Annotated in this window: 55 protein-coding genes and 3 pseudogenes (2 of these 58 only partly in view); 27 read left to right on the forward strand and 31 right to left on the reverse strand. The window is 71.6% G+C overall.

All coding sequences use genetic code 11. The features are described from left to right. The 6 genes from OHA72_RS18350 to OHA72_RS18375 all read left to right on the forward strand — a co-directional run. Positions 1-297 carry the final stretch of a hypothetical protein gene (locus OHA72_RS18350; protein WP_327009033.1) on the forward strand. The gene continues 447 nt to the left of window position 1, outside the view, so only the last 297 of its 744 coding nucleotides appear in the window; its start codon lies beyond the left edge, outside the window; the stop codon is at positions 295-297. 83 nt (positions 298-380) lie between these two features. After that, complete coding sequence (locus OHA72_RS18355) at positions 381-749, forward strand: hypothetical protein (protein WP_327009034.1); 369 nt, start codon at positions 381-383, stop codon at positions 747-749. Further along, the gene (locus OHA72_RS18360) at positions 746-1,153 is read left to right on the forward strand and encodes a hypothetical protein (RefSeq protein WP_327009035.1); all 408 of its coding nucleotides are present in this window, start codon (positions 746-748) and stop codon (positions 1,151-1,153) included. Before OHA72_RS18355 ends, OHA72_RS18360 begins: the two co-directional genes overlap by 4 nt. Beyond that, positions 1,150-2,937, forward strand: a complete 1,788-nt coding sequence (locus tag OHA72_RS18365) for a replication initiator (RefSeq protein WP_327009036.1) — start codon at positions 1,150-1,152, stop codon at positions 2,935-2,937. The genes OHA72_RS18360 and OHA72_RS18365 overlap by 4 nt, the downstream gene beginning before the upstream one ends. A 31-nt stretch (positions 2,938-2,968) precedes the next feature. Continuing rightward, the gene (locus OHA72_RS18370; RefSeq protein WP_327009037.1) at positions 2,969-3,181 is read left to right on the forward strand and encodes a helix-turn-helix transcriptional regulator; all 213 of its coding nucleotides are present in this window, start codon (positions 2,969-2,971) and stop codon (positions 3,179-3,181) included. Positions 3,182-3,183: 2 nt separating this feature from the next. Then, positions 3,184-4,386 (forward strand): tyrosine-type recombinase/integrase, encoded by a 1,203-nt coding sequence (locus tag OHA72_RS18375; protein ID WP_327009038.1) that lies wholly within the window; start codon positions 3,184-3,186, stop codon positions 4,384-4,386. 81 nt (positions 4,387-4,467) lie between these two features. Here the strand turns inward: OHA72_RS18375 and glnA are convergent, their stop codons facing one another. Then, complete coding sequence (gene glnA / locus OHA72_RS18380) at positions 4,468-5,892, reverse strand: type I glutamate--ammonia ligase (RefSeq protein WP_327009039.1); 1,425 nt, start codon at positions 5,890-5,892, stop codon at positions 4,468-4,470. 181 nt (positions 5,893-6,073) lie between these two features. Between glnA and OHA72_RS18385 the strand changes: the two genes are divergently transcribed. Then, a complete protein-coding gene (locus tag OHA72_RS18385; RefSeq protein WP_327009040.1) occupies positions 6,074-6,439 on the forward strand; it encodes an RDD family protein in 366 nt (121 codons plus the stop codon). Positions 6,440-6,446: 7 nt separating this feature from the next. Here OHA72_RS18385 and OHA72_RS18390 read toward each other — a convergent pair whose 3' ends face one another. After that, on the reverse strand, positions 6,447-7,145 hold the full coding sequence (locus tag OHA72_RS18390; RefSeq protein WP_327009041.1) for a DUF4191 domain-containing protein: 699 nt from the start codon (positions 7,143-7,145) through the stop codon (positions 6,447-6,449). 24 nt (positions 7,146-7,169) lie between these two features. Beyond that, positions 7,170-8,105, reverse strand: a complete 936-nt coding sequence (gene lipA / locus OHA72_RS18395) for a lipoyl synthase (RefSeq protein WP_327009042.1) — start codon at positions 8,103-8,105, stop codon at positions 7,170-7,172. 100 nt (positions 8,106-8,205) lie between these two features. On the opposite strand from lipA, the gene OHA72_RS18400 reads away from it, so the two are divergent. After that, entirely contained in the window at positions 8,206-8,799 is a 594-nt protein-coding gene (locus OHA72_RS18400) for a DUF6928 family protein (RefSeq protein WP_327009043.1), read from the forward strand. Here OHA72_RS18400 and lipB read toward each other — a convergent pair. Then, positions 8,765-9,415 (reverse strand): lipoyl(octanoyl) transferase LipB, encoded by a 651-nt coding sequence (gene lipB, locus OHA72_RS18405; protein ID WP_327009044.1) that lies wholly within the window; start codon positions 9,413-9,415, stop codon positions 8,765-8,767. The genes OHA72_RS18400 and lipB overlap by 35 nt on opposite strands. Before the next feature lie 111 nt (positions 9,416-9,526). On the opposite strand from lipB, the gene OHA72_RS18410 reads away from it, so the two are divergent. Beyond that, complete coding sequence (locus OHA72_RS18410) at positions 9,527-10,744, forward strand: extracellular catalytic domain type 1 short-chain-length polyhydroxyalkanoate depolymerase (RefSeq protein WP_327009045.1); 1,218 nt, start codon at positions 9,527-9,529, stop codon at positions 10,742-10,744. On the opposite strand, the gene OHA72_RS18415 is transcribed toward OHA72_RS18410, so the two are convergent. From OHA72_RS18415 to lpdA, 3 genes are all read right to left on the reverse strand, one after another. After that, entirely contained in the window at positions 10,717-11,613 is an 897-nt protein-coding gene (locus OHA72_RS18415; RefSeq protein ID WP_327009046.1) for a TIGR01777 family oxidoreductase, read from the reverse strand. The genes OHA72_RS18410 and OHA72_RS18415 overlap by 28 nt on opposite strands. A gap of 91 nt (positions 11,614-11,704) precedes the next feature. Then, positions 11,705-13,516, reverse strand: coding sequence for a 2-oxoglutarate dehydrogenase, E2 component, dihydrolipoamide succinyltransferase (sucB, locus tag OHA72_RS18420; RefSeq protein WP_327009047.1), 1,812 nt, complete (start codon positions 13,514-13,516; stop codon positions 11,705-11,707). 48 nt (positions 13,517-13,564) lie between these two features. Continuing rightward, complete coding sequence (lpdA, locus tag OHA72_RS18425) at positions 13,565-14,947, reverse strand: dihydrolipoyl dehydrogenase (protein WP_327009048.1); 1,383 nt, start codon at positions 14,945-14,947, stop codon at positions 13,565-13,567. Between the two features lie 159 nt (positions 14,948-15,106). Here lpdA and OHA72_RS18430 point away from each other — a divergent pair, with 159 nt between their 5' ends. Further along, complete coding sequence (locus OHA72_RS18430; protein ID WP_327009049.1) at positions 15,107-15,415, forward strand: hypothetical protein; 309 nt, start codon at positions 15,107-15,109, stop codon at positions 15,413-15,415. 105 nt (positions 15,416-15,520) lie between these two features. Here OHA72_RS18430 and OHA72_RS18435 read toward each other — a convergent pair whose 3' ends face one another. Then, positions 15,521-17,080, reverse strand: coding sequence for a leucyl aminopeptidase (locus OHA72_RS18435; RefSeq protein ID WP_327009050.1), 1,560 nt, complete (start codon positions 17,078-17,080; stop codon positions 15,521-15,523). 117 nt (positions 17,081-17,197) lie between these two features. Here OHA72_RS18435 and gcvT point away from each other — a divergent pair, with 117 nt between their 5' ends. Further along, complete coding sequence (gene gcvT, locus OHA72_RS18440; protein ID WP_327009051.1) at positions 17,198-18,295, forward strand: glycine cleavage system aminomethyltransferase GcvT; 1,098 nt, start codon at positions 17,198-17,200, stop codon at positions 18,293-18,295. 559 nt (positions 18,296-18,854) lie between these two features. Here gcvT and OHA72_RS18445 read toward each other — a convergent pair. From OHA72_RS18445 to OHA72_RS64690, 3 genes and pseudogenes are all read right to left on the reverse strand, one after another. Then, the gene (locus tag OHA72_RS18445) at positions 18,855-19,031 is read right to left on the reverse strand and encodes a hypothetical protein (RefSeq protein WP_327009052.1); all 177 of its coding nucleotides are present in this window, start codon (positions 19,029-19,031) and stop codon (positions 18,855-18,857) included. 187 nt (positions 19,032-19,218) lie between these two features. Continuing rightward, positions 19,219-19,963: pseudogene (locus tag OHA72_RS18450) on the reverse strand (adenosylcobinamide-GDP ribazoletransferase). Then, positions 19,951-21,731: pseudogene (locus OHA72_RS64690) on the reverse strand (bifunctional adenosylcobinamide kinase/adenosylcobinamide-phosphate guanylyltransferase). Before OHA72_RS64690 ends, OHA72_RS18450 begins: the two co-directional pseudogenes overlap by 13 nt. A gap of 106 nt (positions 21,732-21,837) precedes the next feature. Between OHA72_RS64690 and OHA72_RS18465 the strand changes: the two are divergent. After that, entirely contained in the window at positions 21,838-22,038 is a 201-nt protein-coding gene (locus OHA72_RS18465) for a hypothetical protein (RefSeq protein WP_203852623.1), read from the forward strand. 5 nt (positions 22,039-22,043) lie between these two features. Next, on the forward strand, positions 22,044-22,832 hold the full coding sequence (locus OHA72_RS18470) for a site-2 protease family protein (RefSeq protein WP_327009054.1): 789 nt from the start codon (positions 22,044-22,046) through the stop codon (positions 22,830-22,832). 48 nt (positions 22,833-22,880) lie between these two features. On the opposite strand, the gene OHA72_RS18475 is transcribed toward OHA72_RS18470, so the two are convergent. Next, the gene (locus tag OHA72_RS18475) at positions 22,881-23,879 is read right to left on the reverse strand and encodes an aldo/keto reductase family protein (protein ID WP_327009055.1); all 999 of its coding nucleotides are present in this window, start codon (positions 23,877-23,879) and stop codon (positions 22,881-22,883) included. 38 nt (positions 23,880-23,917) lie between these two features. Then, positions 23,918-25,600 carry a WG repeat-containing protein gene (locus OHA72_RS18480; RefSeq protein WP_327009056.1) on the reverse strand — a complete coding sequence of 561 codons (1,683 nt, stop codon included), beginning with the start codon at positions 25,598-25,600 and terminating at the stop codon, positions 23,918-23,920. A gap of 660 nt (positions 25,601-26,260) precedes the next feature. Here OHA72_RS18480 and OHA72_RS18485 point away from each other — a divergent pair. Then, a complete protein-coding gene (locus OHA72_RS18485) occupies positions 26,261-26,599 on the forward strand; it encodes a hypothetical protein (RefSeq protein WP_327009057.1) in 339 nt (112 codons plus the stop codon). An 88-nt stretch (positions 26,600-26,687) separates the two neighbouring features. Here OHA72_RS18485 and OHA72_RS18490 read toward each other — a convergent pair whose 3' ends face one another. The 4 genes from OHA72_RS18490 to nadA all read right to left on the reverse strand — a co-directional run bounded on the left by OHA72_RS18490 (position 26,688) and on the right by nadA (position 30,700). Further along, positions 26,688-27,116, reverse strand: coding sequence for a hypothetical protein (locus OHA72_RS18490; RefSeq protein ID WP_327009058.1), 429 nt, complete (start codon positions 27,114-27,116; stop codon positions 26,688-26,690). A 201-nt stretch (positions 27,117-27,317) separates the two neighbouring features. Further along, entirely contained in the window at positions 27,318-27,941 is a 624-nt protein-coding gene (locus tag OHA72_RS18495; RefSeq protein ID WP_327009059.1) for a DUF3043 domain-containing protein, read from the reverse strand. 69 nt (positions 27,942-28,010) lie between these two features. Beyond that, positions 28,011-29,354 carry a UDP-N-acetylglucosamine 1-carboxyvinyltransferase gene (gene murA / locus OHA72_RS18500; protein ID WP_327009060.1) on the reverse strand — a complete coding sequence of 448 codons (1,344 nt, stop codon included), beginning with the start codon at positions 29,352-29,354 and terminating at the stop codon, positions 28,011-28,013. 182 nt (positions 29,355-29,536) lie between these two features. After that, positions 29,537-30,700: a quinolinate synthase NadA gene (nadA, locus tag OHA72_RS18505; protein ID WP_327009061.1), complete on the reverse strand. Its 1,164-nt coding sequence runs from the start codon at positions 30,698-30,700 to the stop codon at positions 29,537-29,539. Positions 30,701-30,765: 65 nt separating this feature from the next. Between nadA and OHA72_RS18510 the strand changes: the two are divergent. From OHA72_RS18510 to OHA72_RS18530, 5 genes and pseudogenes are all read left to right on the forward strand, one after another. Then, positions 30,766-31,880 (forward strand): annotated as a pseudogene (locus OHA72_RS18510) (glycerate kinase family protein). A 94-nt stretch (positions 31,881-31,974) separates the two neighbouring features. After that, the gene (locus OHA72_RS18515; RefSeq protein WP_442788603.1) at positions 31,975-32,343 is read left to right on the forward strand and encodes a HesB/IscA family protein; all 369 of its coding nucleotides are present in this window, start codon (positions 31,975-31,977) and stop codon (positions 32,341-32,343) included. A 121-nt stretch (positions 32,344-32,464) separates the two neighbouring features. Beyond that, positions 32,465-33,445, forward strand: coding sequence for a carbohydrate kinase family protein (locus OHA72_RS18520; protein ID WP_327009062.1), 981 nt, complete (start codon positions 32,465-32,467; stop codon positions 33,443-33,445). 47 nt (positions 33,446-33,492) lie between these two features. Next, positions 33,493-33,900 (forward strand): thioredoxin family protein, encoded by a 408-nt coding sequence (locus OHA72_RS18525; protein WP_327011596.1) that lies wholly within the window; start codon positions 33,493-33,495, stop codon positions 33,898-33,900. Between the two features lie 85 nt (positions 33,901-33,985). Next, positions 33,986-34,393 (forward strand): DUF4395 domain-containing protein, encoded by a 408-nt coding sequence (locus tag OHA72_RS18530; RefSeq protein WP_327009063.1) that lies wholly within the window; start codon positions 33,986-33,988, stop codon positions 34,391-34,393. A gap of 3 nt (positions 34,394-34,396) precedes the next feature. Here the strand turns inward: OHA72_RS18530 and OHA72_RS18535 are convergent, their stop codons facing one another. Together OHA72_RS18535 and OHA72_RS18540 are read right to left on the reverse strand one after the other, a co-directional pair. Beyond that, complete coding sequence (locus OHA72_RS18535) at positions 34,397-34,612, reverse strand: sulfurtransferase TusA family protein (protein ID WP_327009064.1); 216 nt, start codon at positions 34,610-34,612, stop codon at positions 34,397-34,399. 14 nt (positions 34,613-34,626) lie between these two features. After that, the gene (locus OHA72_RS18540; protein ID WP_327011597.1) at positions 34,627-35,676 is read right to left on the reverse strand and encodes a cysteine desulfurase family protein; all 1,050 of its coding nucleotides are present in this window, start codon (positions 35,674-35,676) and stop codon (positions 34,627-34,629) included. 175 nt (positions 35,677-35,851) lie between these two features. Here OHA72_RS18540 and ctaC point away from each other — a divergent pair, with 175 nt between their 5' ends. Both ctaC and OHA72_RS18550 read left to right on the forward strand, forming a co-directional pair. Then, entirely contained in the window at positions 35,852-36,730 is an 879-nt protein-coding gene (gene ctaC, locus OHA72_RS18545; protein ID WP_442788604.1) for an aa3-type cytochrome oxidase subunit II, read from the forward strand. 16 nt (positions 36,731-36,746) lie between these two features. Further along, complete coding sequence (locus OHA72_RS18550; RefSeq protein ID WP_327009066.1) at positions 36,747-37,190, forward strand: cytochrome c oxidase subunit 4; 444 nt, start codon at positions 36,747-36,749, stop codon at positions 37,188-37,190. A 44-nt stretch (positions 37,191-37,234) separates the two neighbouring features. On the opposite strand, the gene OHA72_RS18555 is transcribed toward OHA72_RS18550, so the two are convergent. The 6 genes from OHA72_RS18555 to OHA72_RS18580 form a co-directional block, all read right to left on the reverse strand. Further along, positions 37,235-37,771: a phospholipase gene (locus OHA72_RS18555; protein ID WP_327009067.1), complete on the reverse strand. Its 537-nt coding sequence runs from the start codon at positions 37,769-37,771 to the stop codon at positions 37,235-37,237. Between the two features lie 80 nt (positions 37,772-37,851). Continuing rightward, positions 37,852-38,091, reverse strand: coding sequence for a hypothetical protein (locus OHA72_RS18560; RefSeq protein WP_327009068.1), 240 nt, complete (start codon positions 38,089-38,091; stop codon positions 37,852-37,854). A gap of 49 nt (positions 38,092-38,140) precedes the next feature. Next, positions 38,141-38,941, reverse strand: coding sequence for a hypothetical protein (locus tag OHA72_RS18565; protein WP_327009069.1), 801 nt, complete (start codon positions 38,939-38,941; stop codon positions 38,141-38,143). A 1,879-nt stretch (positions 38,942-40,820) separates the two neighbouring features. Then, entirely contained in the window at positions 40,821-41,864 is a 1,044-nt protein-coding gene (trpD, locus tag OHA72_RS18570; RefSeq protein WP_327009070.1) for an anthranilate phosphoribosyltransferase, read from the reverse strand. A 2-nt stretch (positions 41,865-41,866) separates the two neighbouring features. Continuing rightward, positions 41,867-42,259 carry a helix-turn-helix domain-containing protein gene (locus tag OHA72_RS18575; RefSeq protein WP_327009071.1) on the reverse strand — a complete coding sequence of 131 codons (393 nt, stop codon included), beginning with the start codon at positions 42,257-42,259 and terminating at the stop codon, positions 41,867-41,869. After that, positions 42,256-43,191, reverse strand: coding sequence for a cytochrome c oxidase assembly protein (locus OHA72_RS18580; RefSeq protein ID WP_327009072.1), 936 nt, complete (start codon positions 43,189-43,191; stop codon positions 42,256-42,258). Before OHA72_RS18580 ends, OHA72_RS18575 begins: the two co-directional genes overlap by 4 nt. Before the next feature lie 120 nt (positions 43,192-43,311). Between OHA72_RS18580 and ctaE the strand changes: the two genes are divergently transcribed. The 5 genes from ctaE to OHA72_RS18605 all read left to right on the forward strand — a co-directional run bounded on the left by ctaE (position 43,312) and on the right by OHA72_RS18605 (position 48,549). Then, positions 43,312-43,911, forward strand: a complete 600-nt coding sequence (gene ctaE / locus OHA72_RS18585) for an aa3-type cytochrome oxidase subunit III (RefSeq protein ID WP_327009073.1) — start codon at positions 43,312-43,314, stop codon at positions 43,909-43,911. Positions 43,912-43,990: 79 nt separating this feature from the next. Next, a complete protein-coding gene (gene qcrC, locus OHA72_RS18590; protein WP_327009074.1) occupies positions 43,991-44,857 on the forward strand; it encodes a cytochrome bc1 complex diheme cytochrome c subunit in 867 nt (288 codons plus the stop codon). Then, positions 44,854-45,948, forward strand: coding sequence for a cytochrome bc1 complex Rieske iron-sulfur subunit (gene qcrA / locus OHA72_RS18595; protein ID WP_327009075.1), 1,095 nt, complete (start codon positions 44,854-44,856; stop codon positions 45,946-45,948). The genes qcrC and qcrA overlap by 4 nt, the downstream gene beginning before the upstream one ends. Beyond that, the gene (gene qcrB, locus OHA72_RS18600) at positions 45,945-47,564 is read left to right on the forward strand and encodes a cytochrome bc1 complex cytochrome b subunit (RefSeq protein ID WP_327009076.1); all 1,620 of its coding nucleotides are present in this window, start codon (positions 45,945-45,947) and stop codon (positions 47,562-47,564) included. Before qcrA ends, qcrB begins: the two co-directional genes overlap by 4 nt. Before the next feature lie 274 nt (positions 47,565-47,838). Beyond that, complete coding sequence (locus tag OHA72_RS18605; RefSeq protein WP_327009077.1) at positions 47,839-48,549, forward strand: MBL fold metallo-hydrolase; 711 nt, start codon at positions 47,839-47,841, stop codon at positions 48,547-48,549. Positions 48,550-49,182: 633 nt separating this feature from the next. Here OHA72_RS18605 and OHA72_RS18610 read toward each other — a convergent pair. Then, entirely contained in the window at positions 49,183-50,016 is an 834-nt protein-coding gene (locus OHA72_RS18610; protein WP_327009078.1) for an alpha/beta hydrolase family protein, read from the reverse strand. 68 nt (positions 50,017-50,084) lie between these two features. Between OHA72_RS18610 and OHA72_RS18615 the strand changes: the two genes are divergently transcribed. Then, on the forward strand, positions 50,085-52,022 hold the full coding sequence (locus OHA72_RS18615; protein WP_327009079.1) for a S9 family peptidase: 1,938 nt from the start codon (positions 50,085-50,087) through the stop codon (positions 52,020-52,022). A 40-nt stretch (positions 52,023-52,062) separates the two neighbouring features. On the opposite strand, the gene OHA72_RS18620 is transcribed toward OHA72_RS18615, so the two are convergent. The 5 genes from OHA72_RS18620 to OHA72_RS18640 all read right to left on the reverse strand — a co-directional run. Further along, on the reverse strand, positions 52,063-53,079 hold the full coding sequence (locus OHA72_RS18620) for an aspartate-semialdehyde dehydrogenase (RefSeq protein WP_327009080.1): 1,017 nt from the start codon (positions 53,077-53,079) through the stop codon (positions 52,063-52,065). A gap of 162 nt (positions 53,080-53,241) precedes the next feature. After that, entirely contained in the window at positions 53,242-53,529 is a 288-nt protein-coding gene (locus tag OHA72_RS18625; RefSeq protein WP_327011598.1) for an Lrp/AsnC family transcriptional regulator, read from the reverse strand. Between the two features lie 48 nt (positions 53,530-53,577). Further along, on the reverse strand, positions 53,578-54,414 hold the full coding sequence (locus tag OHA72_RS18630) for a nucleotidyltransferase family protein (RefSeq protein ID WP_327009081.1): 837 nt from the start codon (positions 54,412-54,414) through the stop codon (positions 53,578-53,580). Then, positions 54,411-54,926, reverse strand: coding sequence for an NUDIX hydrolase (locus OHA72_RS18635; protein WP_327009082.1), 516 nt, complete (start codon positions 54,924-54,926; stop codon positions 54,411-54,413). Before OHA72_RS18635 ends, OHA72_RS18630 begins: the two co-directional genes overlap by 4 nt. Before the next feature lie 18 nt (positions 54,927-54,944). Continuing rightward, on the reverse strand, positions 54,945-56,084 hold the 3' portion of the coding sequence (locus OHA72_RS18640) for a RelA/SpoT family protein (protein ID WP_442788726.1). Its footprint extends 750 nt past the window's final position; the window shows 1,140 of its 1,890 coding nt (coding positions 751-1,890); its start codon lies off the right edge, out of view; its stop codon occupies positions 54,945-54,947.

Consider the following 56,084-nt stretch of genomic DNA (forward strand, 5'->3'; position numbering starts at 1 on the left):
CCGGTCTACGACGTGCCGGCAGTCCTGACACCTGCCGTCGACACCTGGCAACCGACCTCCGCCGCCGTCGAACCGGCGCACCTGGAGACAGCCGCTGTCCCGGCGCATCTGCTGCCGGCCACGCGGTTCGTGGCGGTTAACCACCAGCAGACCACCGGGCAACACATCACCGCCGACGAGCTCGCGACCCGCATGAATGTCGCACCCGACCTCGCCCGGCAACTCCTGAACGCCATCGACGAGCCGACCCCGGCCCGCCACAACGGCGCCACCGTCACCACCACAGCGACCCGGTGACCTGACCGACCGCGCGGGAGCCCACCACAACCGGCGGGCTCCCAACCGGCCAACCCCGTTCACACACGCGAGATGGAGCCACCATGCCCAACACCACCGTGGCGGTACCGGTCCAGTTCCGCGACATCGACGGCGACCGCGTCATCACCACCACCGGCCGACTCGTCCACCCCGGCCTCGCCATCACCGTCCTACCCGACGAGCACGGCCGGATGACCGACCTCTACACCCTTACCCACGTCAGTAGCGGCCTCGCTCTGACCGCTCACGGCCTGTGCGACTACTGCGTCCACCACATCGCCACCCAACCGCAGATCACGGCCATCGACTGGACCCGCAACGCGACCACCCTCCGAGCCGACATCGACGTCTACACCGCCTGCCAGGACATGCGCAACGCCGCAGACATCTGCGGCCAACCATGCACCCTCGCCATCGGGCTGCCCCGATGAGCATCTACCGCGTCGACGAACACCACCGCACCCATACTTGCCCGGCCGACCCCGACCCGCACCCGATCGACATCGCCCGGACCGTCGTCCACATCACCGAAGGCCGCCCCTGCCTCGCCCCCGTCACCATCCGCTGCGGCAACCGCACCGTATCGATCGCCTGCAGCCGACAACAGCCAGCGCACCGGCAGTGCAGCGCCTGCCGCACCGTCATCACCGTCGGCACCATCACCGTCGAACACCTCGGTGCCGCAGAGCCGTGCCCACGCGCCACCATCCACACCGCACCGACGACCTGCTCGGTCTGCGGCGAACCGCTCAACGCGGTCCTCGCCGACTGGGGCACCCACCTGCTCTGCCACCCACGCACCGCCCACGCCCCGACCCGCGAGGCCGCCGCGTGACCGGATCGACGCTGGACACCACACCCCGGGCCAACACCGTCCGGGGTGCGGTGTCGAACGCCGAACCCGTCCTCGACTACATCACCCATGGCCAAGCCCTCACCCGCGCCGCCCAATCCGACTACTTCACCTGGCTCGACCACGTCCAAGCCGCCGCCGGCTGCACCCGCCCGATCCGCCTGACCGGCGACGTCTACACCGTGCGGCGTGCCAGCCCGGACAGCGCCGAAATCATCGGCCACCGCTCCACCGACACGATGCCCGACACCGCCATCTATAAGGCCTGCGGCAACCGACGCCACGCCCTCTGCCCCTCCTGCGCCCGCACCTACCAGGCCGACGCCTACCAGCTGCTCCGCGCCGGACTCGTCGGCGGCAAAGGCGTCCCCGCCACCGTCGCCCAGCACCCCGCCGTCTTCGCGACCCTCACCGCACCGTCGTTCGGTCCCGTTCACACGCGGTGTGTCAAGGTCCACACCTGCACCCGGAAGGACCGCTGCACCTGTCGACCGGAGCCGTGTCACGCCCGCCGCGCCGTCGGTGTGTGCGAACACGACCGGCCCGCCGTCTGCTGGCGCCGCCACACCGCCGACGACCCCCAACTCGGCCAGCCACTGTGCCTGGACTGCTACGACTACACCGGGCACGCCGTCTTCAATGCCTTCGCCGGGAAGCTCTGGCACCGCACCAAACAGGCCATCGAACGCCACCTCGAACACCTCTGCCGCCAGCGCCGCATCCCCTTCACCACGGTCGTCACCGCCACCGGCCGCACCCGCATCGCGCCCCCGGTCCGGGTCTCACACGGCAAGGTCGCCGAGATGCAACGCCGCGCCGCGGTGCACTTCCACGCCTTGCTCCGCCTCGACGGCGTCGACACCTTCGACCCGGCTGCCGTCGTACCACCCCCGCCCGGGATCACCGTCGACGACCTTGAGGCCGCCGTCCGCGCAGCCGTCGCCCACGCCGCCTACACCACCCCCGCCCACGCGGACCGCCCGGACGGCTGGTCCGTCACCTGGGGCGAACAGGTCGACGTCGAGCAGCTCGCCCTACGCGGAGACGCCTCCGTCACCGACACCAAGACCGCCGGCTACCTCGCCAAGTACGCCACCAAGGCCACCGAAGCCGCTGGCCACAACTCCACCCGCATCACCAGCGACACCATCGACCGCTACGCCGACCCCGAAGGCGACCACATCGCCCGGCTCGTCCACGCCTGCTGGACCCTCGGCCGACCCACGGGACCCCGCCAGCCCCTGCGGGAACGCCCGTCGAAAGACCGCCCCGCGAACCGGCTCCGCTCGCCGTGGACCTGCCGCACCTGCGGCACCCGGACCCGACTGGCCGTCTGCCGGACATGCGAGCCGACCTGTCAACCCCGCCTTGACGCCAAAACCGCTGGCCAAGACACGTCGACGAGCAGCGACAACCCGTACTTGCGGCTGCGCAGATGGGCGCACATGCTCGGCTACGGCGGTCACTTCCTGACCAAGGCCCGCCGCTATTCCGTCACCTTCGCGCACCTGCGCGCCACCCGGATCACGTTCCGCCGCACCCAACCAGGCGGCCAGCCCGAACCGATCCGCATCGCCGACGAGCACGACGACGACACCGTCGTCATTATCGGCACGCTCACCTTCGCCGGCGCCGGATGGCGCAGCTTCGGCGATGCCCTCCTCGCCAACACCAGCGCCGCCCTCGCCCGCGCTCGACGCGACATCGGCAGACAGGAGCTCGCACATGAACTCGGCGCCACCCCGGCCGTCCCGGCCGCCGCCTGACCCCTCGTGACCGAAAGTGAGACCACCCACCATGAGCACGACCCGTCCCCGCCAACCGGCCGCCGACCAGGGCAGAGGTCACCTCCTCACCGTCGACGAGGTCGCCGCGTACCTGCGTATTCCGCAGGCCACCCTCTACCAGTGGCGCTATCACCGCACCGGCCCCCGCGCCATCAAGGTCGGCCGCCACCTGCGGTATCGCGCCGTCGACGTCGAAACCTGGCTCGACAGCCAGGCGGCGTAGCCATGGCCGTCGACGATCTCTGGTACCTGGCCAAGCGCGCCGCTGACGGCCAGCGCATCCCGTCCAAACGGCACGGTCGGGGCAAGCGATGGCGGGTCCGCTGGGTCGATGACCGTGGCGCCGAGCGCGCGCAGCTCTTCGAACGCAAGAGCGACGCCGAACGGCATGACGCCAACGTCCATGCGGACCTCAGCCGAGGCCAGTACATCGACGACCGCGCCGGCCGGATCACGCTGGCCGAATGGGCGGGGGAGTGGCGCTCCTCGCAGCTGCACAACGACAGCACCACAATCCGGGTGGAGCATGCCGTACGGCTGCACATCGTCCCCCAGCTCGGCGGGCAGCAAATCGGCCGGATCCGACACAGCCACATCCAGGGATGGGTGAAGGACCGCGCCGGGGAACTCGCCCCGTCGACGATCAGAGTCGTGTTCGGCTACCTCAACGCCATGATGAGCGCCGCCGTGCGGGACCGGCGCATCGCGGCAAACCCGTGTGTGGACGTCCGCCTGCCCGATCTCGACGGCTCACCCCGGTTCATCCCGTCCCCGGCGCAGATCCATCGGATCGCCGATCTGCTGCCCGTCAGACTCGCTCCGATGGTCTACATCGCCGCCGGCTGCGGTCTGCGTCTCGGCGAGGTCCTCGGCCTGGAGGCGGGCGACGTCGACTTCGGCGCGCAGGAGCTGCACGTCCGGCGGCAACTGAAGGTGTTAAAGGGGCGCACCCCGTTCCTGGGACCGGTGAAGACCAAGACAAGCGTGCGAACGGTCGAGCTGCCCAAACTGGTGTGGAACGCACTCGATGCCCACCTGCAAGACGGCGTCGATCCGGTCGACATTGACGACGACACCGACCCCCGCCGCCCCACTCGGCGACCGGCGCACCTGCTGTTCCGTGGTGCCAGCGGCGACCCGATCAACGCGGCCACCTTCTCCCGCACCTGGGCAACCGCCCGGATCCCGGTGGGCCTGCCGGACCGGTGGGGCTTCCATGGACTGCGGCACTACTTCGCGACCCTGCTCATCCATGCCGGCGCCAGCGTCAAGACGGTCCAGTTGGCACTCGGCCACTCCACGCCGACCGTCACCCTCAACACGTACGCGCACGAATGGCCCGACGTGCTCGACCGGACCCGTTCGCTCGTTGACGAGGCGCTCGGTACACGCGAAACGGCGGCCATACCGGCTGAGCGCCGGACATGACCGCCGTCCCGTGCGTTGTACCGGATCTGTTCCCGCGATCTTGTCAGCGGGTCGAGGCCCAGGTCAGAGCGCTAACACTGCTTACACGTCGTAGTACATCGCGAACTCGTGCGGGGTCGGGCGCAGGCGCACCGGGTCGACCTCGTTGGCGCGCTTGTAGGAGATCCAGGTGTCGATCAGGTCCTGGGTGAAGACGCCACCCTCGAGGAGGAAGCCGTGGTCGGCCTCCAGGGAGCTGAGGACCTGGTCGAGCGAGCCGGGGACCTGCTTGACGTTGGCGACCTCCTCCGGCGGAAGGTCGTAGAGGTCCTTGTCGATCGGCGCCGGCGGCTCGATCTTGTTCTTGATGCCGTCGAGGCCGGCCATCATCATCGAGGAGAAGGCCAGGTAGACGTTGGCCGAGGGGTCCGGCACGCGGAACTCGACGCGCTTGGCCTTGGCGTTCGTGCCCGTGACCGGGATACGGGTGCAGGCGGAGCGGTTGCGCTGCGAGTAGACCAGGTTGACCGGGGCCTCGTAGCCGGGGACCAGGCGGCGGTAGGAGTTGACCGTCGGGTTGGTGAACGCGAGCAGCGACGGCGCGTGGTGCAGCAGGCCACCGATGTACCAGCGGGCGATGTCCGACAGGCCGCCGTAGCCGGCCTCGTCGTAGAACAGCGGCTCGCCGCCCAGCCAGAGGGACTGGTGGGTGTGCATGCCGGAGCCGTTGTCGCCGAAGAGCGGCTTGGGCATGAACGTCGCGCTCTTGCCGGCGGCCCACGCGGTGTTCTTGATCAGGTACTTGAACAGCTGCATCTGGTCGCCGGCCTGCAGCAGCGTGCCGAAGCGGTAGTTGATCTCGGCCTGGCCGGCGGTGCCGACCTCGTGGTGCGAGCGCTCCACGACGAAGCCGGCGCCGATGAGGCGCTGGACCATCTGGTCACGCAGGTCCGAGTAGTGGTCCAGCGGCGGGACCGGGAAGTAGCCACCCTTGTAGGCGGTCTTGTAGCCGCGGTTGCCACCCGGCTCGTCCTTGCCGGAGTTCCACCAGCCCTCGACCGAATCGATGTAGTAGAACGACTGGTTGGCCGAGGTCTCGTGCCGGATCGAGTCGAAGATGTAGAACTCGGCCTCGGCGCCGAAGTAGGCGGTGTCCGCGACGCCGCTCGACTTCAGGTACGCCTCGGCCTTCTTCGCCACGTTGCGCGGGTCACGCGAGTAGGCCTCACGCGTGAACGGGTCGTGGATGAAGAAGTTGAGCGCCAGGGTCTTCTCGACCCGGAACGGGTCGATGAAGGCCGACGTCGCGTCGGGCAGCAGCATCATGTCCGACTCGTGGATCGCCTGGAAGCCACGGATGGACGAACCGTCGAACGCGAGGCCGTCGCTGAACACGCTCTCGTCGAACGACTCGGCGGGGACATTGAAGTGCTGCATGACGCCCGGCAGGTCACAGAAGCGAACGTCGACGAAGCGGACGCCCTCGTCCTTCACGTATCGCAGCAGCTCGTCAGAATTGGCGAACACTCGTCCTCCAGGTCGCAGGCAATGCCAGTCGTGGTGATCACTTCAGTGTGAAGGTGGCTGGTTGGTCGCGACCGTAGAACTGCGCGATTGCCCGGGCATGTCTCGATTGTTTCCACTGTGTTTCGGCGCAGGAGGTTCGGGCAGATCATCGACGTGTGACGGTTCGGTAGGCTGACCCGCCGTGGAACTCACCGCGGCATCGTTGTCCCGACGGTTCGGTGCGCTGCTCGTCGACTGGCTGCTGTGCCTGCTCATCAGCAGCGCGTTCGCAGATCCCGTCGATGCGCCATGGCTCGCGCCCGGGCTGCTGCTGGTGGTGTACGGGCTGTTCCTCGGCTTCTTCGGCCAGACGCTCGGGATGCGGCTGCTGCGCATCCGGTGTGTGTCAATGGCCACAGGCGGACCTATCGGGGTGCCCAGGGCGATCCTGCGGGGCGCGTTGCTGCTGCTGGCCGTCCCGGCGCTGATCATGGACAAGGACGGCCGTGGGCTGCACGACAAGGCCGCCGGCTCGTGGATCGTCACCACGGTGCCGACGGCCTCATAGGGCGGCCTCAGCGGCCGCGCATCGCCTTGAACGCGCCCTTCGGCGGCTTCATGTTCTTCGGCATCGCGCCGCGGGGCATCTGCGGGCGCGCCGACAGCGCGGTGAGCCGCTTGTCGAGCGCGTTGACGTCCTTGCCGGTGATCGTGCGCGGCAGCCGGACGAGCGTGTTGCGCAGCTTCGCGAGGGGCAGCTGGCCCTCCTCGTTGCCGATGACGAAGTCGCGCAGGTCGGCGTTGCCGATGACCTTCACCAGGCGGCGGCGCTCCTGGTTGATCAGGCCGCGGACCCGCGACGGGTTGCCCTCGCCGAGCAGAATCACGCCGGGCCGGCCGATGACCAGGTGCACCATGTCGAACTGCGTCGTGGAGACGATCGCCGGGGTGACCCGCCAATCGCCGCGCATGTTCTCGATGATCGAGGCGGCCGCGCCGGGCTGGCCCTCGGCCTCCCGCATCATCGCCTTCTGCGAGCGCAGGTTGAGCACGATCACCGTGCCCAGCAGCGCGGCCAGGACGCCGATCGGCGCCCACACCCAGGAAACGCCGAGGGCTACAGCCACGCCGACGGCGATGAGCGGCACGAGGATCACCACCAGGACAAGCGGGACGAACAGCTTGTCGCGCTTGGCGGTGAAGGAGAACACCATGCCGATCTGCTTGAGCCGAGTGAAGAAGGAGACCTTCTCCGGCTCCTGGGCCTTTGCCATGTCTCCGAGTCTAGTGGGAGACGGTCAAGCCTTCAGCGCCCGGCTGTCCAGGGCCTGCCGGTAGAGCCGGCCCGCCCGGTAGGACGAACGCACCAGGGGACCGCTGAGCACCCCGGCGAAGCCGATCTGCTCGGCCTCCTGCGCCAGCTCGACGAACTCCTCGGGCTTCACCCAGCGCTCCACCGGGTGGTGCCGCGGGGTCGGCCGCAGGTACTGCGTGATGGTCACCAGCTCGCAGCCGGCCTCGTGCAGGTCCCGCAGCGCCTGGGACACCTCGGCCCGCTCCTCGCCCATGCCCAGGATCAGGTTGGACTTGGTGACCAGGCCGGCGGTGCGGGCCTGGGTCAGCACGTCGAGGGAGCGGTCGTAGCGGAACGCCGGACGGATCCGCTTGAAGATCCGCGGCACCGTCTCGACGTTGTGCGCGAGCACCTCGGGCCTGGCGTCGAAGACCTCGCCGAGCAGCTTCGGCTCGCCGTTGAAGTCGGGGATGAGCAGCTCCACGCCGCAGCCGTCGACCAGGCCGTGGATCTGCCGGACGGTCTCGGCATACAGCCAGGCGCCACCGTCGGGCAGGTCGTCGCGGGCGACACCGGTCACCGTCGCGTAGCGCAGGCCCATCGTCGCCACCGACTCCGCGACCCGGCGCGGCTCGTCGGCGTCGAACTCGGCCGGCTTGCCGGTGTCGATCTGGCAGAAGTCGCACCGCCGGGTGCACTGGTCGCCGCCGATGAGGAACGTCGCCTCACGGTCTTCCCAGCACTCGTAGATGTTGGGACAGCCCGCCTCCTGGCACACCGTGTGGAGGCCCTCGCGTTGCACGAGGCCTCGCAGGTGCGTGTATTCAGGCCCCATCTTCGCGGAGACCTTGATCCACGGCGGCTTGCGCTCAATCGGCGTCTCCGCGTTACGCGCTTCGATGCGCAGCAGACGACGGCCTTCCGGAACTACGGCTGTCACACGGGAAAGCCTACGCCCGGGGCCTGCCCAGCCGTCGGGAACGCGATTGACGTCACGTCTGCGAGGTTTCCAGATCCGTACACCAGGCAATCACGCAACCGTGGCGTTCAACGACACCTTGGTGGTCTACTCCGACGGCAACCCCATCGATGTCCTGCGGGCCTGTCCCGTGCTGGACAAGCCCGCGACCCGCCTGCTCGCGCAGCGGCTGTTCCCGGGCGCGGCCGTGGAGGAGATCGGCGACGAGCTGCTCGCCGACGCGCTCAACCCACCCCGGGACGTCGTGTACGTCGGCTGCTTCACCGGCCTCGACCTGGTGTGCAGCTGGACGCTGACGCCGCAGCGGCCCTCGCAGCTCGCCCCCGCGGTGCTCGAGGCGTCCGGGCGCAGGCAGGTCCTGCTGCACGCCGCGCACAGCGACGCCGAATGGTGCAGCTTCGGCGTGTGGCGTGACGGTACGCTGCTGCGCGCGCTGAGCGTCTGCGCCGACCCGGGCGTGCTGGAGGACGAGGGCGAGCCGCTGGCCTTCGAGGCGGCCGTCGAGCACCCGGTCGAGCTCGGCGACCGGTCGCTGCAGGCCCTGATCGGCTTCAGCTGCGCCGGCCACGACCGCCTCGACGACGTCGACCCGGAGCTGATCCCCGTGGTCGCCTACCGGGTCAGCCTTCCCGCGACGCCTGGAACAGCGTCGTGAGGTGCCGCTCGACCACCGGCAGGACCTCCTCGACGGTGACGTCGCGGCCCAGCTCCGCCGACAGTGACGTGACACCCGCGTCGCGGATGCCGCACGGGACGAAGACGTCGTAGCGCGACAGGTCACAGTCGGCGTTGATGGCGAAGCCGTGCAGCGTCACCCCCCGGGCGACCCGGATGCCGATCGCGGCGACCTTGCGGTCGGGCCCGCGCCCGTCGGCGGCGACCCACACCCCGCTGCGCCCCACGACCCGCACCGTGGCCAGGCCGAACTCGGCGCACACGTCGATGAGGACCTGCTCCATGCGGCGCACGTAGGCCACCACGTCGATCGGATCCGCCAGCCGCACGATGGGGTAGCCGACCAGCTGCCCCGGGCCGTGCCAGGTGATCTTGCCGCCGCGGTCGACGTCGACGACCGGGGTGCCGTCGAACGGCCGGTCCGCGGGCTCGGTCCGCTTGCCGGCGGTGTAGACGCTGGGGTGCTCCAACAGCAGCACCGTGTCCGGTGCCGTGCCGTCCGCGACGGACTCGTGGATCCGCCGCTGCTCGGCCAGGGCCGTCTCGTAGTCGACGAGACCGGCCCGCTTCACCTCAAAACCCAGAATGCTGGTCACGCCTCAGCCTAACGCTCACGCCCACCGGCCGAGAATGTGTGGACAACGGACATAGTGGTGCGTGCAGCATCACACCTAGCGTGGGCATCCCCCGAGAGGAAGGGCACCGCCATGCCCCGCATCCTGCGTTTCCTGCTGCCCGTGATCGCCGCCGTCGCCACCGCCATCGGATTGACCGTCGTCTCCACACCCGCCTATGCCGCGACGCTGACCGCGGTGTCCGGCTTCGGCTCGAACCCCGGCAACCTCACCATGTACAGCTACCGCCCCGACGGCCTGCCGGCGAACGCGCCGCTGGTCGTGGCCATGCACGGCTGCACCCAGAACGCGACGGACTACTTCACCAACGCCGGCTGGCGCAAATACGCCGACCTGTGGCGCTTCGCGCTGGTGCTGCCGGAGCAGAAGTCCGCCAACAACAGCTCCAGCTGCTTCAACTGGTTCGAGACCGGCGACACCGCCCGGGGCGGCGGCGAGGCCCTCTCCGTGAAGCAGATGGTCGACTACGCCGCCACCAACTACCAGGTCGACCGCGGCCGGGTGTACGTGACGGGCCTGTCCGCCGGTGCCGCCATGACCGCCGTGATGCTCGCCACGTACCCCGACGTGTTCGCCGGCGGCGCGATCATGGCGGGCCTGCCGTACCGCTGCGCGACCTCGACGACGAGCGCCTTCGGCTGCATGAACCCGGGCGTCGACAAGACCCCGGCGGCCTGGGGTGACCTGGTCCGCGGGGCGTACAGCGGCTACAGCGGCGCCCGTCCCCGGGTGTCGATCTGGCACGGCACGTCGGACACCACGGTCGCCCCGGCGAACGCGACGGAGCTGCGGGACCAGTGGACGAACGTCCTCGGTGTGTCGCAGACGCCGACCTCCACGTCGTCGCTGCCCGGCGGTACCTCGCTCGCGAACTACGGCGACAAGGTCAAGGTGTACCTGGTGTCGGGCATGACCCACGCGACACCGGTCGACCCGGGCAGCGCCACGGAGCAGTGCGGCACGGCCGGCACCTACTACAAGGACACCATCTGCTCGTCGTACTACCAGGCCCGCGACTGGGGTCTCGACGGTGGCGCCCCCTCGTCGCCGACCGCTTCCCCGACCGCTTCCCCGACGGCGTCGCCGACCGCTTCGCCGACCCCGACCGCCGGTCCTTGCGTCCGGGCGTCGAACTACGCGCACGTCACCGCCGGCCGGGCACACATGAGCGGTGGGTACACGTACGCGAACGGCTCCAACCAGGCGATGGGCCTGTACAACGTGTTCACCACGCACGGCCTGCAGCAGACCGGCCCGAACTTCTACGTGGTGGCCGACACGGCCTGCTGAAGCGCCGCCTCGATGGTCCGGTGCGCGAACGGGAAACCCTCGCGCACCAGGACCCCCGGCAGGACCCGCTGGCTGGCCAGGGCCTCCCCGCCGAACTCGCCGACGGCGACCTTCAGCGCGATGCCCGGCACCGGCAGCAGGCTCGGCCGGTGCAGCACCTTCGCCAGGGCCGCGGAGAACGCGGCGTTGGTCACCGGCTCGGGCCCGGTGAGGTTCACCGGGCCGGAGATCTCACGCTCGAGGGTGAACATGACCGCGTCCAGCCAGTCCGGCAGCGACATCCACGGCAGGTACTGCCGGCCGCTGCCCATCCGGCCGCCGGCGAACAGCTTGAACTGCAGGTACAGCGGCTTGAGCAGCCCGCCGTCCTTTGCCAGGGGGAAGCCGGTGCGCAGCAGCGCCACCCGTGCCCCGGCGTCCTCCGCGGGCCGGGTCGCGGCCTCCCACACCTTGCACAGGTCCGCGAGGAACCCGTCGCCGGCGGGGGACTGCTCGTCGACCGCGCGGTCGCCGGTGTCGCCGTAGAACCCCACGGCGGAGGAGTTGAGCAGCACCCGGGGGCGCGGCTCGGCGGCCGCGATCGCCTTCGCGAGGGTCGCGGTCGTGTCGACCCGGCTGGTCAGCAGCGTCCGCTTGTACTGCTCGGTCCACCGCCGGTCGCCGACACCGGCGCCGGCCAGGTTGATCACCGCGTCGCTGCCGGCCACGGCGGCCGCGTCCAGCAGCCCGGCGGCCGGGTCCCAGCGCAGCTCACCCGGGTTGCGGGCGGGCCGGCGAACGAGCTGCGTGACCTGGTGCCCGGCGGCGCGCAGGTGCGGCACGAGCCGCCCGCCGAGGAAGCCGGACGCGCCCGCGATGAGGATCTGCATGCGGTCATCTTGCCCAGTCGCCGCCCTCGAACCACAATTCGACGCAACGAAAAAGGGGCGCCCTGAGGCGCCCCCTTCCCGCGGTCCGGTGTTACACGCCGAGGTCGGCCTCGAAGTTGCCGCCCTCGAGGCGCTCCTTGACGGTGGTGAGGAAGCGGGCGGCGTCGGCGCCGTCCACGATGCGGTGGTCGTAGGACAGCGCCAGGTACACCATCGAACGCGGCGCGATGATCTCGCCGAGCTCCGGGTCGTTGATGACGACGGCCCGCTTGACGACGGCGCCGGTGCCCAGGATGGCCACCTGCGGCTGGTTGATGATCGGCGTGTCGAACAGGGCACCGCGGCTGCCGGTGTTGGTCAGCGTGAACGTGCCACCGGTGATGTCGTCGGGGTTGAGCTTGTTGGTCCGGGTCCGCTCGGCCACGTCCGCGATCCGCTTGGCCAGGCCACCGAGGTTGAGGTCGCCCGCGTTGCGGATGACCGGGACGATGAGCCCCTTCTCGGTGTCGACGGCCATGCCGAGGTGCTCGGCGTCGTGATACGTGACGGTGCCCGCCTCCAGGTCGATCGAGGAGTTCACCGACGGGTGCACCCGCAGGGCCTCGACCGCCGCGAGGGCGAAGAACGGCAGGAACGACAGCTTCACGCCGTGCGTGTCGAGGAACTGCTGCTTGGCCCGGGCCCGCAGCTTCGCCACCTTGGTGACGTCGACCTCGACGACGGTGGTCAGCTGCGCCGACACCTGCAGCGACTCGACCATGCGGCGGGCGATCAGCGCCCGCATGCGGGTCAGCTTCTGCGTCTGGCCGCGCAGCGGGCTCGGCGCCGCCTTCGCCGCCGGGGCGGCCTGCTTCGTGGCGGCGGCCGGGGCGGCCGGAGCGGGTGCCGCGGCGGCCTCCTTCGCCTTGGCGGCCGCGTCGAGGACGTCCTGCTTGCGGATGCGCCCGCCGACACCGGTGCCGGACAGCGACGACAGCTCGACGCCGTGCTCGGCGGCGAGCTTGCGCACCAGCGGCGTCACGTAGCCGGCCTCGTCGCCGTCGACCTTGCCGTTGGCGGTGACCGTGGTGCCCTGGCCGGCGGCGACCGGCGCGGCGGCGGCCGGCCTGGTCTGTGCCGGCTGCGCGGGCGCCGGGGCGGCCGACTGCGCCGGCGCCGCGGCCTGCTTCGGCTCCGGCTTCGCCTCGGCCTTGGGTTCCGGCTTGGGCTCCGGCTTGGGCTCGGCGGCGGGCTTCGGCTGCGCGGGTGCGGGCGCGGCGGCCTGCGGGGCGCCGCCGGCGGCACCGATGACGGCCAGCTCGGCGCCGACCTCGACGGTCTCGTCCTCGTTGACCTTGATCTCCAGCAGCGTGCCGGCGACCGGGGACGGGATCTCCGTGTCGACCTTGTCGGTGGAGACCTCCAGCAGCGGCTCGTCGGCCTCGACGGCGTCGCCGACCTGCTTGAGCCAGCGGGTGACGGTGCCCTCCGTGACCGACTCGCCCAGCGCCGGCATCTTCAGCGACGTGGTCTCACCGGAAGCGGCGGGCGCGGCGGGTGCGGCCTCCTCGGCGGCGGGCTCCTCGGCGGGCGCCTCGGCTTCGGGCTCCTCCGCGGCCTCCTCGGCGGCGGGCTCCTCGGCAGGCTCCTCGGCGGGCGCGGCGTCACCGGAGGCGGCCGCGTCACCGGCGTCGGCGATGACGGCCAGCTCGGCGCCGACCTCGACGGTCTCGTCCTCCTGCACCACGATGCGCGTGAGCACCCCGGCGGCCGGTGACGGGATCTCCGTGTCGACCTTGTCGGTGGAGACCTCGAGCAACGGCTCGTCGGCCTCGACCTGGTCGCCCTCCTGCTTCAACCAGCGGGTGACGGTGCCCTCAGTGACGCTCTCGCCCAACCGGGGCATGGTGACCGATACCGGCATATGAACAGTCTCCTCGAACAGTGCTTGTGGCGGTCGGGTCCCAGATGATCAGTGGACGTGCAGCGGCTTGCCGGCGAGCGCCAGGAACGCCTCACCGATCGCCTCGTTCTGCGTGGGGTGCATGTGCACGAGCGGGGCGACGTCGCCCGGGAACGCCTCCCAGTTGTAGATCAACTGGCCCTCGCCGATCAGCTCGCTCACGCGCGCGCCCACCATGTGGACGCCGACGACCGGGCCGTCCTTGACCCGCACCAGCTTCACGAAGCCGGCGGTCTTCAGGATCTGGCTCTTGCCGTTGCCGGACAGGTCGTACTGCACCGTCTCGATCTTGTCGCCGTGCAGCTCGCGGGCCTTCGACTCGTTGAGCCCGACGGAGGCGACCTCAGGCTCGGAATACGTCACGCGCGGGATGCCGGCCTCGTCGATCACCTGCGGGTGCTGCCCGGCGATCTCCTCGGCGACGAAGATGCCCTGCTGGAAGCCGCGGTGCGCGAGCTGGACGCCAGGCACGATGTCGCCGACCGCGTACACCCCCGGGACGCTGGTGCGCAGGCGCTCGTCGGTGATCACGAAGCCGCGCTCCATCTTGACGCCCTGCTCCTCGTAGCCGAGGCCGGCGGTCGTGGGGCCGCGGCCGACGGCGACGAGCAGCAGCTCGGCCTCGATCGTGTCGCCGCCCTGGATCTTCACGCGGACGCCGGCGTCGGTGCGCTCGACGCTCTCGAACGGCTTGCCGACCTTGAACGCGATGCCGCGCTTGCGGAACGCCCGCTCCACGGCCTTGGAGCTCGCCTCGTCCTCGACCGCGATGAGCCGCGGGAGGGCCTCGACGATCGTCACGTCCACCCCGAAGGACTTCCACGCGCTGGCGAACTCGCAGCCGATGACGCCGCCGCCGAGAATCACCGCCGACGCGGGCACGTGGTCCAGGGTCAGGGCGTGCTCGCTGGTGATCACCCGCTCGCCGTCGATCTCCAGGCCCGGCAGGGTCTTGGAGTAGGAACCGGTCGCCAGCACGACGTTCTTCCCCTGGTACCGGGTGCCGCCGACGTCGACCGCGTCCGGCCCGACGAGGCGCCCCTCGCCCTCGATCAGCGTCACCTTGCGGGCCTTCGCCAGCCCCTGCAGCCCCTTGTAGAGCTTGCTGACGACACCGTCCTTGTAGGCGTTGACCGCCTTCATGTCGACGCCGTTGAACGTCGCCTGAACGCCGAACTGCTCCGCCTCACGGGTCGCGTCGGCGACCTCACCGGCGTGCAGCAGCGCCTTGGTCGGGATGCAGCCACGGTGCAGGCAGGTGCCGCCGAGCTTGTCCTTCTCGACCAGGCCGACGGACAGGCCCAGCTGCGCCGCGCGGAACGCCGCCGCGTAGCCGCCGCTGCCGCCGCCCAGGATCAGGACGTCGAAGGAGTTGGCGTGTGGGTCGCTCACGAATTCTCCCAGGTGATGCACGGACCTGTTGGGTCCGTGATGGCATGACGATCCTTGGCCATCTTGTCACCACTGCTCCTCGCCTGCGACGGTAGGTGCCCTTACGTCGTACGCTGGGCGCCCGCTCGCAGGGGATCGTCACGGGGAGGGAAACGGATCGTGGCCTGGTTCCGCCGACGCAAGCCCGCCGCAGGTGGGCGCACCGCGAGCCGTGATGATCTGCGGCACCTGGAGGAGTTCGTCCGGTCACGGCGGGGCGTCGAAGGGTTCATCGAGCCCCGCACCACAGTGACCGAAACGACACTGTTGCTGATCGCACACGACGGCGAATGGACCCGCCGCCGTGTGGACGACCCGCAGGCGGCGCGGCAGTTCGCGCACAGGCTGAGCATGCCGATCTACGACGTGGCGCTGGTGGGGTACCCGCAGCGGATGCGCGACTACAACGCCCGCAACAAGCGCGCCTGACCCCGCCGCGGCGGCCTGCCCCGCCGGGGCGGTCCACCCTGCTGCGGCGGTCCACCCCTCTGCGGCGGTCCACCCTGCTGCGGCGGTCCACCCTTCTGCGGCGATCTACCCTTCTGCGGCGATCTGCTCGACCAGGCCGATCAGGGTGCGCACCGGCACGCCGGTGCCGCCCTTGGCCCAGTAGCCGAACGCCTCCCCGGAGTGGTAGCTCGGCCCGGCGATGTCGATGTGCGCCCACTGGACGCCCTCGGCGACGAACTCGGACAGGAACACGCCACCCTGCAGCATGTGCCCGGCCCGGTCCATGCCCGCGTTGACCTGCGAGATGTCGGCGACCTCGGAGTCCATGCCCTTGCGCACGTCCTCCGGCAGCGGCATCGGCCACGCCGGCTCGCCGGCCAGGTCACCGGCGTCGCGGACCCGGTCGCACAGCTCCGGCGTGCCCATGACCCCGGCGATCCGCTTGCCCAGCGCGATGACCTGCCCGCCGGTCAGCGTCGACACCTCGAACAGGTAGTCCGGCTCGTCCTCGCAGGCGCGGGCGATCGCGTCGCCGAGGATCATGCGGCCCTCGGCGTCGGTGTTGAGCACCTCGACCTTGTGCCCGTTGTACATCGTCACCACGTCGCCCGGCCGGTACGCACTGCCGGAGGCCATGTTCTCGGCCATCGGCGCGTACGCCACCACGGCGACCTTCGGCTTCAGCGCCGCGATCGCGATCATCGTCGACACGACCGCCGCCGCGCCGGCCATGTCGGACTTCATCTCCCACATGCCCTGCGCCGGCTTGATCGACACGCCGCCGGTGTCGAACGTGATGCCCTTGCCGACCAGCGCCACCCGCCGGGTCGCACCCGCCGGCTCGTACGCGATGCGCACCATCCGCGGCGCCGCCGCCGAGCCCAGGCCGACGGCGAGGATGCCGCCGTATCCGCCCTTGGCCAGGGCCTTCTCGTCCAGGACGGTCACGTCCAGCTGCGCGTTGGTCGCGGCCTCCGCGGCCTGCGCGGCGAACTGCGGCGGCCGCAGCTCGTTCGGCGCGGTGTTGATCCAGTCGCGGGTGCGGGTCACCGCCGCCGTGACGGTCCCGGAGCGCTTCACCGCGGCCTTGGCCAGGCGCGCCGCCGCGTCCGGCACGTGCAGCACGACCTTGCGCACCGGGTCCTTGCGTGCCGCCGACGCCTTCGTCTTGTACCCGGCGAAGCGGTACGCCCCCAGCACGGCACCCTCGGCGACGGCCCGCACCCCGGCGGTCAGCTCCTCGTCGGTGGGCGCGTCCCGGTCGGACAGCGGCAGCACCATCGCCACGGACGCCGACCCGGCCAGCGCCCGCGTCGCGGCACCGGCGGCCCGCCGCAGCGTCTCCGCCGCCGGGGCGGCCCCGGCCGGCTCCGGCCCGAGCCCGACGGCCACGACCAGCGGCGCCGCCACGGCACCGAACGCGGCGACCTTCGTCACCTCACCGACCGCGCCGGTCGCGCCGAGCACACGCAGCGTCTCGGCCAGCCCGCCACCCGGCCGGTCGCTGAACGCCGCCGCGACACTCTCCGCACCGGAGGCGAGCAGCAGCTTGGTGTCACCGCCGTCGTGTGCGTAGACGCCGACGACGACAGCGTCGACGGCGAGCTCGGCGGGGTCGGTGTCGACCAGGTTCAGGGCGGTCACTCGGGCTCCACATCACTGATGGTGTTCTGCGTCAGCGTTCACTGCGGCTGCACCGCACCTTCAGCATGCCGCCGATTCGGGTGCTGGACACGATAACCAACGCGATAGGTTGCGGGCATGACGCAACCCTTGCGGCACCCCGCGTTGTATCACCGCCATGCGGCGCTCGGTGCCAAGTTCGCGGCGTTCGGTGGCTGGGACATGCCCCTGGAATACGCCGGAGGCGGCGTGCTCAAGGAGCATACGGCCGTCCGGGAGGACGCCGGCGTGTTCGACGTGTCGCACCTGGGCAAGGCCCGGGTGCGCGGCCGCGGCGCGGCCGACTTCGTCAACCGCTGCCTCAGCAACGACCTCAATCGTATCTCCGCAGGTCAGGCCCAGTACACCCTGTGCCTGAACGACGACGGCGGCGTGGTGGACGACCTCATCGCGTACCGGTTCGGCGACGACGACATCTTCCTGATCCCCAACGCGGCGAACACCGCCGAAGTGGTCCGGCGGCTCGTCGCGGCGGCCCCGAACGGGATCAGCGTGGTCGACCAGCACGAGATCTTCGCCGTTCTCGCGGTCCAGGGCCCCCGCTCCAAGGAGCTCCTCGACGGGATCGGCCTGCCCACCGACCACGACTACATGAGCTTCACCGTGTCCGCGTTCCAGGGCAGCGACGTCGTGGTCTGCCGGACCGGGTACACCGGCGAGCACGGCTACGAACTGGTCGTGCCCTCCCACGACGCGCACAGCCTCTGGGACGCGGTCATCGCCGCCGGCGCCCGCCCGTGCGGCCTGGCAGCCCGCGACACGCTGCGCACCGAGATGGGCTACCCACTGCACGGCCAGGACCTGTCGCCGCAGATCAGCCCCGTCCAGGCCCGCTCCGGCTGGGCCGTGGGCTGGGGCAAGGAGCAGTTCTGGGGCCGCGACGCGCTGCTCGCGGAGAAGGCCACCGGCCCGCGCCGCCTGCTGTGGGGCGTCGAGGCCCTGGACCGGGGCATCCCGCGCGCCCACATGACCGTCCTGCCGGCCGAGGGCGACACCCCGATCGGCGAGGTGACCAGCGGCACGTTCTCCCCGACGCGCAAGGTGGGGATCGGGCTCGCCCTGATCGACACGGCGGCGGGGGTGTCCGAGGGGGCGGAGATCGCCCTGGACGTGCGCGGGCGCCGCTCGAAGGTCCGCGTCGTGAAGCCGCCGTTCGTGAAGTCCAACGTCCGCTGACCCACCCGCCCGGGAGGACGCCCCCACGGCGTCCTTCCCCGGGCGCCGGATCCACGCCTTCCGCTCCCGCACGGCCCCGGGCTTCGATGCCTGATCATGGGAGTTCTGATCGAAGTCGCCCCGTGGCCGCTCGGGCGACCCGCACGCGCCTTCGATCATGACGGTAGGTCCAACGTGCGCTGACCCGCCCGTCCGGGAGGATGCCCCCACGGCGTCCTCCCCCGGGCGCCGGATCCACGCCTTCCGCTCCTGCATGGGGCCGGACCTCGATGCCTGATCACGGGAGTTCTGATCGAAGTCGTCCCGTGGCTGCCCGGGCGACCCGCACGCGCCTTCGATCATGACGGCGTGCCCGGGCGGCGCTTCTTGGGTGCCATCCGAGGCGACGATCGATGACGCCGCTGCCTCTTGGTGGCAGTGGGCACCTGCCCGGTCGCTAGCTGTCACTCGCGGGAATGGGCGGTGGGCGGCGTAAACTACGGACAGCAACGACGTCGGAGATCAATTTCCGTGGCACCGGTACGGTTGCCAAGGCAGCGGTCGACCGGCACAACGGCCATTACGCCACCGAGGTCCGCGGCGTGGTTCGGCCCAGCCGGGCCGGGTCGAGCAGGGCCGGGTCGAGCAGGGCCGGGTCGAGCAGGGCCGGGTCGAGCAGGGCCGGGTCGAGCAGGGCCGGGTCGAGCAGGGCCGGGTCGAGCAGGGCCGGGTGGGCAGACCGGGTCGAGCCGCGCAAGCTGGGCCGCGCCGGCGGGAGCCGGGCCGCGCTGGCCGGGCTGGCCGGGTCGAGCCGCGAAGCTGGGCCGCGCAGGCGGGAGCCGGGCCGCGCAGGCAGGGCTGGCCGGGTCGGGCAGGCCTAGGCAGGGCGGGCGGGTGAAGCCGGGCCGCGCAGGCCGGGCAGGCGGAGCCGGGCAGCGCAGGCGTCAGGGCGTCGTCGCGAGGACCAGCCAAGCGGTCATCGTGGCGAGCTCGACCGCGGCGCCGATGACGTCGCCGGTGATGCCGCCCAGACGGCGCCTGGCGTGGCGGGTCAGGGCCCAGGCGACCCCTGCCGCGAGCAGCACCGCCAGCGGCCCCTCACCGGGTCGGCGAGGACGGCGGCCGCGGCGAGCAGCAGCGTGATCCCGGTCACCGCGGCGCGGGGAGCGTCTCCGCGACGAGGGCGCCGAGGCCGTCCGGGCGCGCGGCCGGCAGGCCCGCCCGGCAGGCGACGGTCGCGCCGAGGCGGCCGGCCGCCGCGCCCGCCGCCACCAGGGTCAGGGCCTCGGGCCATGGCCGGGTGAAGACGCCGGCCAGCGCGCTCGCGTCGATCAGCAGGACGGCGGTGATCGCCACCACGCCGAACGGCCCGATGTCCGATTTTTTCATGATTTCGAGGGCTTTTGCGGCGCCCTGGTAGGAGCCGAGGCCGTCCGCGGTGTCGGCGAGGCCGTCCAGGTGCAGTGCCCGGGTGCTGAGGGCGAACAGCCCGACCGTCACGGCGGCGGCCAGCAGTGGTGAGGCGCCGCCGAGGCGGAGCATGAGGGCCGCGGCGCCCAGTACGACTCCCAGCAGGAGACCGGCCACAGGGGCGAAGATCATCGCCCAGCGCGCCGTTGCCCGGTCGACCCGCGACGCGCCCAGCGGGGCGACCGTGAAGAGGGTCAGGGCGAGCCTCAGGCCTCCCACGACGGTTTCACGTAGGGCATCTCGGCGGTGGGGGAGTCCGCGACGACGCGCTGGATCTCGTCCTCGATGCGCTCCTGCTCGGTCCGGCCGTCGGCGGGCTCGGCCGGCTCGGCCGACGGGGTCCGCTGCGGGGTCGCCGCGGCCAGAGTCAGCGCCGTGTTGACCAGCGGCAGCGTCGCCAGGGACGTGCCGCCCTCGCCGAGGGCGAGCTTGAGCTGCAGGAACGGGGTCACGCCGAGGACGTCGGCGCCGAGCTTCACGGTCGGGTTGTCGCCGTGGTCGGCCATCAGCAGCCAGTGCCGGGTCTGCGCGCCGTAGTCGCGGGCGACGAGACCGGCGGCGATGCCGACCGGGCCGTCGACCATGACGGGCAGCCGGCGGGACGCGGCGCCGAGCAGGACGCCGGTGGCGACCGCGATGTCGCCGCCGCCGAGCATCGACAGGACGGTGTGCGGCTCGCGGCTGCGGGCGCGGATGCGGTGGCGGGCGTCGCGGATCGCGCCGACCTTGCGGATCCAGGCGGCGTCGTCGACGAACCCGGATGCGTCGACGACCCGGCCGAGCAGCGCGGCCGGCTCGCCGCCGGTGAGCACCGCCACGATCGCCGCGGCCGCCGCGTCGGAGCCGGCCCCGCAGGCCCGAGGACCAGCAGGTCGACGCCCTCGTTCGCGGCCGCGTCGGCGAGGCGCCAGCCGAGGGTGAGGGCCGCGTCGACGCTGCCGTCGTCGAGGGCGTCGTGCAGCTCGGCGGGGCCGGCCTCGGGGCAGTCGATGGCCTGGACGCTGGCGCCGGCGGTCGCGGCGAGCATCGCCAGGGTGCCGGTGCCCTCGACCACGTCTTCGAGGCGCCGGTCGGCGGCGGCGGCCGAGTCGCCGGCGGCGAACGCGCCGGTCCGGTCGCCGCGCAGGACCAGGACCCGCGGCTGCTGCCAGGGGCGTGGGTCGGGCCGGCCCTGGGTGCCGCCGGCGAAGCGGACGACGGGGACGAGGCCGCCCAGTCCGGCGCCGTTGAGCTTGAGGGTCAGCAGCCGCTCGGCGGCCTCGGCCGCGGTCGACTCGTCGGGCAGTGGCAGCTCCATGCCCGGCTGGAAGGACAGGGTCTCGCCGCCGTCGGCCGTGGACAGCACCGCGCCGGCGACCGCCCCGGTGAACTCGAACGGCGTGCTCTGCACCACCGGCGACGGCGGGGAGACGAAGCGCCCGCCGGCGTGCCCGACGGTGTCGCCGCCGCGCAGCCAGGTGACCTCGCCGGCGACGACCATGGCGACCCCGTCGCTGGCCGCCGCGACCCGCTGGTTGAGCAGCCCGTTGGCGTCGGCGAAGGTGCGTCCCGCCTGGGTCACCGGCATGACCGCGAGGCCCACCTCGGGCGCGACCATGACCAGCAGCGCGGCCTGGCAGGCCCGCACGGCGTCGCCGAGCGCGCCGATACGGCCGTCCAGGGCGTGCGGGTCCGACCAGTCGCCGCTGGCGTCGAACAGTGCCGTGAGCCAGCCGCCGAGGTCGTCGACGAGCAGGACGTCCTCGGGTTTCGCGGCGTGCAGCAGGTCCGCGAGGCGCTCTGGCTCGGTGCCGATCTCCTCGGTGCTCCAGCCGGTGGGCCGCCGCTCGCGATGCCTGGCCAGCCGCGCCGACCACGCGTCGTCGCTCAGGCCGCCGGGCAGCTCGGCGGCGGTCGCGACATAGCGCACCCGCTCCGCGTCCGCGACGAGCGACTCCGCCACTTCCGACTTCCCGGACCGGATTCCACCGAGCACCAGCAACCGCATGCCCCGTACTTTATGGCCCGGGGTTCACTTTCCGGTGGGCGGCATCGGCACTGCGCCGTCAGCCCGATACGCTCGAAACTACCTACCTGGGACGGGAGCGTGACTGATGGCGTGGACATGGCAGTTCGAAGACGCTGAGAGCCGGGCGGTCGACGGCCCGAACGAGGCGTTTTCCAGCCAGTCCGACGCGGAGTCCTGGCTCGGCCAGAGCTGGCGTGAGCTGGTCGCCAAGGGCGCAACGACGGCGATCCTGGCCGAGGACGAACGCACGGAATACAAGATGAGCCTGTTGCCGGCGGGAGGCTGAGACGCATGTCGTTCGGCCGGTCGCCGGGCCGCGTCGGGGGGCTTCCCCGTGAGGCGTTCCGGCCGAGCCCGCTCTTCCTGGGCATTCTCGCGCTGTTCGGCGTCTCCGGATGGATGACGTGGGCCGGCTTCGGCAACGTGCGGATCGACGTGTTCCTGTTCGTCGTGACCGGCTGGACCGTCTCGCTGTGCCTGCACGAGTATGCGCACGCGCTGGTCGCGTTCCGGGGCGGCGACCATGACGTGGCACACCGCGGTTACCTGACGCTCGACCCGTTGAAGTACACCCACCCGCTGCTGTCCTTCGTGCTGCCGGTGGTGTTCCTGATGATGGGCGGCATCGGCCTGCCCGGCGGTGCGGTGTGGGTCAACCACTCGGTGATCCGCAGCCGCGCCGTGGACAGCCTGATCAGCTTCGCCGGCCCGGCCACCAACCTGTTCTTCGCCGTGGCGCTGATCGCGCCGTTCAGCCTCGGGCTGGACGGCGGTGACTCCGCGTTCTGGGCGGCGCTGGCGTTCCTGGCGTTCCTGCAGCTGACCGCGAGCATCCTCAACTTCCTGCCGGTGCCGGGCATCGACGGCGGCAACCTGCTGTTCCCGTGGCTCAGCCCGCAGTGGCAGCGCGGCTTCAACCACGTCGCGCCCTACGGGATGCTGCTGCTCATCGCGCTGCTGTTCTTCTCGCCCGTCATCAGCGGATGGTTCTTCGATCTCGTCTACGGCCTCGGCGACGTCATCGGCCTGCCGTCCTACCTGGTCTCCGACGGCTACGCCCTCTTCAAGTTCTGGTCGTGAGAAGGGGCCGCCCCAGAAAAGCGGCGGCCCCCAGAGCAACGACAGCGATCAGGGACGACGAGCGGGGCTCTGCGTCCGGGCCGGGTCACGCTCGACGACCGGGTCGAGGATCTCGTCGATCCGCTTGAGCAGCTCCGCGTCGAGCTTCACGCCCGCCGCCTTCACGTTGTCCTGCAGCTGCTCGGGGCGGGTCGCGCCGACGATCGCCGAGGACACGTTCGGGTTCTGCAGCACCCACGCCACACCCAGCTGGGCCATGGTCAGCCCGGCCTGCTCGGCGAGGGGCTTGAGCTGCTGCACCGCGGTCAGCACCTCGTCGCGCAGCAGCGCGGAGATGAACTGCGCACCCGACTTCTCGTCGGTCGCCCGCGACCCGGCCGGCGGCGGCTGGCCCGGCAGGTACTTGCCGGTGAGGACGCCCTGCGCGAGCGGCGACCACACGATCTGCCCGATGCCGAGCTCCTCGGAGGTCGGCACGACCTCGGCCTCGATGACCCGGTACAGCGCCGAGTACTGCGGCTGGTTCGACACCAGCTGAATCTTCAGCTCGCGAGCCAGCTCGAAAGCGGCGCGGATCTCGTCCGCCCGCCACTCCGAGACCCCGATGTAGTGCGCTTTCCCACTGTGTACGACGTCCGCGAACGCCTGCATGGTCTCGTCGAGCGGGGTCTCGTAGTCGAAGCGGTGCGCCTGGTACAGGTCGACGTAGTCGGTCTGCAGGCGGCGCAGCGACCCGTTGATCGACTCGGCGATGTGCTTGCGGGACAGGCCCCGGTCGTTGCGGCCCGGCCCGGTCGGCCAGTAGACCTTGGTGAAGATCTCCAGGCCCTCACGGCGCTGACCTTTCAGCGCCTCGCCGAGCACGACCTCCGCCCGGGTGCCGGCGTACACGTCGGCGGTGTCGAACGTGGTGATGCCGAGGTCGAGGGCGGCGTGGACGCAGGCGGTGGCCTGGTCCGCCTCGACCTGTGAGCCGTGGGTGATCCAGTTGCCGTACGAGATCTCGCTGACGAGCATCCCGGACCGGCCGAGGTGACGAAACTCCATACCCTCTTGCTTACAGGACCGGACGGCCGAGCGTGTAACTACATGACGGGCCGGGTGTCGGCGAGCAGGCGGTCGATCTCGTCCGTCACGCCCATGCGGCTCGGGAACGTGGCCTCGATCACCGTGCGGCCACGCCGGTCCAGGGCGCCCCACCGCTGCGCGTCGTCCGCGAACAGGAACGCGACCGGGTGGATCATCAGCGTGTGGTGCACCGGCGGCACCAGGACCCGGCCCGAGCGGTCCACGATGCCCTTGCGGCCGTCGAGGGACACCACTGCGAGACCTTCGTCACTGAACCCGTCGATGTACCGCCCGTCGAGCAGCGCGGTGGCGAACCCGTCGTACTGGAACGACACGACGACCCGGCCGATGCTGTCCACGGCGCCCCAGTGCTCGCCGCGCCGGACCGCCGCGACGCCCCGCCGGAACGGCCGGACGTCGTCGAACCCGGTCGAGATGAGCACCGCGTTGGTCTTGTCGATCGCGATCCACCGGTTGGTGCCGTCCCGCGACACCCAGGCCACGCCGTCGGAGAAGCTCCCGACGCCCAGGTACCCGGCGGCGGGCTCGATCAGCAGCTTGCCGGTGTCGTCGATGAGCTCCCAGTTCTGCGAGCCCTGCCGCTGCACCCACGCGACGCCGTCCCGGAACGGCTGCACGTCCAGGTATCCGGGGCCGATGCAGAAGTTGCCGTCGGGTTCGATGTACCCCCACCGCTGGGTCTGCTCGTCGAACGCCGGCGACGGCGACTTGCGGATCTGCAGGATCTCGTCGCGGCTGCGCGGGTAGGGCCCCCAGCCCTTCTCGGCGACCCGCCGGAACACGGCGTCCAGCGCCAGCTCGGTCTGCGCGATGAGCTCCGGGTCCTCTTCCTTGCGCAGGTCGAGGGCCCGTTCGAAGTGGTTGCACGCCTCCATGTAGCGGCCCTGGTCGTAGGCGCACTTGCCGGCGTGCTGGTGCATGGTGGCCCGCAGCCGGTCCGGCAGCTCGCTGCTGTTGGCGAGGGTGAACAGCCGGTCGGCCTCGTCGAACTCCTCCCGCCACTGCAGCACGTGCGCGAGCCGGGCCTGCGCGATCGCGATGCGGCGCAGCTCCCCGGTCGCCTCGGCGTGCGCGAGGGCGAGCTTGCCGTCGGCGAACGCCTTGGGCAGGTCGTTGAGGATCCGTGACACCACCGCGCGCAGGCTCAGCAGCCGCGCCCGGGTCGGGTTGTCGGCGACGCCGTTGAGCTTCGCGGTCAGCAGGTCGCGGATCTCGGTGAGCTCCTGGACCTCGTCGCCCTCGACCTGCTCCCGCAGCGTGTCGGGGTCGAAGCGCCACACGTACCCGGCGAGCACCTGCTCCGGGTCGGGCCCGGCGGTCTCCTCGGCCTTGGCCTCGGGTCGCGGCGCCGGCGAGGTCGGCAGCAGCGCCGCCAGCTCGGCCGGGAAGCCCTCCGCGCCGGGCCGCACGATCGGCAGGTAGCCGGTGGCCTGCAACCCGTCGACGCCGGCGCCGGTGAGCGGCGCGGACCGGTAGGCGTCCATCGCGGTCTGCTGCACCGCCGCGGCCCCTTCTGCTTCTTCGTGCTGCTCCGGTACGACCACTGCCGCCTCGCCCGTCCCGCCGCCTTCGGCGGGGCCGAACGCGTTGAACGGCGCGTCCGGGGTGACCAGCGGCGGCGCGCTCATCGGCGCCACCGTGACGACCGGCAGGTCGGCGGGCAGCGGCTCCGGCGTCACCAGGGCGCGCCTGCTGCGGGGCCGCGGACACCGGCACCGCCGACACGGGTGCGGCGGAGACGGGTACCGCGGAGACGGGCGCCGCCGAGACCGGCGCCGACGACACGGGCGCCGCCGAGACGGGCCGGTTGCCGGGGTCGTTCCAGCCGGGGGCGGGCGCGGCGGACACGGGCCGGTTGCCGGGGTCGGCGCTCCAGCCGGGGCCGGGCGCGGCCGAGACGGGCCGGTTGTTCGGGTCGGCGGTCCAGCCGGGCCCGGGGGCCGCGGACACCGGCCGGTCGGCGAGGTCGTCCTGCCACCCGTGTCCGGGCGCCGGGGACTGCGGCGCCGCCGAGACCGGCGCGGACGACACGGGCGCGTCGGCCATGGACGGGTCGCCCTGCACTGGGGCGCCGTACGTGCCGGCGCAGCGCCCTGCGGCGGCCCTCCGTAGGTGCGGCCCTGCTGCGGCGCGCCATAGACCGTGGCGCGGCCCTGCCCGCCGTACGTCGTGCCGGCCGGCGGTGCGCTCATCGGCGCGTCCACCGGCGGGGAGCGCCGTAGACCGTGGCCCGGCCCGTGCCCGCGGGGCCGCCGCCGGGGCGGTCGCGCCGGCGGCGCCGCGGCGCACGCGGGGACCTCGTCCGTCGGCTCGTCCAGCGCGGGGTTGCGCGGCCGGCCGTGGCCCTGCTGCGGGCGGCCGTACCCGGGCGGCGGGCCGTCGTGCCCGCGCCGGTCGTCGTATCCGCCGTCGTAGCCGCGCCGGTCGTCGTACGGGCCGTCGTGGCCGCGCCTGCCGTCGTCGCGCCGGTCGTCATAGGGGCCGTCGTGGCCGCGCCGGTCGTCGTACCCCTGCTGCGGGTGCCGGCCCGGCCCGGGGCGCCCCTGCTGCGGCACGGGCGGGTAGCCCTGCTGCGGGTGCGGCTGCCCCTGGTAGCCCTGCTGGGGGCGTCCCTGCTGCGGGATCGGCGGCGCCTGGTAGCCCTGCGGCGGACCCTGATGCCCGGACTGATGCCCTGATTGGTGCCCGGGGTGCTGCTGCGGGTACCCACCCTGCTGCGGCTGCCCCTGCCACCGTGGCTGCGGCGCACCGTGCGGGCGGCCGCGCTCATCGACGGGCCCGCCGTGCCCACGCGGGTCGCCGCCGCGGGGGTCGCCGCCGCGGGGTCGGCACCGCGAGGGTCGGCACCGCGGGGTCGAAGCCGCGGGGATCCGCACCACGGGGGTCGCCGCCGCGCGGGTCGGCCAGGCGGGGGTCGCCGGCGAACCGGGGATCGGCGAGCCGGGGATCGTTCAGGCGGGGGTCGCCCTGCTGGCGGGGGTCGCCGTACGGCCGGCCCTGCGGGCGGCGCCCTGCGGGGTCCTCGCCCCGGGCCTCGCCGCCCTGCTGGTCGGAGCGATGCTCCGGCCCGCCGCGACCCGGCGGGGTCTGCTCGTCACGTCGCTGCTCCGGCACCCTGGTCCACGGCATGGTCGGCACTGCCGCCCAGGTGGGCGCGGCGGTTCCCGGCTCTTCCCCCGGGTACTCGTCGCTCACAGCTTCGCTCTCCTCGCCCCGCTCCGGCACCAATCATGCACCGGTCATGCACCGGCGCCCGCCACGCGCCTACCCGGTGAAATCGTGGTCCGGTCGCGAAGGGAGGGTACGGCTTGGGAGCCGTCCAACGCCACCGTCGGGCGGGGCGCCGCCGCCGAATCGTTGTCGCCCGTCGGGCCGGATCCGGCCGCCGATCGGCGCTCAGATGCTGGCGCCGACCTTCACCTGCGGTTTCGGGTTGCGGATGAAGCGGAACGAGATCGCCCGCATGATCGCGTAGAAGTACAGCCGGCCGAGCTTCTCGCCCGAGGCGGGGAAGCGCTCCTTGACGAGCCGCTTGATGGTCCGCGAGATCAGGAAGCTGTCGATCGCGGTCGCGACGGCCATGACGCCGAAGAGGGCGTTGGCGGCGAAGTAGATGCTCGGGTTCAGGTTGCGGTTGAAGCCCACCAGCATCACCAGGAACGTGGTGCCGAAGAAGAAGGTGCCGATGGTCCGCCGCGAGTCGACGATGTCGCGCACGAGCTTGCGCTCGGGGCCCTTGTCGCGGGGGAGCAGGAAGCGCTCGTCACCGTTGGCCATGCCCTCGCGGGCCTCGAGCCGCTCGGCGCGCTGCCGCTCCCGCATCTTCTTGGCGGCCTCGCGGCGGTTCGCCGCGGGCGGCTCGGCGACCCGCCGGCCGGCCACGGTCCGCTTCGGCGTGGTCTTGCCCAGGTCGCGCTTGCTCAGCGTCTGGCGCTTACCGGACGCGACCTCGGACTCCGCGGGCTCGGGGGTGGCGGCCACGGCGGGCTCGGCTGACTTGCGGGAGAACAACGACGGCACGCCGTGAAGGGTAGCGGACAGTAGGCGGGCGACCCAACGCTCGGGGCCGCCCGCCGCACAGATCTGTCGTTACCCCAGCTCGACGTGGGCGCCGAGGGCGTTGAGCTTGCCCTCGAAGTCCTCGTAGCCGCGCTGGATGAGCTTGACGCCGTACACCCGGGAGGTGCCCTCGGCGGCGAGCGCCGCGATCAGGTGGCTGAACCCGGCCCGCAGGTCCGGGATCACCAGGTCGGCGGCGTGCAGCTTGGACGGGCCGGCGATGACGGCCGAGTGCATGAAGTTGCGCCGGCCGAAGCGGCACGGGGTCCCGCCGAGGCACTCCCGGTACGTCTGGATGGTGGCGCCCATCTGGTTGAGGGCGGCCGTGTAGCCGAGGCGCCGCTCGTACACCGTCTCGTGCACGATCGACAGCCCGCGGGCCTGGGTGAGCGCCACGACCATCGGCTGCTGCCAGTCGGTCATGAAGCCGGGGTGGACGTCGGTCTCCATCGCCACGGCGTTGAGCTCGCCGCCCGGGTGCCAGAAGCGGATGCCGCCGTCGCCGGGGGTGTCGTCGATCTCGAACGCGCCGCCGACGGACGTGAACAGGTTGAGGAACGTCATCATGTCGGCCTGCCGGGCGCCGCGGACGAAGACGTCGCCGCGGGTGGCGAGGGCCGCCGCACCCCAGCTGGCCGCCTCGATGCGGTCCGGGATGGGGCGGTGGCTGTAGCCGGTCAGGCGCGGCACACCCTGGATCTCGATGACCCGGTCGGTGTGGACCTTGATGATCGCGCCCATCTTCTGCAGCACGCAGATCAGGTCGATGATCTCCGGCTCGACGGCCGCGTTGCGCAGCTCGGTGACGCCCTCGGCGCGCACGGCGGTGAGCAGGATCTGCTCGGTCGCGCCGACGCTCGGGTACGGCAGCTCGAGCTTCGCGCCGTGCAGCCCGTTGGGCGCGGTGATGTCCATGCCCTTCTCGGACTTCTCCACGACCGCGCCGAACTCGCGCAGCGCCTGGATGTGGAAGTCGATGGGGCGCCCGCCGATGTTGCAGCCGCCGAGGTCGGGGATGAACGCGTGGCCGAGGCGGTGCAGCAGCGGCCCGCAGAACAGGATCGGGATGCGGCTGGAGCCGGCGTGCACGTTGATCTCGTCGACGTTGGCAGACTCGACGTCGGAGGTGTCGAAGTGCAGCTCGCCGTCGAGCGGGCCGCGGGTGACCTTCACCCCGTGCAGCTCGAGCAGGCCGGTGACCACTTCGACGTCGCGGATCGCCGGCACGTCGAACAGCCGGCTCGGGGTTTCGCCCAGCACCGCCGCGACCATCGCCTTGGAGACGAGGTTCTTGGCACCGCGCACCCGCAGCTCGCCGTTGAGCGGCGCGCCGCCGTGCACGGTGAGGACGTCACCGGCGTCGTAGTTGGTCACGGAAAAACCCTCCTGCAGGCAGGAAATGAAGAGGAGACGTGCTGACGGAGCGTGAACCCGCGCAGCAGCATAACCACATCTACGGCATGCGAGCGCTGACCGCACGTCCGTCATGGCACGAAGACGTGACTCCGACAGCGATCACCCTTCGATCACCACAGAGGGTGACGGGACGATCTCCGTTACGGCAGCGCCAGCATCCGGTCGAGCGCCACCCGGGCGTGGTGCGCGGTGTCGGCGTCGACGGTGATCTCGTTCGGCACGCGGCCGGCGACGAGTTCCTCCAGGGCCCACACGAGGTGCGGCAGATCGATGCGGTTCATCGTCGAGCAGTAGCAGACGTTCTTGTCCAGGAACATGATCTGCTTGTCGGGGTGCGCGAGCGCGAGCCGGCGGACCAGGTTGAGCTCGGTCCCGACCGCCCACGCCGAACCGGCCGGCGCCGCCTCGATCATCCGGATGATGTACTCGGTCGAGCCGACGTGGTCCGCGGCCGTGACCACCTCGTACTTGCATTCCGGGTGGACCAGCACGTTCACGCCGGGGACCCGGGACCGCACGTCCCGCACGCTGTCGAGCGTGAAGCGGCCGTGCACCGAGCAGTGCCCGCGCCACAGGATCATCTTCGCGTCGCGCAGCTGCTGGTCGGTCAGCCCGCCGCCGGGCTTGTGCGGGTCGTAGAGCACGCAGTCGTCCAGCGTCAGGCCCATCTGCAGCACGGCCGTGTTGCGGCCCAGGTGCTGGTCGGGCAGGAAGAACACCTTCGAGCCGCGCTCGAACGACCAGGTCAGCGCGGTCTTCGCGTTCGACGAGGTGCACACCACGCCGTCGTTGCGCCCGACGAAGCCCTTGATGTCGGCGGTCGAGTTCATGTACGTGACCGGCACCACGTCACCGGCGATGCCCAGCCGGGTGAAGTGCTCCCAGGCCTTCTCGACCTGCACGAGGGCGGCCATGTCGGCCATCGAGCAGCCGGCGGCCAGGTCGGGCAGCACGACCCGCTGCGACGCGGACGTGAGGATGTCGGCGCTCTCGGCCATGAAGTGCACGCCGCAGAACACGATGTATTCCGCGTCGGGCCGGGCGGCGGCCTCGCGGGCCAGCTTGAACGAGTCGCCGGTCACGTCGGCGAACTGGATCACCTCGTCGCGCTGGTAGTGGTGGCCGAGCACGAACACGCGGTCGCCGAGGGCGGCCTTGGCGCGTGCGGCCCGCTCGACGAGGTCGGGGTCGCTGGGTGCGGGCAGGTCACCGGGACACTCGACGCCCTTCTCGGTGTCGGGGTCGGTGCCGCGGCCCAGCAGCAGCAGTGCGGTGGCGGTTGACGACGGTTCAGCCCAGGTCACCCTTCGATCGTCCCACGCGTGTGGTAGCGCGGAACTGTGACCTACGAGACGTGCACAATGTCCGGATGCGCGTCCTCGTCTGCCCCGACAAGTTCGCCGGGACGATCTCCGCGGTCGACGCGGCGGAGGCCTTCGCCGACGGCTGGCGCAGGGTCGCGCCGGGCGACGAGCTGATCGTGCGGCCGCTGTCCGACGGCGGTCCCGGGTTCGCGGGGGTACTGGCCGCGGCGCTGCCGCACGCCCGCGTCCTGACCGTGCCGACGACCGGCCCGCTGGGCCGGCCGGCCGAGGGCCACGTCGTGCTGGACGGCTTCACCGCGTACGTGGAGAGCGCCGAGGCGTGCGGCCTGCACCTGCTCACCGTGGCCGAACGTGACCCGAAGCACACCAGCACCTTCGGGCTCGGCCCGCTGCTGCTCGCCGCGGTCGAGGCGGGGGCCACCACGCTCGTCGTCGGGCTCGGCGGCAGCGCCACCAACGACGGCGGCGCGGGCCTCCTCGCCGCCCTCGGCGCCGCCCCGCTGTCCCCGGCCGGTTACGCACTGCCGTACGGCGGCGCGGCCCTGATCGACTGTGTCGCGCTGGGTGGCGTACCCCGGCTGCGGGGAGCGACGGTGATCGCCGCCACCGACGTGGACAGCCCCCTGCTCGGGCTGCACGGCGCCAGCGCCGTCTACGGCCCGCAGAAGGGCGCCACCAGGCAAGACGTGTTCCAGCTCGACGCCGCGCTGACCCGTTTCGCCGGCGTCCTGCAGACCCTGCCGGGCGCCCCGGCGGGCCTGACCTGCCGGGCGCGGGCGCCGCGGGCGGGCTCGGCGCCGCGCTGCTCGCCCTCGGCGCTCGCGTCACCTCCGGCATCGGCCTGGTCCGGGAGCTGACCCGCCTGGACGCCGAACTGGAGGAGGTCTCCCTGGTCGTGACCGGTGAGGGCGCCTTCGACGAGCAGTCGCTGCGGGGCAAGGTCGTGGCCGGTGTGGCGAACGCCGCACGTGACCTCGGCGTCCCCTGCGTGGTCGTCGCCGGGCGGGTCGACGCGGGCCGGCGGGAGGCCGCCAGCATCGGCGTCACCGAGGCCCACGCGCTGGTCGAGCACTTCGGCAGCGTCGCGGAGGCGCTCGCCCGGCCCGCCGATGGGCTGCGTGAACTCGGCGAACGCCTCGCTCGCCAGTGGAGCCGCTAACACAAAACCGTGTCACTATGAGAGGGAATGCCATCGGAAGCTGCTGCGTTGGCAACCGGTGGAACTGTAGACATCACCGCAGGGAGCCTTGATCGTGACCGCTTCGAAGTTTGCCGAGCCTGTTCAGACGGACAATCCGGCCGGCATCGGCCTCACCGCGGATGCCGCTCTCAAGGTGAAGGGCCTGCTCGAGCAGGAAGGGCGGGACGACCTGCGGCTCCGCGTCGCGGTCCAGCCCGGCGGCTGCTCCGGCCTGCGTTACCAGCTCTTCTTCGACGAGCGTTCCCTCGACGGGGACAAGATCAGCACCTACGACGGCTTCGAGGTCGTCGTGGACCGCATGAGCGTGCCCTACCTCACCGGCGCGACGATCGACTTCGCCGACCGGATCGACGCGCAGGGCTTCACCATCGACAACCCCAACGCCCAGGGCTCCTGCGCCTGCGGCGACTCGTTCCACTAGGCCCCGCACCCCAGAGCCGCTCTCCACGTCCGGAGGGCGGCTTTGTGCTGTCCGCCCACGGCGGCCGCCTGAGCCCGGCAGTACTCTGTTCAGGCCCTGCTGTCTTGAGACCGAGGTTTCCATGAAGATCGTCGTCACCGGCTCGATCGCGACTGACCACCTGATGCACTTCCCGGGCCGTTTCGCTGAGCAGCTCCTGCCCGACCAGCTGCACAAGGTCTCGCTGTCGTTCCTGGTCGACGACCTGACGGTGCGGCGGGGCGGGATCGCTCCCAACATCGCGTACGGCATGGCGCTGCTCGGTCTCAAGCCGATCCTCGTGGGTGCCGTCGGCGCCGACTTCGGCGACTACCGCAGCTGGCTGACCAGGCACGGGGTCGACTGCGACTCGGTCTACGTGAGCGAGATCGCGCACACCGCCCGGTTCGTCTGCACCACCGACGACGACATGTGCCAGATCGCCTCATTCTACGCCGGCGCCATGTCGGAGGCCCGCAACATCGAGCTGTCCCCGGTCGACACCCGCGTCGGCGGCATCGACCTGGTCCTGATCAGCGCCAACGACCCGGTCGCGATGGTCCGGCACACGGAGGAGGCCCGCGCGCTGGGCGTGCCGTTCGCCGCGGACTGCTCCCAGCAGCTGGCCCGGATGTCCGCCGAGGAGATCCGCAAACTGATCGACGGCGCGGCGTACCTGCTGACCAACGACTACGAGAAGGAGCTGCTCGAGTCGAAGACCGGTCTCACGACCGAGCAGCTGCTGGACAAGGTCGGGGTGCTCGTCACGACCCTGGGCAAGGACGGCGCGCTCATCCGTGGCCGGGGGCTGCCCGGCGAGATCCACGTGCCGGTCGTGAAGGGCGTCGTGGCCAACGATCCGACCGGCGTCGGTGACGGCTTCCGCGCCGGGTTCTTCGCGGCGCTGTCGTGGGGTCTCGGCCTGGAGCGCGCCGCGCAGGTCGGCTCCATGGTGGCCGCGCTGGTCCTGGAGACCGTCGGCCCGCAGGAGTACGAGATCTCGCCCGCCGAGTTCACCAAGCGCATCGCCGAGTCGTACGGCGACACCGCCGCCGACGAGATCAAGGTCTACCTGCCCGCCTGAACCATCCCTATCGGTGTAGTAGGAACGGGCGTACAGTTGCCGCTGTGATGATCGTGGTCGTGGCGCTGCTCGCCCTCGCCACCGTGGTCGGGCTCGTCTACCGGGCCCGCTACGGCAGCCTCCGCACGGCCGGGGGTGACCTGCCGGCGGGCCTGCTGACCCCGGCCCCCGACACGGTCACCCTGCTGCACTTCTCCTCCGCGACGTGCGCGCCGTGCCGGCAGGTCCGCCGCGTCTGCGCCGACCTCGCCGGCGAGTTCACCGGCGGCGAGTCCGGCGTCCGGCACGTCGAACTCGACGCCGACGAGCACCTCGACGCCGTGCGTGACCTCGGCATCTGGCGCCTGCCGACGCTGCTGGTCGTCGACCGGCGGGGCAACATCGCCAAACGCACCGTCGGGGTCCCCGACCGCGCCTCCCTGCGCGCCACCGTCACGGAGGTCCTCGCGGCATGAGCGGTCTGGAGCGAAGCGGAGGCACCGCGATGCAGGATGGCAGCCCGGGCTCAGGCCGACGCCGGAGCGAAGCGGAGGTGGCGGCATGAGCCTCGACCCGCGCGGCCCCAGGTTCTCCGCCGGCCTCACCACGATCGTCTTCGTCGTCGTGCTGCTCACCGGCAGCGGCTGGCTCGCCCTCGCCCAGGCGGTGGTGTTCGCCATCGGCGCCTACGACCCGCGGCTCACGCCGTACGGGCTGCTCTACCGGTACGTCGTCGCGCCACGGCTCGGCCCGCCCGCGGAACGCGAGGACGGCGCCCCGGTCCGCTTCGCCCAGGCGGTCGGGCTGGCCTTCACCGTGCTCACCGTCGTGGGCTATCTGTCCGGTGCCACCGTGCTCGGCGTGATCGGGGCGTCGTTCGCGCTGGTCGCGGCGTTCCTCAACGCCGTGTTCGGTCTGTGCCTCGGCTGCGAGGCGTACCTGCTGCTCAAGCGGCTGCGCACCGCGTAGCGGCTATCGCAGCTCGACCGTGTGGCGGTGGCCCTCGGTCGACACGAACGTGTGCCCGCGCATCCGGCACCAGGCCGGGATGTCGACCGCGGCGGCCGGGTCGTCGGCGAGGACCTCGATGCGGGTGCCGGGGGACCGGCCGGCGGCGAGCTTCGCCAGCATGATGACCGGCAGCGGGCAGCGCCTACCCAGCGCCTGCACGACCAGCGGCTCGCTCACCTGCCCATCTTCGCTCACATCCCCGCCTCCGCCCGCACGCCGGCGACCAGGCCGGGCAGCACCGCCAGGAACCGGCGGACGTCCTGCGCGGAGACTCCGCTGTGGAGCGACACCCGGACGTTGCCGTGGGTGAGCACGCCCATCGCGGCCAGGACGTGCGACGGCCGCAGCGTGTCGGCGGTGCAGGCCGAGCCGGAGGACACCGCGAAGCCGGCCCGGTCCAGGGCGTGCAGGAGGACCTCACCGTCGACGTACAGGCAGGAGAACGTCACGATGTGTGGCAGCCGCTCGACGGGCTCGCCGACCACCTCGACGTCGGGCACCGTCGCGGCGACCGTGGCGCGGATCTCCTCGACCAGGGCGCTGAGGCGCTGCGCCTCCGCCGCCGCCTCCGCGTGCACGGCGCGCAGCGCCGCCGCGGCCGCGACCGCCGCCGGGACGTCGACCGGCGACTCCCAGGGCTGCTCCCACCGGGTGCCCTTGCGCACGGCGAGGACGCCGACGCCGGCCGGGCCGCCCCACTTGCGGGCGCTGCCGGCGAGGAGGGACCACCCGGAGGGCAGCGGCGAGCGGCCGATGGACTGTGCGGCGTCCACCAGCAGCGGTACCCCGGCCGCAGCGCACAACCGGGCGGCGGCCTCGACCGGCTGGACCGTCCCCACCTCATGATTCGCGCTCTGGACCGCCGCCATGGCCACGTCCGGCGAATCCAGCGCCGTTTCCAGGGCGCCGAGGTCGACCCGTCCGGTCAGCGACACCGGCACCGCGACGGCGTCGCCGCCGGCGGCCTTGATGACCGCGGAGTGCTCGACCGCGCTGTGCACCACGAGGCGCCGCTCGCGGGCCAGCCTGACCCCCGCGACCGCACGCCGGACCGCGTCGGTGCCGCCGGCGGTGAAGTGCAGCTCGTCGGGGCGCGCGCCGAGGACGTCGGCGACCGCGCCCCGGGCCGCGTCCAGCAGCTGCCGGGACCGCCTGGCCTGCGTGTACAGCTTGCCGGGGTCGGCCCAGCCGTCGTCCAGCGCGGCCAGAAACGCTTGCCGCGCAACGGGATGCGCCGGCATCGCGGTGGCGGCGTCGAAGTAGACACCCACCCCCGCAACGCTATCGCGAGCCGGACACGACCACCCCAAGCCGGGCGGACCACGCATGGTCGAGTACGCTCGCCAGCGTTGGTGAGGCTTGCCGTGAGAGGTCCTGCAGAAGGACCGCACGGCGCTGCTAAGGAGGCAGGAGCAGGTGGTCTCAAGAGGTTTGAGCCCCGCGCGCGCCGTCGGGCTCGCCGTCTCGGCCGTCGCGGTGACGACCCTGCTCGCCGGGTGCTCCGTCGACAGCGCGTTCGCCGGGTTCGGCTGGCCGAAGGGCATCACCGAGCAGGGTGACCGTATGTATGACCTGTGGATCGGGTCAGTGGTCGCCGCGCTCGTGGTCGGTGTCTTCGTGTGGGGCCTGATCTTCTGGTGCGTCGTGCGTTACCGCAAGCGCGGCGACGAGCTGCCGCCCCAGACGCGTTACAACATGCCGTTCGAGATCCTGTACACGGTCGCGCCCTTCGTGGTCATCGCCGTGCTGTTCTTCTACACCGCGGTCATCCAGACCGACGTCGACCGGCTGTCCAAGAACCCCGACGTCCACGTCGAGGTCATCGCCTCGAAATGGAACTGGCAGTTCGTCTACAGCGACACCAAGGGCCCGGACGGCAAGCCGATCACGACCGTCGGCGCCGACGACTACATCCCGGTCCTGGTGCTGCCGGCCGGCAAGTCGGTGCAGTTCCTGGAGACCTCGCGGGACGTCATCCACTCGTTCTGGGTGCCGGACATCCTGTTCAAGCGCGACGTCATCCCCGGCGTGGAGAACAGGTTCGAGATCAAGCTCAAGGACAACGCCGCCGGTGCCTATGTCGGCCGCTGCGCGGAGCTGTGCGGCACCTACCACTCGATGATGAACTTCGAGCTGCGGGTCGTCTCCGCTCAGCAGTACCAGCAGTACCTGGAGCTGCGCGGCGCCGGCAGGAGCACCCCGGAGGCCCTCGCGCAGCTGGGCTTCCCCAACGGGGGCTACGCGACGAAGACGCAGCCGTTCGACACCGACCGCACCAAGCGGTCCTCGAGCTGAGAAGGGGCGCACGGCGATGAAGTCAGAAGGACGTCTGTTCTTCGTGCTCGCGTTGTTCGTGTTCGCCATGGCCGGGTTGTACGGCTGGTGGACCAACGTCGCCCCGCACGAGCAGACCGGGCACCGTGGCGTCGAGTGGATCGGCGTGGTCGCGCTGGTCCTGTCGGGCCTGCTGCTGACCATGATCGGCAGCGCGCTGTGGCTGATCTCCCGCCGCATCGAGCCGCGTCCCGAGGACCGGCCCGACGCGGAGATCTACGAGGGCGCCGGCGACCTGGGCTTCTTCAGCCCGGGCAGCTACTGGCCGATGGGCATCGCCCTGTCGGCGGCGATCGCGTGCCTCGGCCTGGCGTTCGACCAGTGGTGGCTCGTCGCGGTCGGCCTGATCGCGGTCCTCGTCGGGACCTGCGGCCTGATGTTCGAGTACTACACCGGCACCCGTCGCGGCGCCGAGCACTAGATTCCTCGACGAACAGAGGGGGCCTCCTCGGAGGCCCCCTCTGTTCATGCTCTCGTCTTCGCGGCGGCGAGCTCGCCGCGTTCCTTGAGGTCCGCGGCGCGCTGCAGGTCGGCGTCGCGCACGACCAGGTTCCCGAACGCGACCACGGCCTGGTAGTAGGTCCAGGCGAGGCTGGTGCAGGCGGGCCGGACGAAGGCGTTGTACGTGGCGCACTTGGCCTTCAGGTCGCGGTAGAACGCGTCGTCGATGCGGGACTTGTTGGCCGGGAACTGCCCGACCGCCTTGTAGTTGCGGTAGCCGAAGTCGTGCCGCTGGCACGACAGCCGGAAGTCGAAGCCGAGCGGCTGGTCGGGGCTGGTGGAGCAGTAGTCGGTGGACCAGTCGAAGCCGTAGGACGCCCAGTCGGACTGGTGCTGGCGGGCGGCGTTCCAGGCGTTGTAACTGGTGGCGGTCGGCTGTGACCAGGACGACATGACGGCCAGCTTCTCGTCGATGCCGGCCGCGGCGGCGGGGGATGCGGTGCTGACGATGCCGGCCAACGCGAGGACGAACGCGAGGACGGCGGCGCGCCGGAGCTTCATGCACCAGATTGTTCAGTCTCGATGCGTACGGGCGCGCCGGACTTGCGCCGAACGGTACCCACCGAGAGCTGAACGGTCGTTCAGGCGGCGCGCCGCTGCTGTTCGCGCCGCTGCCGTTCGCGCCGCTGCCGTTCGTGCCGCTTGACGAAGACCCGCGAGCGGCGGTCCATCAGGAGGATCACCGGCGCCACCACGATGGCCGCGCCGCACGCCGTGCAGGCCCGGTCCGGGCAGGACCCACGGGGATGATCGGTGCAGGCCGGCTGCTCGAAGATCCGCTGCCGGGCGCAGGTGTCGCAGTGCAGCTCCATGCCGGTCACGCTGCCACCGTCCGCCGCACCGGCCCGGGACGGCGGGCGGCGTGTCGCATCACTTTTCGGTACCACTCGGCGCCGGCTTCGGGCTCGCTGTCCTCGTGGGTGCCTTGGTGGGTGCCTTGGTGGCCGCCGGTTTCGCGTCCGGCTTCGCGGTCGGCGGCACGAACGCCTCGTCGCTGACGCTCGCCGTCGTGTACTGCAGGGTGAGCTGGGTGGACTTCCCGGCGTCCGTGGTGCCGTCGAAGTACGCCAGCAACCCCGCCGGGTTGACGCACGCCGTCTCCGTGCGGACCCCCTTCGCGGTCACCGACACGCACTGCGCGTCGCCCCGCTTCGACGTGCCAGTCCGCACCTCCTCGCCCTGCGCGATCGTCGCGAGCCGCCCCATCGCCGCCTCGGGCGCCATGAACTCGCCCCCGAACGCGTCGCTGATCGCCTTGGCCTGCGAGGGTGACATGGCGTCCACCCCGGGCCCCTCGTCGCACTGCACGACCGGTTGAGGGCTCTTCTTCGCCTTCGGCGTGGGGGACGGCACCACGGCCCGGCACAGGTACGTGCCGTCCGGCGTCGAGATGTACGTGACCCCGCCACCCCGGTACGCCCGCCGCGGCACCGACTGCGACACGATCACCGTCGTCCCGCCGGCCGTCGTGTACTGGATCGTCGCGTCGGACTGCAGGCCGAGCACCAGCCGTGAGGCGAGGCTGTCGACCAGCTCGAGGGCCGGGTTGGCGGCCTCGGCCTGCTCCTTGACCGGCGCGCCGCACGACTTCGCCATCATGCCGGCGAACCCGAGCGTCAACGCACCGGCGACCACCGCCGACAGCAGCGCCTTCTTCTGAGAATTGGCCATGTTCGGTCAACGCCGGTGGGTGACCTGCGGTCACGGACCGGCGTTGGCTGTTTCTTCCGTTTCTGCTGCCTCTTCCGCGGCGGCCTCCGGCCGGAAGAGCAGTGGGGGATTCTCACCCCACACCCCCAATGCTTCGCTTCGCTCGCACGCCCTGCGCTTCGCGCGGCCGGAACACGCGCGTGCGCGCTGCATCCGAAGGGCCGATGGTTGAGGTGTTCGAGCCTCACGACAGGTCTGACGTCCAATCCGACGCGATGCCCGCCCACTCCCGCCCGGGGCTCGCCGCTCGCTCCCGGCTCGCTCTCCGGTTCGGACGCCTCGTGATCGAAGTCGCGTTCCGGTCGTGCCGAAGTCCTCTGGGCGGGCGGCACGCGAGGCCGCCACCGGCGTGTCCCGTGTGGCGCTGGGGTGTCGCGCGTGCCGGTTCGTGATCGATGTCGTGGGTTGGTCGTCCAGGCGGCCGTGGGGCGCCTTGAATCAGCCTGCCCGTGATCGAAGTCGCGTTCCGGCCGTGCGGGGTCCCTGGGCCGGAGCGGCGCGCGGAGGCCGCAGCCTGGGTGTCCCGTGTGGCGCTCGGCCTGGGTGTCCCGTGTGGCGCTGGGGTGTCGCGCGTGCCGCGTTGTGATCGATGTCGTGGGTTGGTCGTCGGGGCGGCCGTGGGGCGCCTTGGATCAACTTGCCTGTGATCGAAGTCGCGTTCTGGTCGTGCGGGGGTCGCCGGGGTGTCGTGCGTGCCGCGTTGTGATCGATGTCGTGGGTTGGTCGTCCGGGTGGCCGTGGGGCGCCTTGGATCAGCCTGTCCGTGATCGAAGTCGCGTTCTGGTCGTGCGGGGGTCGCCGGGGTGTTGCGCGTGCCGCGTTGTGATCGATGTCGTGGGTTGGTCGTCGGGGCGGCCGTGGGGCGCCTTGGATCAGCCTGTCCGTGATCGAAGTCGCGTTCTGGTCGTGCGGGGTTTCTTGGGCCGGAGGCCGTGGCCTGGGTGTCCGTGGCCTGGGTGTCCGTGGCGCTGGGGTGTCGCGCGTGCCGCGTTGTGATCGATGTCGTGGGTTGGTCGTCGGGGCGGCCGTGGGGCGCCTTGGATCAACCTGCCTGTGATCGAAGTCGCGTTCTGGTCGTGCGGGGTTTCTCGGGCCGGAGGCCGTGGCCTGGGTGTCCGTGGGGCTGGGGTGTCGTGCGTGCCGCGTTGTGATCGATGTCGTGGGTTGGTCGTCGGGGCGGCCGTGGGGCGCCTTGGATCAACTTGCCCGTGATCGAAGTCGCGTTCTGGTCGTGCGGGGTTTCTTGGGCCGGAGGCCGTGGCCTGGGTGTCCGTGGCCTGGGTGTCCGTGGCGCTGGGGTGTCGCGCGTGCCGCGTTGTGATCGATGTCGTGGGTTGGTCGTCGGGGCGGCCGTGGGGCGCCTTGGATCAGCCTGTCCGTGATCGAAGTCGCGTTCTGGTCGTGCGGGGTTTCTCGGGCCGGAGGCCGTGGCCTGGGTGTCCGTGGCGCTGGGGTGTCGCGCGTGCCGCGTCGTGATCGATGTCGTGGGTTGGTCGTCCGGGCCGGTCGTGGGGCGCCTTGGATCAACTTGCCCGTGATCGAAGTCGCGTTCCGGTCGTGCGGGGCCCTTGGGCCGGAGCGGCGCGCGGAGGCCGTGGCCTGGGTGTCCGATGTGGCGCGGGGGTGTCGTGCGTGCCGCGTCGTGATCGAAGTCGTGGGTTGGTCGTCGGGGCGGCCGTGGGGCGCCTTGGATCAACTTGCCCGTGATCGAAGTCGCGGGCTGGGCGCGCGGACGGGTGCGTGCGGCGGTGGTGGCGGCGGCGGCGGAAAGGCGTGATCACGGAGCTTCGGCGGGCGGTGGGGCCCGGCGGAGGTCCGTGATCACGGGGAGGAGCAGGGGTTACGGCTTGAAGGCGGACCAGCGGGCCACCAGGGCGGTGGCGGCGCCCGAGTCGACGGCGGTGGCGGCGCGGGCGATACCGGCGCGCAGCTGGGACGGCAGGTCCGTGGTGGACAGGCCGGCGCGGGCGGCGATGGCGGCGGCGGCGTTGAGCAGCACGGCGTCGCGGACCGGGCCGGGCTCGCCGGCGAACATGCGCCGGGCCACCTCGACGTTGTGGGCCGGATCACCGCCGCGCAGGTCGCCGGGGGCGGAGCGGGGCAGGCCCAGGTCGACCGAGTCGAGGACCGTCTCCGTGACGGTGCCGCCGGTGACGACCCACACGCGGGTGGGTGCGCCGGTGGTGAACTCGTCCAGCCCGTCCTCACCGCGTACCAGCAGCACCGAGAAACCGCGGCCGGCCAGCACCGACGCCATCACCGAGGCCATGCGCGTGTCGAAGCAGCCGATGGTGGCGGCGGTGGGCTGCGCCGGGTTGGTGAGGGGGCCGAGGAAGTTGAAGACCGTCGGCACGCCCATCTCGCGGCGGGTGGCGGAGGCGTGGCGCATGCCGGGGTGGAAGCGGGCGGCGAAGCAGAAGCCGATGCCGACCTCCTGCACGCAGCGGGCGACCTCGTCGGGGCCCAGGTCGATGGTGACGCCGAGGGCCTCGAGCAGGTCGGCGGCGCCCGTGGAGGAGGAGGCGGCGCGGTTGCCGTGCTTGACCACCGGCACGCCCGCGGCGGCGGTCACGATCGCGGCCATGGTGGAGATGTTGACGGTGTTGGCGCGGTCGCCGCCGGTGCCGACGATGTCGACGGCGGTGTCGCGCTCGGCGTCGGTGAGCGGCACCTTCGACGCGACGGACAGCATCATCTCCGCGACGCCGGCGACCTCGGCGGAGGTCTCGCCCTTGGCGCGCAGCGCGACCACGAACCCGGCGATCTGGCTCGGGGTGGCCGAGCCGGCCATCACCTCCCCCATCGCCCAGCCGGCGTCGTCGGTGGACAGGTCCTCGCCACGGAGCAGGGCGTTGAGCAGCTGGGGCCAGGTCCGCTCGCCCATGCTCAGCCCTGGACGGGGAGCGAGCGCAGGAGGTCCGACACCGTCTTGCCGGTGATGACGGGATCCAGGGGATACATGATCGTGCCCTCGACCCGCGCGTAGGAGGCCAGCCAGCGGTCGGCGGCCCGGGCGATCGCGAGGACGACCGGCGGCGGGTCCGTGATCTCGTCCTTGAGCTGGCGGGCGATGCCGAGGCCGCCGCCGGGCGTCGCCTCGCCGTCCAGGACCAGCAGGTCGACCTCGGTGTCGTCGACGAGCTTGACGACCTCGGCGTAGGTGGAGGCGTCGACGAACTTCACCGACAGGTCGGCCGCGGGACGGCCGCCGATGGCCATCCGCATGCGGTCGCGGACCTCGGGATCGTCGCTGTACAGCAGGACCGTGTGCTGTGTCATGTGCGCGCTGCTCCTCGTGTGGCGGGTGCCTCCGGGATCGTACCGTCACCCGCGATGGTGATGCCGGTGCGGGCGGACCACTCCTGCTCCTCGCGCCGCTGCCGCTCCTCGCGGTCCAGCTGCCGGTCGACCCGGGTGGCCTCCCGGTCGGACTGGCGCATCCACTGCACGACGAGCACCGCGAGCATCGTCACCGAGACGATCTCCCCGCCCGCCCACAGGATGCCGCCGGCCACCACCTGGTCGTGCGCCGGGTCGGCCCAGGGCAGCCCCAGCGACGGGTACCAGTCCCCGCCCAGCAGCTCCTTGCTCTGCATGATGGTCAGCCCGAGGACCGTGTGGAACGGCGTGGAAAGGAACATCAGCAGCGCCCGCGCCGGATACGGCCAGCGCCCCGGCAGCGGGTCCAGCCCGATCAGCGGCCAGAAGAACAGGCAGCCCACGGCGATGAAGTGCGCGTGGGTCAGCTCGTGCACCCACTCGTGCCGCATCGTCAGCTCGTACAGGCCGGTGAAGTACAGCGCGAACGGCGTGACGACGAAGAAGCCGAAGGCGACCAGGGGGAACGCCAGGACCCGGGCGACCCGCGAGTGCACCACGGCCAGCAGGGCCTTGCGGCCCCGCGGCGGCAGCGTGCGCAGGGCGAGGGTCACCGGCGCGCCGAGGGCGAGGAAGATCGGCGCGATCATCGACAGCATCATGTGCTGGATCATGTGGACGCTCAGCAGCGTCGTGTCGTACTCCTCGACGCCGGTCATCGTGACCGCCGCGATCGAGCCGAGGCCCGGCCCGAGGAAGAGCACGATCCTCGCCGGGGGCCAGCGGTCGCCGCGCCGGCGCAGGCTCAGCACGCCCGCGACGTACAGCCCGGCGGCGACCACCAGCAGCAGGGTCAGCCATGACACGTGGAACGAACCGAGGATGCCCGCCACGGACGGAGGTCCTGGTTCTGCAGCTCGTAGCACGTGCCCAGCCTATGCCGGGGTGCGAAACGTCCCCGTCTGGTGGACCCCGTGAAAAGTCGGTGATGATCGGGGGGCAATAATGACGGCGTGACTGCGGCCCCAGCGATTGCCAAGAGCCAGATCCACTCACTGACCAGGCCCAACATGGTCAGTGTCGGGACGATCGTGTGGCTCTCCAGCGAGTTGATGTTCTTCGCGGCGCTGTTCGCGATGTATTTCTCGATCCGTGCGGCGGCTCCGGAGCTGTGGCACGAGCACACCGAGGTCCTCAACGTCTGGTATGCGTTGACCTTCACCACGGTCCTCGTGCTGTCGTCCATCACCTGTCAGATCGGCGTGTTCCGCGCCGAGCGCGGTGACGTGCACGGCCTGCGCCGGTGGTTCGCGCTGACGTTCGTGATGGGCCTGATCTTCGTCCTGGGCCAGGTCAACGAGTACGTCACCCTGGTCGGCGAGGGTGTGAAGATCAACGGCGACGGCTACGGCTCGATGTTCTACCTGACGACCGGCTTCCACGGCCTGCACGTCACGGGCGGGCTCATCGCCTTCATCATCTATCTGATCCGCACGACCATGGGCCGGTTCACCCCCGCCCAGGCGACCGCGGCGATCGTCGTGTCCTACTACTGGCACTTCGTCGACGTGGTGTGGATCGCACTGTTCGCAATGATCTACTTCCTGCAGTAGCAGTCGGGCCGCGCGTCACACGCTCCCGGGACCACGCACTTCTTGAGACGACATAGGTGATGACGACAAAGGTGAGGCCATGACTTCTGAGCAGAGCAAGCGGCCGCTTGCCCGGCTGGTGCCGGGTGGCGCGCGCGCGGCACGGGGCAAGCTTCGCCGGCGGTTGTCGGCGGCTGTGCGCCTGGTCGCGGCGCTCACGCTGGTCGGCGGCCTCTACACGGCGTACGCACCGGGCGTCGGCCGCGCCGAGGAGACCGTGAAGCTGTCCGACGCGGCGGCCAACGGCAAGGCGATCTACGAGGTCAGCTGCATCACCTGCCACGGCCGTAACGCCCAGGGCGTGGAGAACCGGGGACCGAGCCTCATCGGTGTCGGCTCCGCCGCCGTGGAGTTCCAGGTCAACACCGGCCGCATGCCGCTGGCCCGCCAGGAGGCGCAGGCCGAGCGCAAGCAGCCGCAGTTCAACCCGGACCAGGCCGCCGAGCTCGGCGCCTACATCCAGGAGCTGGGCGGCGGCCCGCAGCTGCCGAGCGCGGAGAGCCTCGACGAGCAGGTCAAGAAGGCCCAGGGTAGCGACAAGATCCTCGCCCACGGCGGCGAGCTGTACCGGGTCAACTGCTCCTCGTGCCACGCGTTCTCCACCGGTGGCGGCGCGCTGTCCTCGGGCAAGTTCGCACCGTCGCTGAAGCAGTCGACCAACCGCGACATCTACGCGGCGATGCTGACCGGCCCGCAGAACATGCCGGTGTTCGGCAACAACCAGCTGAGCCCCGACGACAAGGCCGCGATCATCGCCTACATCCAGGACCTCAACAAGAACGAGGCGGCCGACCCGGGCGGCTGGGCTCTCGGCCGCTACGGCCCGGTGCCCGAGGGCCTCGTCATCTTCCTCATCGGTATCGCGGCGCTCGTGTTCGCCACGCTGTGGATTGCAGGGAAGTCATGACCACCCACCACCCGTCCGACGACGAGTTCGACGCCGGCGACGCGTCCTTGACCAGGTTCGACCTGGTCAAGGAGGGCGCCCGCCGCGACGGCGTGCAGATCGTGCACTACGCGCCGCGGTTCCCGGTCCCGGGCACCCGCGCGGAGCGCCGCATCGAGCGCGTCCTGGCGCTGCTGTTCCTGCTCACCGGCCTGGCGTCGACCGCGTTCGTGGTCGCCTACATCGCCTGGCCGTGGAAGTACGGGGAGGGCGACGAGACCTACCGCTCGCTGTACCCGTTCTACACGCCGGTCCTCGGTGCGACGCTCGGCCTGGCGCTGCTGACCCTGGGCCTGGGCATCGTGGTGTGGAGCAAGAAGCTCCTGCCCGAGGAGGTCTCGATCCAGGAGCGGCACGACGGCCCGTCGGAGAGCACCGAGCAGGTCCTGACCGCCGCCACGATCCTGAACATGGGCGACGAGCTCGGCCTCAAGCGCCGCCGCTTCGTCGGCCTGGCGTTCCTCGCCGGTGCCGCGCCGCTCGGCGCGGTCGCCGGTGCCCTGCTCGTCGGCTCGCTGATCAAGGCGCCGACGCAGGACGGCGAGAACGTCTTCTTCACCACCGGCTGGGACCCCAAGCACAACGACGGCAAGCCGGTCCGTCTCACGCACGAGGACGGCACCCCGATCCGCCCCGCCGACGTCAGCGTCGGCGGCCAGATCACCGTCTTCCCCGGCATCCCGCACGGCGCCACCAACAAGTGGGCCGACTCGCCGACGCTGCTCATCCACCTCCGCGAGGAGGACGCCGAGGCGACGCTGGGCAACGTCAAAGAGATCAACAAGGGGTCGCAGTACCAGAACTTCGTGGCCTACTCGAAGATCTGCACGCACGCAGGCTGCCCGGCGAGTCTCTATGAGCAGCAGACCAACCGCCTGCTGTGCCCCTGCCACCAGTCGCAGTTCCAGATCACGGACAATGCGCGGCCGATCTTCGGTCCGGCCAGCCGCGCCTTGCCCCAACTGCCGATTACGGTGGACGATGAGGGTTACTTCATCGCAACGCAGGACTACAAGATTCCGGTTGGACCGGCCTTCTGGGAGCGGCCATGAAACGGCGCAAGATCGACGTCCGGGCACTCCCGGCCAACTCCGCAAAGGCCCTCGACGAGCGGTTCCAGGCGGCCACCCCGCTGCGGCGGCTGATGAACAAGGTCTTCCCAGACCACTGGTCCTTCCTGCTGGGTGAGATCGCGCTCTACTCGTTCATCGTGCTGCTGCTCAGCGGCATCTTCCTGGCGCTGTTCTTCGACCCGTCGCTGCGCGAGGTCGTCTACGACGGCAGCTACGCGCCCCTGCGCGGCGTGGAGATGTCGCAGGCGTACAACACGGCGCTGCACATCTCGTTCGACGTGCGCGGCGGTCTGTTCATGCGCCAGATGCACCACTGGGCCGCGCTGCTGTTCATGGCCGCGATCGTGGTGCACATGTTCCGGGTGTTCTTCACCGGCGCGTTCCGCAAGCCGCGCGAGGCCAACTGGATCGTCGGCGTCCTGCTGTTCTGGATGGGCTTCCTGGAGGGCTTCGGCGGCTACTCGCTGCCCGACGACGCGCTGTCCGGCACCGGCCTGCGCATCGCGAGCGCGATCATGCTGTCCATCCCGATCGTCGGCACCTGGGTGACCACGTCGCTGTTCGGCGGCGAGTTCCCCGGCGAGGTCATCCTCGACCGCCTGTACATCGTCCACGTGCTGCTCGTCCCCGGCGCGCTGCTCGGCCTCATCAGCGTGCACATGGGCCTGCTGGTCAAGCAGAAGCACACCCAGTGGCCCGGCCCCGGCCGCACCAACACCAACGTGGTCGGCGTGCGCATGTTCCCCGGCTTCGCGGCCAAGGCCGGCGGCTTCTTCATGATCGTGTTCGCCATGATCGCCGCGCTCGCGGGTCTCTTCCAGATCAACCCGATCTGGCTGTTCGGCCCGTACAAGGCGGCCGTCGTGTCGGCGGCGAGCCAGCCCGACTGGTACGTCATGTTCCTCGACGGCTCGACCCGCCTCTTCCCGGCCTGGGAGATCCGCTTCGACTTCTTCTACGGTGACGGCTACACCATCCCGCCGATCTTCTGGCCCACGGTGGTGCTACCAGGCATCCTCACGATGCTGCCGATCTTCTATCCGTTCATCGAGGCGCGGTTCACCAAGGACAAAGCGGTCCACAACCTGCTGCAACGCCCCCGCGACAACCCGCTGCGCACCGCCCTGGGCGCCATGGCCATCGCGTTCTACGTGGTCCTGCTGATCTCCGGCGGCAACGACGTCCTCGCGGACAAGTTCCACATCAGCCTCAACGCGATGACCTGGGCCGGCCGCATCGGTATCCTGATCCTGCCGCCGCTGGCGTACTACGTGGCGTTCCGCGTGGCGCTCGGCCTCCAGCAGCACGACCGCGAGGTCCTCGTCCACGGCGTGGAGACCGGCATCATCCGCCGCCTCCCCGACGGCAAGTTCGTCGAGATCCACCAGCCGCTGCCGTCCGGCAACGGCCACGAAGAGGACCACCACGGCCTCGAATACGCCGGCTGGGTCGTGCCGAAGAAGATGAACCGCCTCGGTGCCCTGGCCCCGACGGTGAAGGGCTTCTTCTACCCGATCGAGAAGGCCAGCCCGCCCCCGAAGCCGCGCCAGCTCGACGAGGACCGTGACCGCGAAGAGATCACCAGCGGCCACTGACCCACCTCGACGCCCCCGGCCCTCTTCAGGCGCCGGGGGCGTCGCCGTTTTCCTGCTCCGGTCCGTCGTGGGCACGACCGTCGCTCCCGTCAGCCACCGGGCCGGGGCCCAGCTTCGCCGGCCCTGGCCCTGCCACCTCCGCGGACAGTTGCGCAGACACGACCTGCGGTCGTGACGGACCCGCGGCCGTGAACGGCCGCGTTCCGCCGTCGGCGGATCTGCCGAGGGCGAAGTGACCTGGGCCGCGGCGCACGGTGGTGCCTAAGGTCCGGGCATGGACCTGGTCGAGCTGCTGCCCCGCCGCCTGTACCTGCTCGCGTTCCCCGTCGGCCACGCCTACCTGTGGTGCGCCCCCGACGGCCTGACCCTCATCGACACCGGGATGCCGGGCTCCGCACCCCGGATCGCCGAGGCCGTCACCGCACTCGGACACACCCGCCACGACCTGCGACAGATCCTGCTGACCCACGCCCACGTCGACCACATCGGCGCCGCCGCCGACCTCGCCGCGTGGGGCGACGTCGTTGTGGCCGCACACCACGACGACGCCCCCGTCGTCCGTGGCGAGGCGGCGAACCCGCCACCCGTACTGGCCGAATGGGAGCAACACCTCTACGACCAGATCCACGCCGACCTGCCCGCCGACCCGCCACCCCCCGCCCGCGTCGACCGCGAACTGCACGACGGCGACATCATCACCCTCGGCGGCGGCGTCGAGGCCGTCGCCGTCGCCGTGCCGGGCCACACCCCGGGCAGCGTGGCGTTCCACCTGCCCGACCAGCGCGTCCTGTTCACCGGCGACACGATCGCCCGCGCCCCCGACGGCACCGTCATGCTCGGCGTGTTCAACACCGACCCGGCTCGCGCCGCCGACTCCCTGCGCCGTCAGGCCGCCCTCCGCCCGGACATCGCCTGCTTCGGCCACGGCACCCCCCTCACCGACCACACCGCCACAACCCTGGCCACCGCCGCATCCCGCCACTGACACCGCACGGGATCGCCCCCGAGCAGGATCAGGCACGCGGGATCGTGGGCTGCGGGGAGTGGGACGGCTGAGGGCAGAACGGACCACGGGCAACCAGGGCCACAGGATGAGACCCTGGTCACCCGCCTGCGGCCGGGCGTCCGATGGTCTCGGCCCAGAGGCGACCCAGCCCGTGAGCGGTGTGCCGCGGCGCCCGCCGGCAACCATGCGTGACGAGCGACCATGCGTGACGGGCCATGCGTGACCAGAGACCGTGTGAGACCGGTGGCCATGCGACCGACGGCTGCGGGACCAGGGAGCGACGCGCGGCGAAGGGTCACGCGCGGCCGGGGCGTGCATGGCGAGAAGGCCGAGTGGGACCGGTGGCTGCGTGAGACCTGCCGCGATGCGCGGTCTGCGACCGCGCTACCTGGCGCCGTGGGGGCAGTTGCCGCGACCGGCGACGGGCGGCCGTGCGTGGCGAGAAGGCCGAATGAGAATGGTGGCCGCGTGAGACCTGCCGCGATGCGCGGCCGGCGGCCGCGCTACTGGCACCGCGGGCCAGAGTTCCGGCGCGCGGCGGGCGGGCGTGAGGCCAGCGCCGCCGGCGCGCGTCGGGCGGGCGGCGTGTGAGGCAACGGCCGTTGTGGGGCGTCAGGTGGTTGTGGCCCAGGTGGCGACGCGGGCGGCGAGGGGGGTGCCGTGGCGGGCCCAGGTGAAGTGGTCGATCGGGGAGCCGGCGTCGGCGGCGGAGTAGTGCTGGCGGACGACCGTGGCGCCGGACAGTTTTGCGGTCAGGTGGTCGACCGTCGGGGCGGGCGTGTACTGGTCGGTCTCCATGTCCACGGCGAGCACCGGCAGCCGCACGCCGGGCAGCGCGGCCTCCACGTCGACGCCGGCCAGGGCGGGGTAACGGCCGGTCCGGGCGGTGTGGGCCCAGCCGCGGATCACGGAGCGGGACTGGCGGCCGCCGAAGCCCCAGCCGGGCCACACGCCGAGCACGGCGGAGGTGACGGCCAGGGTCTGGGTCAAGGCCAGGGTGCCGGGGGCCATCCGGCCGGGGTAGCGACGCCAGTACGGCAGGCCGACCGCGAGCAGCGCGAGCCCGTCGACGCCGGGGTCCAGGCCGGCCGCATGGCGCAGGGCGAGGTGCAGCGCGCAGAGCTGGCCGCCGAGGGAGTGCCCGACGAGCAGGGTGCGGCGGCCGGCCCGGCGGGGCTTGAGCGTGTCCAGGACCGCCTCGACGTCGGTGGTGAGCTCGGCGAGGCCGTAGCGGGAGCGGCGGGAGGGTCGTGGCGTGCTGTCGCCGGTGCCGCGCAGGTCGGCGACGACGACCTCCATGCCGGTGTCGTTGAGCGCGGCGGCGAAGTGCCGGTAGTAGCGCGCCGGGACGCCCATCGCGGGCCACAGCACGGCGAGGGTGGCGGCATCGTCTGCCGGATACGTGTGCAGCGCGAGGCGATCGGTGCCGCGGTCCACGAACTCCATGGATTCGTAGGGTAGAGGTAGGAGGTTACCGGTGAGTAAGAAGTGTGACCCAGGCTACTGTGCGGGACGTGAAGCCAATCGATCTGTCCCAAATGCGCCTGCCCGGCGCGCCTACGGTCAGCCCCGACGGCACAAGCGCCGTCGTGGCGGTGAGCCGGCTCGAGTTCGCGGCCGACTCGTACACCTCCCAGCTCTGGCTCCTGCAGACCGACGGGAGCGCCGCACCGGTCCAGCTCACCCACGGCTGGCACGACAGCGCCCCGCGGATCTCGCCGGACGGGCGGTGGCTTGCGTTCCTGCGCGCGACGAAGGCGGCGGGGAGCCGGGCGGGCGGCGCGAAGGCGGAGCACGACAGCGCGCCCCAGCTGTGTGTGCTGCCCCTCGCGGGCGGCGAGCCGCGCCGCCTGACGGATCTGCCGCTGGGCGCCGGCACGCCGGCCTGGGCACCGGACAGCGCCCGCCTGGCGTTCTCCGCGCGGGTACCGCAGGAGGGCCGCTACGGCACGGGCAAGACCGAGGACGGCGAGACGATCGGCCCGGACGGCGAGCCTCCCCGGCGGATCACCCGGTACTTCTACCGGGTCGACGGGCTCGGGTTCCTGCTGGACCGCCCCGCGCACCTGTTCGTGACCGACCTCGACGGCACGGTGACGCAGGTGACCGACGGTGAACGCAGCCACGGCGACCCGGAATGGAGCCCCGACGGGCGGTCCCTGGCGTTCGTCTCCGAGCAGCACGACACGTGGGGCGACGACTTCGCCGCGGACGTGTGCGTCATGCCCGCCGGCGGCGGCGAGATCCGGGCGCTGACCGACAGCACGTTCAACGTCGGGCTGTGCCGCTGGGCGCCGGACGGCGGGTCGCTGCTGTTCACCGCGAACCTGGCCGGCGCGGGCCGCGTCGACTCGACGATGCGCAACGAGTCGCTGTGGTCGGTGCCCCTCGCGGGCGGGACGGCCCGGCAGCTGCTCGACCCGGAGGCCTACACCCTGGCCGCGCCCGGCGGTGACATCGTGCCGACGGAGCGCGGAGTGCTGTTCAGCAACGAGCACCGCGGCGCCGTCCAGCTGCTGCGGGTGCCGTTCGACGGTGGTACCCCCGAAATCCTGCTGGACGGGGAGCGTCAGGTCGCCGGGTTCGCCGTCACCGGTGACACGCTCGTGGCGACCATCGCGGGCCCGGCGGACTGGGGCGAGGTCTACGCCGGCGACGTCAAGCTCACCGACTTCTCCGCCGGTGTCAGCCCGCTGGAGCAGGTCGAGGTGAACGGGACCGCCCCGGACGGCTACCCGGTCCACGGCTGGGTGGTCAGGCCCGAGGGCGACGGCCCGCACCCGGTGCTGCTGATGATCCACGGAGGGCCGTTCGCGCAGTACGGCTGGCGGCTGTTCGACGAGGCCCAGGTGTACGCCGGCGCCGGGTACGCGGTCGTCTACGGCAACCCCCGCGGCTCCTCCGGCTACGGCGAGGCGCACGGCCGGGCGATTCGCGGCAACGTCGGCGAGGTCTCCGCCGTCGACCTCCTGGCGCTGCTGGACGCCGCCCTCACCGCCGACGACCTCGACGGCGACCGGGTCGGTGTGCTCGGCGGGTCGCACGGCGGGTTCATGACCACCTGGCTCGCCGCGATGCACGGCGACCGGTTCAAGGCGGCGATCTCCGAGCGGGCGGTCAACGCGATCGACAGCTTCCAGGGCAGCTCAGACATCGGATGGCTGTTCGCGGACTCGCTGTACGGCGCGGAGGGCGGCTCGTTCGAGCAGCAGAGCCCGCTCACGTACGCCGGCAAGATCGACATCCCGATGCTGATCGTCCACTCGGAGCAGGACTGGCGCTGCCCGGTCGAGCAGGCCCAGCGGCTGTTCGTGGCGTTGAAGCGGCGGGGGACCCCGGTGGAGCTGCTGCTGTTCCCGGGGGAGGGGCACGAGCTGTCCCGCTCGGGACGCCCGTCGCACCGGCTCGCCAGGTTCGACGCGATCCTGGATTGGTTCGGCCGGCACGTCTGACGTGTGGCAGGGGGCGGGACCCGCCCCCTGCCACAGCGCACTACTTGACGAGGAGCTCGGCGATCTGGACCGCGTTGAGCGCGGCGCCCTTGCGCAGGTTGTCGTTGGAGACGAACAGCGCGAGGCCGTGCTCCACGGTCTCGTCGAGCCGGACCCGGCCGACGAAGCTCGGGTCGGCGCCGGCGGCCTGCAGGGGCGTCGGCACGTCGGTCACCACGACACCCGGCGCCGCGGCGAGCAGCTCCAGGGCCCGCTCGACGCTGATGGCCCGCTCGAACCGGGCGTTGAGCTGCAGTGAGTGGCCGGTGAACACCGGCACCCGCACGCACGTGCCGGACACCTTCAGGCCCGGGATCTCCAGGATCTTACGGCTCTCGTTGCGGAGCTTCTGCTCCTCGTCGGTCTCGAACGAGCCGTCGTCGACGATCGAGCCCGCGAGGGGCAGCACGTTGAACGCGATCGGCTGGCTGAACTGCTTCGGCGCGGGGAACTCGACCGCGGAGCCGTCGAACGCCAGCGCGGCCGCGCCGTCGGCGACCTTGCGGACCTGCTCGTCGAGCTCGGCGACGCCGTTGAGCCCGGCGCCGGACACCGCCTGATACGTGGCGGCGACCAGCGCGATCAGGCCGGCCTCGTCGTGCAGCGGGCGCAGCACCGGCATCGCGGCCATCGTGGTGCAGTTCGGGTTGGCGATGATGCCCTTCGGCCGGTCCGCGATCGCGTGCGGGTTGACCTCCGCGACGACGAGGGGCACCTCGGGGTCCATCCGCCAGGCGGAGGAGTTGTCGATGACGACGGCACCGGCGGCGGCCACCTTCGGCGCCAGTTCCTTCGACGTGCCCTTGCCCGCGGAGAACAGCACGATGTCCAGGCCGGAGTAGTCGGCGGTCGCCGCGTCCTCCACCGTGATCTGCTGGTCCTGCCAGTCGATGGGCCGGCCCGCGGAGCGGGCGGACGCGAACAGGCGCAACTGGGTAGCCGGGAACTGACGCTCGGCCAGGATGTGGCGCATGACGCTGCCCACCTGACCCGTGGCTCCGACGATGCCGATCCTCATGGGCGTCGAGATTACCGCCTCGCCGGAGGTGCCTCGATGCGATTTCGCGCACTACCGAGGCCTTCACCAGCGCTTTTCCCGGTTTCTTCCGGCTTGCCGACAGCTGCGGCGCACGGCTTGCGGCCGGTGCGCCGAAATATGCCGGAAATTCGCAGACCCGGGTCAGTCCGTGTCGGGCAGCCCGATCGAGAACGCCTCTTCCAGGTCGTGCTGCGAGTAGGCGCGGAACGCGATGTGCGTGTCGGTGTCGACCACGCCCGGCACCTTCGAGATCCGGCCTGCGATGACCTCGGCGATCTCCTCGTATTGCCGGACGCGCACCATCGCGATCAGGTCGACGTTGCCGGCGACGGAGTAGACCTCGCTGACGCCGGGGAGGTTGGCGATGGTCTCGGCCACCTCGGGGATCGAGTCGGTCGCGCAGTCGATGAGGACGATGGCGGTGATCACCTGCGGTGCTCCTTCCGGCAGCGGATCCAGCATGTGGACATCGTCATGCTAATCGGCCGCGACGGTGAGCTCCCGCCCGACCCGGATCGCATCGCGCAGCACCTCGCCGGCGCGCACCTCCGCGCCCGGCCACACCACCCCGCGGGTGACCTGACCGGCCACGACGGCACCCGCGCCGACGACCGCCCGGTCCACGGCACCGGTCACCACGGCGTCCTGTGCGATCAGGTTCCCCTGGTGTACGGCGTGCAGGTTGGCCTGCAGGTAGTCGCGCGGGGTGCCGGTGTCCAGGTAGGTGCCCCGGTACTCGACGACCTCGAGCCGCCCCTCGCGCTCCGCCGGCCGCCAGGCGGTCCGCACCAGGTCCGACGGGACCGGCTCCAGCCGCGTCACGAAGTCCCACGGCAGCAGCGAGAACCCGGCGAACCGGTGGCTGCCGAACTCCTTCGGCGGCCCGGGCACGCCGAGCATCCGCACCGTCGTGCCGTCCCAGCCCGCGAGCAGCTCCGCCAGGTCGGACACCTCGGCCGCGTCCGCCGGCGCCAGGTACGCGTCGGCGTTGCCCGCCAGCACCGCCCGGCCGCCGATCCACTCCTTGAGCAGCGCGACGCCGCCGGACGTACCGAGCGGATCGCCCGGCTCGACGGAGAGGTGTGCGCGGTCACCGACGTGCGCGACCACCTGCTCCGCGAGGTAGCAGGCGTTGACGGCCAGGTCGGCGGGGCCGGTGAAGCCGAGCGCCGCGACCCTGGCCAGGGCCCGGTCCAGCAGGGTCACGTTGCCGACGGGGCACAGCGCCTTCGGCAGGTGCTCCGTCAGCGGCCGCAGCCGGCGGCCCTCCCCGGCGGCGAGGATCACCGCACAGACGCCGGTCGTCGCGCTCACCTGGTCAGCACCTCGGGGTAGTCCTTGTACGGCCCGATCCCGTAGTGGGCCAGCAGCTGCGACGTCGACACCGTCAGCGGCGGCAGCGCGTCGAGGCGGTGCCAGGCGGCCTCGATGACCTCGGCGGCGTCGATCTCGAAGTCGTCGGACGGCTCGACCTCGGTCTCGAACACCATGTCGACCCACTGCCCGCGGGTGTGCACCACGGCGTTCGGGTTCGCCGGCCGGAACCCCTCGAGCGGCACCTTGATCCCGGTCTCCTCGGCCAGCTCGCGGGCCGCCGTCTGCACCGGCCGCTCACCGCGGTCCATCAGCCCCGCCGGCAGCGACCAGCCCGCGCCCGGCGGCTGCCGCAGCAGCAGGATCCGGCTCGCCGCGGGGTCGCGCACCAGGATGACCGCGCCGATCGTGTACGTCGGCTGGAACGTCCGCACGATCCGGCGCTTCCAGCGGGCGGGAAGACGGTAGAACGTCCGGTACGCCACCATGCGCAGTTGTTGTTTTACCGCCATCCGCAGAAGGCTAGTGCCCTACCGGGGCGAATGGTCGACCAGGGCGATCAACTCCTCGACCACCTCGTCCGCGGTGCGGCTGTGGTCGGCGACGGCGACGAGCAGCGTCTCCAGGTCCGGGTAGCCGAGCCTGGTCGCGAGCCGGACCAGGGGCAGGTCACTGGCCAGGCCGCGGCCCTGCCGGCGCAGCGCCAGCCCGATCGCGAGCCGGCCCAGGCGCACCTTGTTGGCGACCGTGATCGCGGGTGCCTCGTGTGCCTCGAACCACCGGCTGATGTGCAGCCGGGCGTGCGGCGTTTTCACGAACTCCAGCCACTCCGGCGACGGCCCCCGCGCGGGGGCGTCCGCGTCGAAGTCGAACTCGTCGCGCTGCCCCGTCCGCGTGATGATCTCGACCGTGTCGCCGTCGGCGAGCGGCGACGACACCGCGATCAGCCGCCCGTTGACCTTCGCGCCGATACATCGGTTGCCGACGTCCGCGCCGAGGATGTACGCGAGGTCGACCGGCGTCGCGTCCTGCGGCAGCAGCACCGGCCGGCCGCCGCCCTCGGCGAGCACCAGGATCTGGTCCTCGGCGAGGTCGCACCGCAGCGACGCGATGAACTGCGACGGGTCCGACGCCGCCGCCTCCCAGTCCAGCAGGCGCCGCAGCCAGTTCAGCTGCTCCGCCTTGCTCGCCGGGCCGAACCGCGCCGCCGTGTGCGGGTACCGGAAGTTCGCGACGATGCCGTACTCCGCCGCCTGGTGCATCTCCTCGGTGCGGATCAGCACCTCCAGCGAGCGACCCTCGGGCCCGAGCACCGTGGTGTGCAGCGACTTGTAGTTGTTGCCCTTCGGCGTGGCGATGAAGTCCTTGAACCGTCCTGGTACCGGCCGCCACTTGCCGTGCACCGCACCCAGCGCCGCGTAGCAGTCCGTCTCCGGCCCGTCGACGATGATGACGACCCGCGGCATGTCGTGCGGGTCCTCGTAGTTGCCGTCGACCGTGTCCTTCCAGATCGAGTACAGGTGCCGCGGGCGCGGGGACACCTGCGCGTCGATGCTGAACTTCCGCAGGTCCGTGGTCATCGCGGAGATGACCCGCTCCAGGTAGCCGTCCCAGCCGGTGCGCTGCCGGACGTACTCGTCGATCAGCGCGTACCCGCCGGGGCTGACGGC

Origin of the sequence: Dactylosporangium sp. NBC_01737 (genome assembly GCF_035963215.1) — a bacterium.
GTDB lineage: Bacteria > Actinomycetota > Actinomycetes > Mycobacteriales > Micromonosporaceae > Dactylosporangium.

What these genes read in the sequence shown, in the direction of transcription:
- OHA72_RS18375 (WP_327009038.1), top strand. Translation starts at nt 3,184, where the DNA reads ATGGCCGTCGACGATCTCTGGTACCTGGCCAAGCGCGCCGCTGACGGC.
- OHA72_RS18525 (WP_327011596.1), top strand. Translation starts at nt 33,493, where the DNA reads ATGATCGTGGTCGTGGCGCTGCTCGCCCTCGCCACCGTGGTCGGGCTC.
- OHA72_RS18370 (WP_327009037.1), top strand. Translation starts at nt 2,969, where the DNA reads ATGAGCACGACCCGTCCCCGCCAACCGGCCGCCGACCAGGGCAGAGGT.
- OHA72_RS18550 (WP_327009066.1), top strand. Translation starts at nt 36,747, where the DNA reads ATGAAGTCAGAAGGACGTCTGTTCTTCGTGCTCGCGTTGTTCGTGTTC.
- OHA72_RS18605 (WP_327009077.1), top strand. Translation starts at nt 47,839, where the DNA reads ATGGACCTGGTCGAGCTGCTGCCCCGCCGCCTGTACCTGCTCGCGTTC.
- OHA72_RS18635 (WP_327009082.1), bottom strand. Translation starts at nt 54,926, where the DNA reads ATGGCGGTAAAACAACAACTGCGCATGGTGGCGTACCGGACGTTCTAC.
- qcrB (WP_327009076.1), top strand. Translation starts at nt 45,945, where the DNA reads ATGAAACGGCGCAAGATCGACGTCCGGGCACTCCCGGCCAACTCCGCA.
- OHA72_RS18530 (WP_327009063.1), top strand. Translation starts at nt 33,986, where the DNA reads ATGAGCCTCGACCCGCGCGGCCCCAGGTTCTCCGCCGGCCTCACCACG.
- OHA72_RS18390 (WP_327009041.1), bottom strand. Translation starts at nt 7,145, where the DNA reads ATGGCAAAGGCCCAGGAGCCGGAGAAGGTCTCCTTCTTCACTCGGCTC.
- sucB (WP_327009047.1), bottom strand. Translation starts at nt 13,516, where the DNA reads ATGCCGGTATCGGTCACCATGCCCCGGTTGGGCGAGAGCGTCACTGAG.
- OHA72_RS18360 (WP_327009035.1), top strand. Translation starts at nt 746, where the DNA reads ATGAGCATCTACCGCGTCGACGAACACCACCGCACCCATACTTGCCCG.
- OHA72_RS18620 (WP_327009080.1), bottom strand. Translation starts at nt 53,079, where the DNA reads ATGAGGATCGGCATCGTCGGAGCCACGGGTCAGGTGGGCAGCGTCATG.
- OHA72_RS18575 (WP_327009071.1), bottom strand. Translation starts at nt 42,259, where the DNA reads ATGACACAGCACACGGTCCTGCTGTACAGCGACGATCCCGAGGTCCGC.
- gcvT (WP_327009051.1), top strand. Translation starts at nt 17,198, where the DNA reads ATGACGCAACCCTTGCGGCACCCCGCGTTGTATCACCGCCATGCGGCG.
- OHA72_RS18475 (WP_327009055.1), bottom strand. Translation starts at nt 23,879, where the DNA reads ATGGAGTTTCGTCACCTCGGCCGGTCCGGGATGCTCGTCAGCGAGATC.
- OHA72_RS18465 (WP_203852623.1), top strand. Translation starts at nt 21,838, where the DNA reads ATGGCGTGGACATGGCAGTTCGAAGACGCTGAGAGCCGGGCGGTCGAC.
- OHA72_RS18520 (WP_327009062.1), top strand. Translation starts at nt 32,465, where the DNA reads ATGAAGATCGTCGTCACCGGCTCGATCGCGACTGACCACCTGATGCAC.
- OHA72_RS18415 (WP_327009046.1), bottom strand. Translation starts at nt 11,613, where the DNA reads ATGCAGATCCTCATCGCGGGCGCGTCCGGCTTCCTCGGCGGGCGGCTC.
- OHA72_RS18610 (WP_327009078.1), bottom strand. Translation starts at nt 50,016, where the DNA reads ATGGAGTTCGTGGACCGCGGCACCGATCGCCTCGCGCTGCACACGTAT.
- qcrC (WP_327009074.1), top strand. Translation starts at nt 43,991, where the DNA reads ATGACTTCTGAGCAGAGCAAGCGGCCGCTTGCCCGGCTGGTGCCGGGT.
- OHA72_RS18355 (WP_327009034.1), top strand. Translation starts at nt 381, where the DNA reads ATGCCCAACACCACCGTGGCGGTACCGGTCCAGTTCCGCGACATCGAC.
- OHA72_RS18565 (WP_327009069.1), bottom strand. Translation starts at nt 38,941, where the DNA reads ATGGCCAATTCTCAGAAGAAGGCGCTGCTGTCGGCGGTGGTCGCCGGT.
- OHA72_RS18410 (WP_327009045.1), top strand. Translation starts at nt 9,527, where the DNA reads ATGCCCCGCATCCTGCGTTTCCTGCTGCCCGTGATCGCCGCCGTCGCC.
- OHA72_RS18540 (WP_327011597.1), bottom strand. Translation starts at nt 35,676, where the DNA reads ATGCCGGCGCATCCCGTTGCGCGGCAAGCGTTTCTGGCCGCGCTGGAC.
- trpD (WP_327009070.1), bottom strand. Translation starts at nt 41,864, where the DNA reads ATGGGCGAGCGGACCTGGCCCCAGCTGCTCAACGCCCTGCTCCGTGGC.
- qcrA (WP_327009075.1), top strand. Translation starts at nt 44,854, where the DNA reads ATGACCACCCACCACCCGTCCGACGACGAGTTCGACGCCGGCGACGCG.
- OHA72_RS18555 (WP_327009067.1), bottom strand. Translation starts at nt 37,771, where the DNA reads ATGAAGCTCCGGCGCGCCGCCGTCCTCGCGTTCGTCCTCGCGTTGGCC.
- OHA72_RS18470 (WP_327009054.1), top strand. Translation starts at nt 22,044, where the DNA reads ATGTCGTTCGGCCGGTCGCCGGGCCGCGTCGGGGGGCTTCCCCGTGAG.